Source organism: Nocardiopsis eucommiae (assembly GCF_965344335.1).
Classification (GTDB): Bacteria; Actinomycetota; Actinomycetes; order Streptosporangiales; family Streptosporangiaceae; genus Nocardiopsis; species Nocardiopsis eucommiae.
This window is the reverse complement of the sequence record NZ_CBDRIY010000044.1, coordinates 1-45,653: the sequence shown is the minus strand read 5'-3', so window position 1 is coordinate 45,653 and position 45,653 is coordinate 1. Positions and strand designations below refer to the sequence as shown.

31 protein-coding genes are annotated in these 45,653 nt (G+C 71.7%); 15 read left to right on the top strand and 16 right to left on the bottom strand.

Annotation, left to right across the window (positions count from 1 at the left end; genetic code table 11):
- Positions 1-123 precede the first annotated feature (123 nt).
- Positions 124-1,092, bottom strand: a complete 969-nt coding sequence (gene hemE, locus ACRWK8_RS22950) for a uroporphyrinogen decarboxylase (protein WP_431872822.1) — start codon at positions 1,090-1,092, stop codon at positions 124-126.
- Between the two features lie 352 nt (positions 1,093-1,444).
- Between hemE and ACRWK8_RS22945 the strand changes: the two genes are divergently transcribed.
- The 4 genes from ACRWK8_RS22945 to ACRWK8_RS22930 all read left to right on the top strand — a co-directional run bounded on the left by ACRWK8_RS22945 (position 1,445) and on the right by ACRWK8_RS22930 (position 5,288).
- On the top strand, positions 1,445-2,020 hold the full coding sequence (locus ACRWK8_RS22945) for a DUF3000 domain-containing protein (RefSeq protein ID WP_378739564.1): 576 nt from the start codon (positions 1,445-1,447) through the stop codon (positions 2,018-2,020).
- Between the two features lie 127 nt (positions 2,021-2,147).
- Complete coding sequence (locus ACRWK8_RS22940) at positions 2,148-3,395, top strand: HRDC domain-containing protein (RefSeq protein WP_431872820.1); 1,248 nt, start codon at positions 2,148-2,150, stop codon at positions 3,393-3,395.
- Positions 3,396-3,603: 208 nt separating this feature from the next.
- Positions 3,604-4,596 (top strand): tetratricopeptide repeat protein, encoded by a 993-nt coding sequence (locus ACRWK8_RS22935; RefSeq protein WP_378739561.1) that lies wholly within the window; start codon positions 3,604-3,606, stop codon positions 4,594-4,596.
- A gap of 185 nt (positions 4,597-4,781) precedes the next feature.
- Entirely contained in the window at positions 4,782-5,288 is a 507-nt protein-coding gene (locus ACRWK8_RS22930; protein ID WP_378739559.1) for an FBP domain-containing protein, read from the top strand.
- Here the strand turns inward: ACRWK8_RS22930 and ACRWK8_RS22925 are convergent.
- Complete coding sequence (locus ACRWK8_RS22925; protein WP_431872814.1) at positions 5,272-7,095, bottom strand: ABC transporter ATP-binding protein; 1,824 nt, start codon at positions 7,093-7,095, stop codon at positions 5,272-5,274. The two genes, ACRWK8_RS22930 and ACRWK8_RS22925, sit on opposite strands and share 17 nt — an antisense overlap.
- A 216-nt stretch (positions 7,096-7,311) precedes the next feature.
- Here ACRWK8_RS22925 and ACRWK8_RS22920 point away from each other — a divergent pair, with 216 nt between their 5' ends.
- Positions 7,312-8,487, top strand: a complete 1,176-nt coding sequence (locus tag ACRWK8_RS22920) for a thiolase family protein (protein ID WP_378739777.1) — start codon at positions 7,312-7,314, stop codon at positions 8,485-8,487.
- Positions 8,484-10,577, top strand: coding sequence for a 3-hydroxyacyl-CoA dehydrogenase NAD-binding domain-containing protein (locus ACRWK8_RS22915; RefSeq protein ID WP_431872812.1), 2,094 nt, complete (start codon positions 8,484-8,486; stop codon positions 10,575-10,577). The genes ACRWK8_RS22920 and ACRWK8_RS22915 overlap by 4 nt, the downstream gene beginning before the upstream one ends.
- A gap of 197 nt (positions 10,578-10,774) precedes the next feature.
- Here ACRWK8_RS22915 and ACRWK8_RS22910 read toward each other — a convergent pair whose 3' ends face one another.
- On the bottom strand, positions 10,775-12,988 hold the full coding sequence (locus ACRWK8_RS22910) for an MMPL family transporter (protein ID WP_431872810.1): 2,214 nt from the start codon (positions 12,986-12,988) through the stop codon (positions 10,775-10,777).
- Between the two features lie 150 nt (positions 12,989-13,138).
- On the opposite strand from ACRWK8_RS22910, the gene ACRWK8_RS22905 reads away from it, so the two are divergent.
- Entirely contained in the window at positions 13,139-13,912 is a 774-nt protein-coding gene (locus tag ACRWK8_RS22905; protein ID WP_378739551.1) for a TetR/AcrR family transcriptional regulator, read from the top strand.
- Between the two features lie 1,014 nt (positions 13,913-14,926).
- On the top strand, positions 14,927-15,772 hold the full coding sequence (locus ACRWK8_RS22900; protein WP_431872818.1) for a neutral zinc metallopeptidase: 846 nt from the start codon (positions 14,927-14,929) through the stop codon (positions 15,770-15,772).
- Positions 15,773-15,774: 2 nt separating this feature from the next.
- On the opposite strand, the gene ACRWK8_RS22895 is transcribed toward ACRWK8_RS22900, so the two are convergent.
- The 7 genes from ACRWK8_RS22895 to ACRWK8_RS22865 form a co-directional block, all read right to left on the bottom strand.
- Positions 15,775-17,166: an FAD-dependent oxidoreductase gene (locus ACRWK8_RS22895; RefSeq protein WP_431872808.1), complete on the bottom strand. Its 1,392-nt coding sequence runs from the start codon at positions 17,164-17,166 to the stop codon at positions 15,775-15,777.
- A gap of 54 nt (positions 17,167-17,220) precedes the next feature.
- The gene (gene dxs / locus ACRWK8_RS22890) at positions 17,221-19,149 is read right to left on the bottom strand and encodes a 1-deoxy-D-xylulose-5-phosphate synthase (protein ID WP_378739547.1); all 1,929 of its coding nucleotides are present in this window, start codon (positions 19,147-19,149) and stop codon (positions 17,221-17,223) included.
- 287 nt (positions 19,150-19,436) lie between these two features.
- Complete coding sequence (locus ACRWK8_RS22885) at positions 19,437-20,207, bottom strand: sulfite exporter TauE/SafE family protein (protein ID WP_378739545.1); 771 nt, start codon at positions 20,205-20,207, stop codon at positions 19,437-19,439.
- A gap of 187 nt (positions 20,208-20,394) precedes the next feature.
- Positions 20,395-21,672, bottom strand: coding sequence for a sugar ABC transporter permease (locus ACRWK8_RS22880; RefSeq protein WP_378739543.1), 1,278 nt, complete (start codon positions 21,670-21,672; stop codon positions 20,395-20,397).
- Positions 21,669-22,469, bottom strand: a complete 801-nt coding sequence (locus ACRWK8_RS22875; protein WP_378739541.1) for an ATP-binding cassette domain-containing protein — start codon at positions 22,467-22,469, stop codon at positions 21,669-21,671. The genes ACRWK8_RS22880 and ACRWK8_RS22875 overlap by 4 nt, the downstream gene beginning before the upstream one ends.
- 121 nt (positions 22,470-22,590) lie before the next feature.
- Complete coding sequence (locus ACRWK8_RS22870) at positions 22,591-23,739, bottom strand: ABC transporter substrate-binding protein (protein ID WP_378739539.1); 1,149 nt, start codon at positions 23,737-23,739, stop codon at positions 22,591-22,593.
- 245 nt (positions 23,740-23,984) lie between these two features.
- Complete coding sequence (locus ACRWK8_RS22865) at positions 23,985-25,160, bottom strand: ROK family transcriptional regulator (protein ID WP_378739773.1); 1,176 nt, start codon at positions 25,158-25,160, stop codon at positions 23,985-23,987.
- A gap of 128 nt (positions 25,161-25,288) precedes the next feature.
- On the opposite strand from ACRWK8_RS22865, the gene ACRWK8_RS22860 reads away from it, so the two are divergent.
- Positions 25,289-25,894, top strand: a complete 606-nt coding sequence (locus tag ACRWK8_RS22860) for a uridine kinase family protein (RefSeq protein ID WP_378739537.1) — start codon at positions 25,289-25,291, stop codon at positions 25,892-25,894.
- On the opposite strand, the gene ACRWK8_RS22855 is transcribed toward ACRWK8_RS22860, so the two are convergent.
- The 6 genes from ACRWK8_RS22855 to ACRWK8_RS22830 all read right to left on the bottom strand — a co-directional run bounded on the left by ACRWK8_RS22855 (position 25,888) and on the right by ACRWK8_RS22830 (position 38,027).
- Positions 25,888-28,014 (bottom strand): serine/threonine protein kinase, encoded by a 2,127-nt coding sequence (locus ACRWK8_RS22855; RefSeq protein WP_431872804.1) that lies wholly within the window; start codon positions 28,012-28,014, stop codon positions 25,888-25,890. The genes ACRWK8_RS22860 and ACRWK8_RS22855 overlap by 7 nt on opposite strands.
- Positions 28,015-28,081: 67 nt before the next feature.
- On the bottom strand, positions 28,082-30,391 hold the full coding sequence (locus ACRWK8_RS22850; protein ID WP_431872802.1) for a serine/threonine protein kinase: 2,310 nt from the start codon (positions 30,389-30,391) through the stop codon (positions 28,082-28,084).
- A gap of 125 nt (positions 30,392-30,516) precedes the next feature.
- Positions 30,517-31,812 carry a hypothetical protein gene (locus ACRWK8_RS22845; protein ID WP_431872800.1) on the bottom strand — a complete coding sequence of 432 codons (1,296 nt, stop codon included), beginning with the start codon at positions 31,810-31,812 and terminating at the stop codon, positions 30,517-30,519.
- Positions 31,805-33,820 (bottom strand): hypothetical protein, encoded by a 2,016-nt coding sequence (locus ACRWK8_RS22840; protein WP_378739529.1) that lies wholly within the window; start codon positions 33,818-33,820, stop codon positions 31,805-31,807. Before ACRWK8_RS22840 ends, ACRWK8_RS22845 begins: the two co-directional genes overlap by 8 nt.
- Positions 33,821-33,988: 168 nt before the next feature.
- Positions 33,989-36,751 (bottom strand): aconitate hydratase AcnA, encoded by a 2,763-nt coding sequence (gene acnA, locus ACRWK8_RS22835; RefSeq protein ID WP_378739527.1) that lies wholly within the window; start codon positions 36,749-36,751, stop codon positions 33,989-33,991.
- Positions 36,752-37,091: 340 nt separating this feature from the next.
- Positions 37,092-38,027 (bottom strand): LLM class F420-dependent oxidoreductase, encoded by a 936-nt coding sequence (locus ACRWK8_RS22830; RefSeq protein WP_378739525.1) that lies wholly within the window; start codon positions 38,025-38,027, stop codon positions 37,092-37,094.
- A 137-nt stretch (positions 38,028-38,164) separates the two neighbouring features.
- Between ACRWK8_RS22830 and ACRWK8_RS22825 the strand changes: the two genes are divergently transcribed.
- From ACRWK8_RS22825 to ACRWK8_RS22800, 6 genes are all read left to right on the top strand, one after another.
- Positions 38,165-38,755, top strand: coding sequence for an RNA polymerase sigma factor (locus ACRWK8_RS22825; RefSeq protein ID WP_378739523.1), 591 nt, complete (start codon positions 38,165-38,167; stop codon positions 38,753-38,755).
- Complete coding sequence (locus ACRWK8_RS22820; protein WP_431872797.1) at positions 38,752-39,552, top strand: zf-HC2 domain-containing protein; 801 nt, start codon at positions 38,752-38,754, stop codon at positions 39,550-39,552. Before ACRWK8_RS22825 ends, ACRWK8_RS22820 begins: the two co-directional genes overlap by 4 nt.
- On the top strand, positions 39,549-40,439 hold the full coding sequence (locus tag ACRWK8_RS22815; protein ID WP_378739519.1) for an ATP-binding cassette domain-containing protein: 891 nt from the start codon (positions 39,549-39,551) through the stop codon (positions 40,437-40,439). The genes ACRWK8_RS22820 and ACRWK8_RS22815 overlap by 4 nt, the downstream gene beginning before the upstream one ends.
- On the top strand, positions 40,436-41,983 hold the full coding sequence (locus ACRWK8_RS22810) for a hypothetical protein (protein WP_431872794.1): 1,548 nt from the start codon (positions 40,436-40,438) through the stop codon (positions 41,981-41,983). The genes ACRWK8_RS22815 and ACRWK8_RS22810 overlap by 4 nt, the downstream gene beginning before the upstream one ends.
- A gap of 188 nt (positions 41,984-42,171) precedes the next feature.
- A complete protein-coding gene (locus ACRWK8_RS22805) occupies positions 42,172-43,104 on the top strand; it encodes a DMT family transporter (protein WP_431872792.1) in 933 nt (310 codons plus the stop codon).
- A gap of 154 nt (positions 43,105-43,258) precedes the next feature.
- The gene (locus ACRWK8_RS22800; protein ID WP_431872790.1) at positions 43,259-45,619 is read left to right on the top strand and encodes a M64 family metallopeptidase; all 2,361 of its coding nucleotides are present in this window, start codon (positions 43,259-43,261) and stop codon (positions 45,617-45,619) included.
- Positions 45,620-45,653: the final 34 nt, after the last annotated feature.

Genomic DNA, 45,653 nt, shown 5'->3' with positions numbered 1-45,653 from the left:
GTGCGGGACCTGGTCTGGGTTTCTGGATGCTCGCGCCGGTGGCGGCTCCGCCGCCACCGATGCGAGCGGCCGTCTCCCCCACGCTGCTACGCGGCCTCGCGCAGCGGGACCCGGCGACGGCGCCTAGGAGGCGGTCTCCTCGTGTACGAAGGCGGTGAGCCGTTCGAGCATGGTCGGGTCGGTGCTGGGCAGCACGCCGTGGCCGAGGTTGAAGATGTGGCCGTCGGCGGCGCGGCCCCGCGCGAGGATGTCGCGCGTCCGGTCGGCGACGACCTCCCAGGGAGCGAACAGGGTGGCGGGGTCCAGGTTGCCCTGGAGCGCCGTGCCCGGCTGGACCCGCTGGACGGCCTTGTCCAGGGGCACCCGCCAGTCCACGCCCACCACGTCGGCCCCGGCCTCGCTGAGCAGGCTCAGCAGCTCGCCGGTGCCCACACCGAAGTGGATGCGCGGGACCTCGTACTCGCTGAGCTGACCGAAGATCCACGACGTGTAGGGCAGCACCGAGGCGCGGTAGTCCTCGGCGCTGAGCGCCCCGACCCAGGAGTCGAAGAGCTGGACCGCGCTGGCCCCCGCCTCGATCTGGGTGCGCAGGAAGCCCAGGGAGATGGTGGCCAGGCGCCGCATGAGCTCGTCCCAAAGCTCGGGCTCGCCGTACATCAGCGACTTGGTGTGCTCGTGGTTCTTCGACGGCCCGCCCTCGATGAGGTAGGAGGCCAGCGTGAACGGGGCACCCGCGAAACCGATCAGCGGCTTGTCGCCGAGCTCACCCACGAGCTGGCCGACCGCCTCGGTGACGTACGGGACGTCGCCGGGTTCGATCTCGCGCAGGCGCTTGATACCGCTGGCGTCGCGGATCGGCTCGTCGACCACGGGGCCGACACCGGGCTTGATGTCCAGTTCGATCCCGATGGCCTTGAGCGGCACCACGATGTCGCTGAAGAAGATCGCGGCGTCCACGTCGTAGCGGCGCACCGGCTGCATCGTGATCTCGGTGATCAGGTCGGGCCGCGCGCACGCCTCAAGCATCGGCACGTCGGCGCGGGCCCGTCGGTACTCGGGCAGGGAGCGCCCGGCCTGGCGCATGAACCACACCGGAGTGTGGGACACCGGGAGGCGCCGGCAGGCGCGTAGGAAGGGAGATTCTTGAAGCGTCACCCTTGAATCGTGCCATGCCCGCCCCGGTGGTCTCACTCGGATCGCCGGAGTCGGTGCTCACCCTGGGAGGATCGATCCCGTCCGCGCGGGGTCGAACCGGGGCGGACGGGTGCCCGGGCGGTCCCAAGATCATCACAAAACACCGACACGCCGGGGGAACTGCGGCCCGGCGCGGGTCGGTCGTGCCACGGTCGAGTCCGTGCCCACCATCACACCGTCGGCGGGGCACGTCCCGACTACCCCCGCCAGGACGCGTGATCACCACCTAATGAAGGCTGACGTTTCCACCATGCCCGATGTCGGTAGCGCCGAGAACGCTCAAGAGACGTTCCGGCGAGCGGTCGAGGCCCTGCGCTCTCCCCTCATCCGCCCCGAGATCACCGTTCGGGAGATCCCCTCACCCCAGCGGCTGGCGCCCCACTCCGCCGCCGTGTCCGCCGAGGTCTCGGTCCAGGGCGAGGAGATCGCCTGGGGGCGGCTCATCGTCCTGTACGACCCCGAGGGCACCCGCGACTGGCCCGGGCCCTTCCGTGTGGTCTGCCAGGCCAACTCCGAACTGGAGTCGGAGATCGCGACCGACCCCCTGCTGGGCCCGGTCGCCTGGAGCTGGCTCACCGACGCGCTGGAGGCCCAGGGCGCCGCGCACCACACGCTGAGTGGCACGGTCACCCGGGCCACCACCGAGGGGTTCGGCACCAAGGCCCACGAGGGCGCCACCACCGAGGTCGAGATGCGCGCCTCGTGGACCCCCGAGTCCGACGACCTGTCCGGTCACGTGAACGCCTGGCTGGCGTTGCTGGCGTCCGCGTCGGGGCTTCCCCCGCTCGACGTCACCGACATCACGCGCCAGCGGCCCCGCCCCTGAACCGCGACCGGACGCGCCCCCGGCCCCGGCGCGGGACGCGGTCGGCCGGTATCGCCCGACGATCCCGAAACGGCCCGTATCTGCGTTCGGTGGCGACAGCGCATACCGTAGTGGTGTGGCGAACGCGTTGAACTCCAAGACCGACCCCCGCGAACCCGACGACGACGCGGAGAGGGCGCCCCTCCTGCGGGAGCCGCGCGAGGGCATGCCCGAGGTGACCTCCGACACCGACTCCCTCGCCGGAGTCATAGCCGCCCTGAACGCGGGTTCGGGGCCCGTGGCGGTGGACGCCGAACGCGCGTCGGGGTACCGGTACGGGCAGCGCGCGTACCTGGTGCAGCTCCGCCGTGAGGGCTCCGGGTCGGCGCTCATCGATCCGATCGCGTGCCCCGACCTGGGCGAGCTGAACTCCGCGATGGGCGGCGCCGAGGTGGTGCTGCACGCGGCGCACCAGGACCTGCCGTGCCTGACGGAGGTCAACCTGCGTCCGGAGCGGCTGTTCGACACCGAGCTGGCCGGACGGTTGCTGGGCTACCAGCGCGTCGGGCTCGGGTTCATGGTGGAGCGCCTCCTGAACGTGCGCCTGGCCAAGGAGCACTCGGCGGTGGACTGGTCACAGCGCCCCCTGCCCGAGGACTGGCTGCGGTACGCGGCTCTGGACGTGGAGATCCTCATCGAGCTGCGGAACGCCCTGGAGACCGAGCTGGAGGAGACCGGCAAGCTGGGGTGGGCGCGCGAGGAGTTCGACTCCGTGCTGGCCGCCCCGCCCAAGGAGCCGCGGGCCGACCCCTGGCGGCGCACCTCCGGCATCCACAAGGTGCGCAACCAGCGTTCCCTGGCCGCCGTGCGCGAGATCTGGTACGAGCGCGACCGCATCGCCCAGGAGCGCGACATCTCCCCCGGTCGGGTGCTGCCGGACGCGGCGATCGTGGAGGCCGCGACGGCGATGCCGCGCGGCACGACGGACCTGACCAAGATCCGCCAGTTCGGGATCAAGCTGGCCCGCCGTTACCTCACCACGTGGATCAAGGCGGTGAACCGGGCCCGCGAGATGCCGCAGGCGGAGCTCCCGCGCCCCAACGCCCCCGGTGACGGTCCTCCGCCGGTGAACCGCTGGGCCGACCGCGCGCCCGAGGCCGCGCGCCGTCTGGAGGCCGCGCGGGCGACCGTGACGGGGATCGCGGAGGACGTCGTGATGCCGACCGAGAACCTTCTGCTGCCCGACACCGTCAGAAGGTTGGCCTGGGCGCCGCCGAAGGCCGTGGATCCGGACTCCGTGGGTGAGTTCCTGAGCACACGAGGCGCCAGGAACTGGCAGATCGGGCTCACCGCGGAACCGCTGGCCACAGCGTTGCTCGGTGCCGAAAAAGGTTGATCACTACCCTCTTCAACCACTTTGAACCCAGACGTGACTGAACTCACCCCCCTACAAGGGTGGTTCACGCCTGTTCCATAGCCCGCTGTCCGATTAAGTTATAGAAACGTGCTCTGAAAACTCAGGGCGGTTCCTCAACGGGTGTGTACCGAACCGTGGGCCCACAAGGCTCCCGGCTCGTGTGATCAGGGAAATGTGGTGAGTCTGCTTGTCGTTCTGGCGTGCGCTGCTACGCGAGGCGGGGTTGACGCGTTCTGCCGAGGTCGAGTCGACCGAGGCCGCCATGCCCGCTTCTGATGATCAGTTCGAGCCCGCCGCCGTGCCTGAGCAGGTACCGGCCCCGGCGGGCAGGGTGGCCAGCGATGCCGGGGACCGGCCGCTGCCCCGGCGGACGGGTTCGTCCGCCCCGGTGGCCAAGGGGCCCACGGCCGGGATGCGCGCGGCCTCGCTCGAGCGCACCCTCCAGTCCCTGGTGGAGCGCCTCGGCACCGAGCACCCGGACACCATCACCGCCCGGAACAACCTGGCCACCAAGTACGCCCAGATGGGTCGGCGGCAGGCCGCCGTGCAGCAGTTCGAGCTGGCCCTGGGCGAGGCCGTCGCGGTCTACGGCGAGGACCACCCCCGGACCGAGATCATCCGGGAGAACCTCGCCTGGGCGCTGGAGGACGTGGGCTGCCCCGCCGACGCCGCCGCCCAGTGGGAGATCCTGCTCGGTCAGCGGGAGAGCCAGTTCGGTCCGGCCGACGAGGACACGGTGGAGGCGCGCATGCGCCTGGCCGTGTGCTACCGGCGCAGCGGACGGGTGGACGCCGCCGTGGCCCACTACGCGCGGGCCATCGAGGACGTCGCCTCCACCGAGCGCCGCGAGGAGCTGCGGCTCGGCCTGAGCGCGGCGCAGAGCATGGCCGGCCGGTACGAGGAGGCCGTCTCCCAGCTGCGCATGGTGCTGGCCGGGCGCCGTCGCCGCCTGGGCAAGGGCCACCTGGACACGCTCACGGTGCACCACCGGCTGGGCCGCGCCTACACGCAGGCGGGCCGGACGGACGACGCGGTCGAGGTGCTCCGCGAGGCCTACAGGGTGGCGCTCAACTCCTCGGGCGACCCGGAGGTCAGACGGCTCATCATGCGGCTGCGCCGCGACCTGGCGGGCGCCTACAACTCCGCCGGTCGCCACCGTGAGGCCAACGCGCTCCTCTGACACGAGCGACACACCCGAGCTCACCGGGGCCGGGAACTCCCTGGGGGGGTTCCCGGCCCCTCCCTGTGGAGCGGGTGTGCGCACGGGGTTCGGGGGAAGGAGCCCCACGTGCGAAAAGGACTCGCACTCACCCGTCCCTCCTGGCATGATCCGTCAGTCGTCACCGCCGTCCACCAGAGAGAGCCATGCGCGAACTGAGCCACGAGGAGATCCGCTCCTCGTTCGTCAACTGCCCCAAGGGCGAGACCAAGCGGTTGTCGTTCCCCGCGACCCTGCCGGTCCTGGACTGGGAGGACACGGACTTCCTCGGGTGGACCGACCCCAAGGCGCCGGGCCGCGCCTACCTGGTGATCGAGTCCGGGGAGGAACCGCTCGGGATCGCCCTGCGGCTCCCGACGGGAAACCGCAAGGCGAACTTCTTCAAGTCGATGACCTGCTCGTTCTGCCTGACCGTGCACCCCGCGGGCGGCGTCCGGCTGTTCAGCGCCCCCAAGCCCGGCAAGGCCGGACGCCAGGGCGACACGGTCGGCCTGTACGTGTGCGCGGACCTGGCCTGCCCGTCGTACGTGCGGGGCAGGCGGGAGTCCGCGCTGATCCAGCCGGCGGAGACCATCACCCGGGAGGAGCGCGTCCAGCGCCTGCGCCTCAACGTCGACCGTTTCGCCTCCTCCTTCCTCACTCTCGGAGACTGACCACGGCGGGCTCCTCCCGGGAGTCGTCGGTGCCCGCGGGCTCCGGCGCGAGGAGCTGACCGGCGGCGAGGTCCCGGTAGAGGGAGTCGTGTTCGACCAGTTCGGCGTGGGTTCCCACCGCGCGTACCCGCCCGGTCTCCAGGACCACGATCCGCTCGGCGCTGGTGACCGTGGAGAGCCGGTGCGCGACGACGATCACGGTGGTGTCGTGTGCCGCCGCCAGCATGACCTCCCTGAGCGCCCCCTCGTTGGCGGCGTCCAGCTGGGAGGTGGCCTCGTCCATCAGGAGGAGGCGCGGACGGCGGAGCAGGGCGCGGGCGATGGCCACCCGCTGGCGTTCGCCCCCGGAGATGGTCACGCCCCGGTGGCCGATCGGGTTCTCCAGTCCGCCGGGCAGACGCCGGACCAGGTCGGTGAGGCGGGCGGTGCGGATCACCTCCTGGATCTGCTCCTCGGTGGCGTTCGGGGCGGCCATGGTGAGGTTGGTGCGCAGGGTGCCGTCGAGGACCGGGGCGTCCTGTTCCACGTAGCCGATCTGGGAGCGCAGCTCCTCCAGGGGCCAGTCACGGACGTCGGTGCCGTCCAGGCGCACGGTGCCGGTGGTGGCGTCGTAGAAGCGTTCGATCAGGGAGAAGACGGTGGTCTTTCCCGACCCCGAGGGACCGACCAGGGCGGTCAGTCCGGGCCCCGACGCCGCGAAGCTCACCCCGTGGTGTACCAGGGGCAGGTCGGGGTGGTAGCGGAAGGTGACGTCGGTGAGGGAGACGTCGGCCGGTCGGGGTGAGGCGGGTTCGGTACGGGCCCGTCCGGGGTCCTCCTGGTCGAGGTCGGTGACCTCGTCGATCCTGCGGATGGCGGCCAGCCCGGTCTGGAGCTCGGTGGCCGACTGCACGAGGGTGCTGATGGGTTCCATGAGGTAGAAGAGCAGCAGCAGGAAGGCGATGAGCGTGGACACGCTCATGGTCCCCGCCGCCACCATGCCGCCGCCGACGCCCAGCACCACGAGGAAGCTCGTGTTGACGGTGAGCATGGACAGCGTGCCCGACAGGGCGGTCCACCCGGCCACGGACACGCCCCGGCGCCAGGACTCCACGGCGGACTCGTCGAGTCGGGCGATCTCGGCCCGTTCGGCGGAGGAGGCCTTGACCGTGCGGAAGGCGCCGAAGATCCGCTCCAGGAGGGAGCCCATCTCACCGAGCGAGGCCTGCGCCGCCTGGGTGGCGCGCCCGATCCTGGGCAGGACGATCCCCATGAGGAGGCCGACCAGCACGATCATGCCCAGCGTGATCAGGAGCAGGAGCGGGCTGAGCACCCCCATGACGACGATGCCGCCCACCAGCAGGACCGCGCTGGTGAAGAGGTTGGTGATACCGCTGGTGGCGACGGATCTGAGCAGCGTGGTGTCGGCGGTGAGCCGGGAGACGAGGTCGCCCGGCCTGAGCCGGTCGAGTTCGCCCACGCGCAGTCGGACGAGTCGGCCCACCAGGGTGCGGCGCACGCCGAGCACGACGCTCTGGCCGGTGCGTTCGAGGACGAAGGCGCCGAGGGCCCCGATCACGGCTCCCGCGAGCACCACGCCCAGCAGGACGAGGATCGGCCCGGAGACGGACGCGCCGCTACCCAGAGCGTCGATCACGTACTTGGCCATGAGCGGCTGGACCAGGCCGGTGATCCCGCCGAGGAAGGTGAGGACGCCTCCGGCGACCAACGCCCGCCAGTGCGGGCGGGCGTACTCCCACAGTCGCCGCAGCGGTGCCCTGGGCGCTTTTCTGAGCAGTTCCTGGTGTTCCGTGTCCGGTCGTGGCATCGTCGTCCCCGTGTCCCCCTCGTTCGGAATCCACCCTCAGCGAACCGCGTCGGCCGGGGCGTCCACAAGCGCCGAAAGTAGGGGCCTCCCCCGACTTCGGAAGTGAGGGGCCCCGCCGCTCGCACTATTTGTTACTGGCGAGTAGCATGGACTCATACAGTCCACCCAACGCTTGGAGAAGGAGGGGCCATCGTGTCGCGAACTGCCCGCGATGTCGTGTTTGTCGATGGGGTCCGCACCCCGTTCGGCAAGTCAGGCAAGGGCCTCTACGCCGAGACGCGCGCCGACGACCTGATCGTCCGCGTCATCCGCGAACTGATGCGCCGCAACCCGGGCCTGCCCCCGGAGCGCGTCGACGAGGTCGCCATCGCCGCCACCACCCAGATCGGCGACCAGGGCCTGACGCTCGGGCGCACCGCCGCGATCCTCGCCGGGCTGCCGCGCAGCGTCCCCGGTTACTCCATCGACCGCATGTGCGCCGGCGCGCTCACCGCCGCGACCACCGCGGGCGCGGGCATCGCCTTCGGTGCCTACGACGTCGTGATCGCCGGTGGCGTCGAGCACATGGGCCGCCACCCCATGGGCGAGGGCGTCGACCCCAACCCCCGCATCATCTCCGAGAAGCTGGTCGACCCGTCCGCGCTGGTCATGGGCAACACCGCCGAGAACCTGCACGACCGGTACCCGACCATCACCAAGGAGCGCGCCGACGCCTACGCGGTGCGCAGCCAGGAGAAGGTCGCCAAGGCCTACGCCGACGGGAAGATCCAGCCCGACCTGGTCGAGACCCTGGTCCGTTCGGCGGAGAAGGGCTTCGGCCTGGCCACGCAGGACGAGCCGCCGCGCCCCGGCACCACCATGGAGTCGCTCGCCGGTCTCAAGACGCCGTTCCGCGCGCACGGCAACGTGACGCCCGGCAACGCCGCCGGCCTCAACGACGGCGCCACCGGCACGCTGCTCATGGCCGAGGAGGTCGCCGAGGAGCTGGGCCTGGACGCCAGGATGCGCCTGGTCGACTTCTCGTTCACCGGCGTCGAGCCCGAGGTCATGGGTGTGGGCCCGGTCCCCGCCACGGAGAAGCTGTTCGCCCGCCAGGGCATCTCGATCGACGACGTCGGTCTGATCGAGATCAACGAGGCCTTCGCCGTCCAGGTGCTCGCCTTCCTGGAGCACTTCGGCATCGCCGACGACGACGCCCGCGTCAACCCGTGGGGTGGCGCCATCGCGGTCGGCCACCCGCTGGCCTCCTCCGGCGGCCGCCTGATGATGCAGCTGGCGCGCCAGTTCGCCGAGCGCCCCGACGTCCGCTACGGCATCACCACCATGTGCGTGGGCCTGGGCATGGGCGGGACCATCCTGTGGGAGAACACCAACTACGAGGGGGGCAAGTGAGCACCGCCATCGAAGAGGCCCGCGAGCTTTTCAAGGACGAGGTCGTCACCAACGCGATCTCCCGCGATGTCGAGCTCCCCTACGGTGCTGGCACCGCCGTCCTGATCACCCTGGACAACGGGCACGACCACACCAAGCCGAACACCTTCGGCCCCGGCGGCCTGCTCAGCCTGGACGCCGCGATCGAGGCCGCCAAGGCGCGCACCGACATCGTGGCCGTGGCCGTCACCGGCAAGCCGTTCATCTTCGCGGTCGGCGCGGACCTCACGGGCGTCCCCGCGATCCAGACCCGCGAGCAGGCCGAGGCCATCGGCAAGCTGGGCCACGACACGTTCCGCAAGCTCGGTGAACTGGACGTGCCGACCTTCGCGCTGGTCAACGGCGCGGCCATGGGCGGCGGCGTCGAGGTGGCGCTGCACTGCTCGTACCGCACCGTCTCCTCGGGCGTCCCGGCCTTCGCGCTCCCCGAGGCCTTCCTCGGCCTGGTTCCCGGCTGGGGCGGCACGTACCTGCTGCCCCACCTGATCGGCGCCGAGAAGGCCCTCAAGCTGATCGTCGACAACCCGCTCGCCCAGAACAAGATGATCAAGGGCAAGCAGGTCTTCGAGATGGGGATCGCGGACGCGATCTTCGAGCCCGCCGACTTCGTCGAGGAGTCCCTGCGCTGGGCCGCGAAGGTCGTCAAGGGCGACGTCACCGTGGAGCGCCCCGAGGTCGACAAGGGCGAGGCCTGGGACAACGCGGTCAACATGGCCCGCTTCGTGGTCGAGGGCAAGCTGCACGGCGCCGCCCCGGCCCCGGCCCGCGCCGTCGAGCTGGTCGCCGCCGCCAAGACCGCCACCCGTGACGAGGGCTTCGACGCCGAGGACCAGGCGCTCGCGGACCTCATCATGAGCGACGAGCTCAAGGCCGGCCTGTACGCCTTCGACCTCGTGCAGAAGCGCGCCAAGCGCCCGGCGGGCGCGCCGGACAAGTCGCTGGCCCGCAAGGTCACCAAGGTCGGCGTCGTCGGCGCCGGTCTGATGGCCGGGCAGCTGGCCCTGCTGTTCGCGCGCCGCCTGGACGTGCCGGTCGTCATGACCGACCTGGACCAGGACCGCCTGAACAAGGGTGTGGACTACGTCCACGGTGAGGTCGACAAGCTCCTCAAGAAGGGGCGCGTCAACCAGGACAAGGCCAACCACCTCAAGGCCCTGGTCACCGGTTCGCTCACCAAGGACGCCTTCTCGGACGCCGACTTCGTCATCGAGGCCGTCTTCGAGAAGATGGAGGTCAAGCAGCAGGTGTTCGCCGAGGTGGAGGCCGTGGTCTCCCCCGAGGCGATCCTCGCCACCAACACCTCCTCGCTGTCCATCACCGAGATGGCGTCGAAGCTCCAGCACCCCGAGCGGGTCGTGGGCTTCCACTTCTTCAACCCCGTCGCCGTCCTGCCGCTGCTGGAGATCGTCCGCGGCGACCGGACCGACGACGCCTCGCTGGCCACGGCGTTCGCCACGGCGAAGAAGCTGAAGAAGACCTCGGTCCTGTGCAAGGACGCCCCGGCGTTCGTCGTCAACCGTCTGCTCACCCTGTTCATGGGTGAGGTGCTGGGCGCCGTGGGCGAGGGCACGGAGCCCGAGGTCGCTGACCGCGCGGTCGCGCCGCTGGGCCTGCCGATGTCGCCGCTGATGCTGCTCCAGTTGGTGGGCCCGGCAGTCGGTCTGCACGTCGCGGAGACCCTGCACGAGGCGTTCCCGGAGCGCTTCGCGGTGTCCCCGCAGCTGGAGGCCGTGGTCAAGGCGGGCAAGACGGCGATCTTCGCCCCGGACCTGACCATCGACCCCGAGGTGAAGGAGCTCCTCAAGGGCGGGGACTCCCCGTCCGAGGAGAAGGAGATCCTGGACCGGGCCCTGCGCGCCCTGGCCAGGGAGATCCGGATCATGCTGGACGAGGGCGTGGTGGCCGAGGCCGCCGACATCGACCTCTGCCTGATCACAGGCGCCGGCTGGCCCTTCCACACCGGCGGTATCACCCCGTACCTGGACAAGGTCGGCGTGTCCACCGAGGTGAACGGCAAGCCGTTCCACGAGGGCGCCCCGAAGGCCTTCTAGGCCCCCGGTCGCCAAGGGCCCGGCTCCCCGAGGGGAGCCGGGCCCTTACGCCTCTCAGCCTGAGTGTCGGCCGGGTCGAGGAGCTCTTCGAGGACTGAGGGCTGGTGGGCCCCGCACCGGGCGCTCCTCACGCAAGCCTCCACCACGCGCGGAACCCCGCCCGGCACGCGGCCGGGCGGGGTTCCGGGGTTCGGGGGTCAGACCCCCGCAGGGACCCGCTCCCGCCGTTCGCTGACCTCGGGGGACTCCTCCTCGTCGCCGCCCTCCGAGATACCGATCCGGTCGTGCAACCACCGCAGCGGGCGCGGCAGCCACCAGTTCCAGTCACCGAGCAGACGCATGGTGGCGGGCACCATGACCGCGCGCACCAGGGTGGCGTCGACCAGCACCGCGAGCGCGAGTCCGATTCCGATGATCTTCAGGAAGAGCAGCCCCGAGGTGCCCATCGCCACGAGCACCACGCCCAGCAACAGGGCGGCGCTGGTGATGATCCGGCCGGTGCGCTGAAGCCCCAGGGCCACTGATCGGGTGTTGTCGCCACTGCGCAGGTACTCCTCACGCACCCGGCTGAGCAGGAAGAGCTCGTAGTCCATCGCCAGCCCGAAGGAGACGATCATGATGAGCACCAGGTACGTGGGATCGATGGTGCCGACCGGGTCGAACCCGAGCAGCCCGGCGAAGAACCCCTCCTGGAAGCCCCAGATCACCACGCCGAGCGAGGCGCCCAGGGACAGCGCGCCCATGAGGACCGCCTTGACGGGCAGCACCACGGAGCCGAAGGCCAGGAAGAGCAGCACCAGCGTGGAACCGATGATGAACGCGACCGTCTTCGGGGCCTCCTGGACGATCGCGTCCAGGTTGTCCAGCTGCATGGCGGCCACACCGCCCACGAGGGTCTCCTCGGCGCCCTCGGGACCGGGTTCGGCGCGCACGTCACGCACCAGCCGCTGCACCTCGGGGTCGTCCGTGGCGCCCTGGTAGGCGACCTCCACGTGCGCGACGCCCTCCTCCGCCCGGGCGACACTCGTGCGGACCGCGCCGGGCAGGGCGTCGAGGCGCTCCACGTACTCGTCGACCGCGGCCTCGCCACTGTCACCGAGCACCGCCACGTGCAGCCTGCCGACCTGCCCGGCGGGGAAGTCCTCCGCCATGGCCTCGGTACCGACCCTGCTGGAGGCGTCGGCGGGCAGGTAGCGCTGGTCGGTGGCGCCGAACTGGGTTGAGGCGAGCCCGGAGCTGAAGGCCACCAGCACGCAGCCGACGGCGACCAGGGACACGGCGGGGCCCCGCATCACGGTGCGGGCGAACCTCGCCCAGGCCCCCGTGTTCTCGTCGATCACACCCGTCACGGTCCGGCGCGGCAGCGGGAGTGCGAGACGGTCGATCCGGCGTCCCACCACGGCCATCAGGGCGGGCAGGAAGACCAGGGCGGCGATCAGGTCGAAGGCCACCACGGCGATGCCGCCGAAGCCGATGGACTTGAGGATGGGCTGCGGGAAGAACAGCAGGCCCGCGAAGGCGATGCCCACGGTCACCCCGGAGAACGCGACGGTACGACCGGCGGTGTCCACCGTGCGGCGGACCGCGTCGGGGACGGTGCGCCCGCGTCCCAGCTCCTCACGGAAGCGGCTGACCATGAACAGGCCGTAGTCGATGGCCAGCCCCAGGCCGAGGAGGGTGGCGACGTTGATGGCGAAGACCGACACCTCGGTCACGGAGGTGAGCGCGCGCAGGACGGTGAGGGACCCGAGGATCGCCAGGCCGCCGACGGCGAGCGGCACCAGACCGGCGACCAGCCCGCCGAAGATCAGGACCAGCAGCAGGAGCAGGACCGGGAGCGTGATGAGCTCCGCGCGGATGATGTCGCTCTCCGCCGTCTCGGAGAGTTCGTGCTCGACCGCGATGGGGCCGCCCAGGTGGGTCTCCAGCGGGCCGGACTCCAGGGCTCGCGCCGTGGCCTCGTACTGGTGCAGGCGCTCCTCGTGCGTCTCGCCCGTCAGGGTGACCGGCACGTAGGTAGCGTGCATGTCCTCGGACACGAGCATGCCGCGCTCGACCTCCGAGAGGTCCTCGTCCAGGTACAGCTCGTATCCGGCGACCTCCTCGGGCAGGCCGTCGGTGATCCGCTGCACGGCCTGGGCGAAGGTCGGGTTGTCCACCCGCATCTCGTCGCTGCGGTAGACCGCGATGATGTCGATGTCGTCGTGTCCGAGCTCCTCCTGGAGCACGTCCATGGCCCGCGAGGACTCCGAGCCCGGGTCCTCGAACCCGCTCTGGCTGACGTCCGAGAAGACGCCGAGGCCCCACACCGCGGAGAAGGCCGCGAAGAGTCCCGTGAGGGCCAGGATCCACCATCGGCCCCGGTGGGCGCCGAGCCCCAGTCGGCCGAAGAACCCCGTGTGTGTCGGCATGGGCCGCCCTTTCAAGCGAACGCTCGTCATGTTCGTGAACACTGTTTGCTAACGGTGTTCACTTAAGCGTGCAGGCATTACGATGTCAACATCACCGAGACAACCGAAGCGCCTCGACCCTGGCGCGTGAGACGGGGTGTACCGCAGCACATGACGAAACCGCCGGTCACAAGCGACCATCGGACCGGGGGCACCCTGAGCCGCCGCGAGCGTGTGCGCGAGGCCACACTCTCCGAGATCAAGGAGATCGCCCGCAGACACCTCGTGGAGTTCGGGGTCGTCGGGGTCTCCCTGCGCGCGATCGCCCGTGAGATGGGCATGACCGCCCCCGGCCTGTACCGCTACGTGCCCGGGATCGACGCCCTGCTCGTGATGATCACCGCGGAGATGTACGAGGAACTGGCCGACGTGGTGGCCGCCGCCGACGCCAGCATGCCCGTGGAGGACACTGACGGCCGCATCCTCGTCTCCCTGCGCGCCTTCCGGAACTGGGCCATCACCCACCAGGCCGAGTTCTCGGTGATGTTCGGGCCGAGGACCCGACTGGACCCTGAAGCCGACATCACCCGTGCCCTGGAGGCGGGCCGCCGTTTCGGTTCCACCTTCTTCACCCTCTTCGACCGCCTGGTCTCGGAGGAGCGCTTCCCGTTGCCGACGGACGAGGAGATCCCGGACGCGCTCCGCCCGGAGCTGCGTTCCTTCGCCGACTCCGTCGGATTCACCTCGCCCGACATCTCCGAGGGCGCCGTCATGGTCCTCACCGCGTGCTGGGTGCGCCTGTATGGCGTGGTCTGTATGGAGGTGTTCCAACATCTGAGTTTCGTGGTCGGGGACATGGAACCGTTCTTCGAGTCCGAGCTGCAGAACATGGCGAAGGACCTCGGGGTTCGCTATTCCGCACCCAGTGAGGCGGGGGGAGCCTGACCGGGACCCGTTCGTTCAAGCCCCATACTGGAGGTCTGCGGCAATTGCCGGATTCGTGGGTACGAATCCGGCATGCCGTTCCCGTGTAGGCGCGACGACGAGGACGATCCCGTGGAGAACCGAACCGGAGCTGACCAGCCCGGGGAGAATCCTCCCCACCCGGACCGGACCGGTGCCCAACAGCGTCCGCCCGAAGACCCGGGCACGTCCCGCCACGACGCCCCGAGCCCCTGGGCACCCGAGGCCCAGTTCCCGCAGGACCCGGAGTCGGACCCGTCCGCACCCCAGGCAGCTCGGACGCCGCACACAGGGCCCGTGTCCCCGCAGGACCATCCGCCCAACCCGCACCAAGGGCCTCAGCCGCCGCACGTCCCGCAAGGCCCTCCGGGCCCCCAGAGACCCCAGGGGCTTCCCCAGGGCCCACCGCCCGCCACTCCCCCGCACCCACACGTCCCCGGTACTCAGGCCCCACAAGCAGCAGATCCGGCTCAGGAATCTCAGGCTCCACCTGCCCCGCAGGCGCCACACGGACAACAGGCCGCACACGGGCCTCAGGCACCGCAAAGCCCACAGGGGTCACAGGGGCCGCACGCTCCACTGGAGCCGCAGCCGGGACAGCCCCAGGCGGGTCCCACACACACCTCACAAGCGAACCCGCCGCAGGGACCGCCACACCCACAGGCCCCTGGTCCTCACGCGTCCCCTGCTGCGCAGGGGCCACACGGGCAGCAGGCGGCACACGGGTCACAGGGGCACCAGTTCGGCGCTCAGGCGCCGCACACGGCGCGAGGGCGGCAGTGGGGTCTCCCCCAGCCCACCCCCGGAGCGAACCCGCCCCAGGCCCCCCGGACGAACGTGGCGTGGGGACCTCCTCGGCCGCCGCACGCCCCGCAGGGGTACCAGGCGCCCGCACCCCCGTGGGCCCAGGGGCAGCCCCCGGCACACGTGCCGACGTACCACCCGCAGCCGCAGTGGGGGACGTACCCGCCGCCGCGCCGGGACCGGGGCAGAGCCGTGCTGGTGGCGGCGTTCTCGGCGGCCTCGGTCGCCCTGGTCGCGCTCGTCGCCAGCGTCGTCATCGTGGTGAACACCCCGCAGGAGGACGTCTCCACGGGCGGGACCGACCTGTCCGCGTTCTACGACACCTCCCTGTACGCCCAGCCGCACCCGGCGGAGGTCGACATCGTCGACCACCCGCTCTACGGCGTCGCCATGCCCGAGTCGGTCGACTGCGGCCTGCCGGAGCTGCGCACCGACTCGGACGACTCCTGGGAGGCGTTCGCCAACGAGGCCGGGACCTGCCTGAACGAACTGTGGGCGCCGGTCATGGACGAACTCCGCCTGGACCCCGAACTACCCGAGATCACCGTCACCGACGAGGCCCTGGAGACGGACAGCGAGGACTCCTTCACCCTGGCCTACTACGAGAGCGACCGGGGCCTCATCACCGTGGTCCTGCCCAACGTGCGCCAGGTCGGCGAGCAGATCCCCGACACCCACCAGGCGGACGTGTGGCTCGCGCTGATGGGCCACGAGTACGCCCACCACGTGCAGTACGCCACCGGCATCCTGACCATCTCCCACGACCTCCGCCGCAGCGCGGGCAGCGAGGCCGACGAGCTGGACACCCTGCGCCGCACCGAACTCCAGGCCGAGTGCATGGCCGGGATCGGGCTGCGCGGCCTCACGGACCCCGGGGGCGACTCCCTGGACGTGGTCAACCTCCACTTCAACGGCGGCGGTGACCTCGACACCCACGGCAGTGCGGCCAACCGGGCGTACTGGCTGGAGTCCGGGTACACCAGCCCGACCGTGGGCGGGTGCAACACCTACGACGCGGCCGCCGGGGACGTGACCTGACCTCAGCCCTGTCCGAGGATCCGCCGGTAGGCCTCCCAGTCCCGGAACTTCACGCGTTCCCCCCGCTCCAGGTCCGCGGCCTGGTCGGCCTCGGCGGTGTCGATGCGCAGCCAGCCCTCGTAGTCGCTGTGCCGCAGCCCCCGGTCGTCCAGCACCCGTTCCAGGGCCACGGGTTCGGGGGCCGCGTCACGCAGGCCGGGGGCGTCCTCCAGCAGCGCGCGGACGGTCCCGGCGGCGTCGGACTTGTTCGTGCCGATCACCCCGCTGGCGCCCCGCTTGATCCACCCCGCGACGTAGTCACCCGGCACCGGTGCTCCCCCGGCGTCCAGCACCCGGCCCTCCTCGTGCGGCACGGTCCTCGCGCCGGAGTCGAAGGGCACACCTTCGAGGGGCACTCCGGCGTACCCGACCGAGCGCAGCACCATACCGACGTCCATCACCTCGTGCTCACCGGTCCCCTCCAGGTGTCCCTCCGGGGTGAGCCGGGTGCGCTCGACCCGTAGGCCCCGCACGCGGTCCTCACCCAGGATCTCCACGGGTCGGGACCAGAAGTGCAGTTCCACGCGGCGCGGGCGCCCCTCTGGGGCGCGCTCGGCCTGTTCGCGCAGCAGCCTGAGGTTGGTGCGCGCCGCCCGGGACACGTCGCGCAGCCCGGGGCGGTCGGCCCCGATCTCGGTCAGGTCGATGTCCACCTGTTCGGGGCGCACCACGATGTCCGCGCCGGGGAGGTCCAGCAGGTCACGGAGTTCGGGCGCGGTGAACTTGGCCTGGAGCGGGCCCCGGCGGGCCAGGAGGTGGATCCTGCGCACGCGGCTGGCGGCGAACACCTCCAGCACGGCCTCGGGAACGTCCGTGTGCCGGAGCTCGTCGGCGGTCTTGGCCAGGACACGGACCACGTCGAGGGCCACGTTGCCCGCCCCGACGACCGCGACCTCCTCGGCGTCGAGGGAGAAGTCGTCCCACGTGTTGTCGGGGTGGCCGCAGTACCAGTTGACGAAGTCGGTCGCGGCGACGCTGCCGGGCAGATCCTCACCGGCCACGCCCATGCGCCGGTCCACGCTGGCCCCGGTCGCGTAGACGACGGCGTGGTGGGACCGGGCCAGGTCGGCGCGGGTGAGGTCGGTGCCGAACTCGACGCCGCCGACGAACCGCACGTGCGGGTGCTCCAGAACCCTGCGCAGCGTCCGCGCCACGCCCTTGATCTTGGTGTGGTCGGGCGCCACCCCGTAGCGGACCAGGCCGTAGGGGGTGGGCAGCCGGTCCACGATGTCCACCCGGACCGGCACGCGGCGCTGGCGGGTGAGGGCGTCGGCGGCGTAGACCCCGGCCGGGCCGGAGCCGATCACGGCCACCCTGAGCGGAGTCTCGTCCTGCGGGCTGGGCTGGTCGGTCATGCACCCATTCTGGCAGCACCGGAGGCGGTTCCGGTGCTGCCAGAAAGGTGTGGATCAGGCCTTCTCGTCGGCCAGTTCGGGGTGTCGGCCGCCGCGCTCGCCGTACCGGGACACGGTCTCGGTGAGCTTGCGGGACAGTTCCTGCGGGGTCAGGCCCTGCTGCTGGAGGATGCGGTCGCGCTTGGCGTGGTCGAGGAACTCCTGCTCGATGCCGAAGGTCCGCACGGGCACGTCCACCTCGTGGTCGCGCAGCAGGCGGGCCACGGCGTCCCCGACGGCGCCGGTACGGCCGTTGTCCTCCACGACCGCGACCACGGAGTGCTCGGCGGCCTCGGCCACCAGGGCCTCGTCCAGCGGCTTGACCCAGCGCGGGTCGATCACCGTGACGCCGATGCCCTGGTCGGCCATGCGGTCGGCCACCTCACAGGCGACCTGGGCCATGGTGCCCACCCCGACGATGAGCAGGTCCTTGCCGTGACCGCCGTCGGTGGCGCGGCGCAGCAGGTCCATGCGGCCGACCTTGCCGATCTCGGGCAGTTCCTCGGCGACGGCGCCCTTGGGGTAGCGCACGACGGTGGGGGCGTCCTCCACGGCCACGGCCTCGCGCAGCAGGGCGCGCATGCGGACGGCGTCACGCGGGGCGGCCAGGCGGAGTCCGGGGACGACCTGGAGGATGGACATGTCCCACATGCCGTTGTGGCTGGCGCCGTCGTTGCCGGTGACGCCCGCGCGGTCCAGGCAGAAGGTGACGCCCTGGCGGTGCAGGGCGGCGTCCATGAGCACCTGGTCGAAACAGCGGTTGAGGAAGGTCGCGTAGACGGCGACCACCGGGTGCAGGCCGTTCATCGCCATGCCGGTGGCGGCGGTGGCGGCGTGCTGCTCCGCGATCCCGACGTCGAAGACGCGGTCGGGGTAGGCGTCCGCGAACTTGTTCAGACCGGTCGGGTGGAGCATCGCGGCGGTGATGCCGACGATGTCCTCGCGCTCGCGGCCCAGCTCCACCATGGTGTCGGCGAAGACCGACGTCCACTTCTCGACCTTGGGGCCGGGCTTGGCCTCACCGGTGTCGATGTCGAAGGGGCCGGGGGCGTGGAACTGGTCCTCGTCGTGGTTCTCGGCCGGGGCGTACCCCTTGCCCTTCTGGGTGATGACGTGGACGATCACCGGTCCGCCGAAGTCGCGGGCCCGGCGCAGGGCCTTCTCCACGGCGGGCTCGTCGTGGCCGTCGATGGGGCCCAGGTACTTCAGCCCCAGGTCCTCGAACATCATCTGCGGCTGGATGGTGTCCTTGAGGCCCTTCTTGAGGCCGTGCAGGGCCTCGTAGAGGGGCTGGCCGACCACCGGGGTGCGGTTGAGGGTGTTCTTGGCCAGGTCCAGCGCCTGCTCGTAGCCGGGGGTCATGCGCAGCGAGGAGAGGTGGTCCGCCAGGCCGCCCATCGTGGGCGAGTAGGAGCGGCCGTTGTCGTTGACGACGATGACCAGGCGCCGGTTCCGCTTCTCCGCGATGTTGTTCAGGGCCTCCCAGGCCATGCCGCCGGTGAGGGCGCCGTCCCCGATGACGGCGACCACGGTCCGGTCGGTACGGCCCTGGACCTCGTTGGCCTTGGCCATGCCGTCGGCGTACGACAGCGAGGTGGAGGCGTGGGAGTTCTCGATGAAGTCGTGCTCGGACTCGGCGCGGGAGGGGTAGCCGGACAGGCCGCCCTCGGACTTCAGGTCGCTGAAGTCGTGGCGGCCGGTGAGGACCTTGTGCGCGTAGGCCTGGTGGCCGGTGTCGAAGAGAATGGGGTCCTTCGGTGAGTCGAAGACCCGGTGCAGCGCGATGCTCAGCTCGACGACGCCGAGACTGGGACCGAGGTGCCCCCCTGTCTGGGAGCAGGAGTCGACCAGGAAGTCCCTGATCTCCCGGGCCAGCACAGGGAGCTGGTCGGCCGGGAGCTTCTTGAGCGCTTCCGGATTGTGTATCGACTCGAACAGTGTCACTGTCTCGTCAGTCCCCTCGTCCAGCGTGTCCACGTTACGTTTGCCGCTCCGGCCCCTGACGTGGGCCGGACATGGCTACCGACAGGTATACGTACCCGAGTTTATGGGCCTTCGCCCGCGGGTCACACCCGGCGTCCCCCCGAGGCTACGGATCTGACGGTACCCCCGGCACAAGGGTGTGGCCCTTACGGAGGACACCGCCGGGGCCCGCACCCGCCTCGGAGGTTTCGGCGTAGATTACTCCCTCTTGGGAGCGGGTTTACCTGATACGGCCCGAGTGGCCGAGGTTAGCCGAGCGCGGCCTGTGCGAGGAGGCCGATCGCGGAGACGGTCACCACACACAGCAGGGCCCTGCGCATCAGCCCCGGGTCGACCCACCGGCGGATCCGGTTTCCGACGAGGAACCCCAGGCCCACGCAGGGGATGGCGGCGACCCCGGCCGCGGCGGTACGGGCGTCCAACTGCCCGCCGATTCCGAGGGACACCAGGGAGAGGGCACCGCCGAGCAGGAAGAACGCGGCCAGGGTGGCGCGCACGCGCTCCGGCGGTTCGTGCTGGTAGAGCAGCGCCATGGGCGGTCCGCCCACCGAGGTGGCGGTGCCCGCGAACCCCGAGAGGGTGCCCGCCGTGACCAGGGAGACCGGGGTGATGCGCACCCGGAAGGACCGCACGGTCAGGGCGACGGCCACGAGCACCATGACGCCGACCACCGCCGCGAGGGCGCGGGGTTCGAGGACCGCCACGACCCACACCGCCAGCACGGTTCCCGGAACGCGGGCGGGCAGCCCCCAGGCGAGGCCGCGCCAGTCCACGTGGCGCCACTCCTGGACGAGGGTGAGCATCGGCAGGACGATCACGGCGATCAGGAGGGAGCCGGGCATGAGTGTGGGGTCGAGGAAGGAGATCACCGGGGCGGCGACCAGACCGAGGCCGAGCCCGACCATGCTCTGGACGGCCGCCCCGGCGAGGACGGCGGTGGCCGCGGTCAGGAGGAAGACCCAGGCGTCGATCTGCCCGAACAGGGTGTGGGGCGTGGGTGTGAGGAGATCAGCGAACATGAGGGGACGACGGTATATCCCCCTCTGGCCGATCGGGATTAGGAGATAGGGAGATGGGACGACGTCGCCTCCATAGCGACGCACCTCGCACACTTCGCGCACGTGGGAGGGCCCGGACCGGTGGGAGTGGGAACCGGCCCGGGCCCCGCGAACGGCCGGGGAGGACGGCCGCCGCGATGGGGGAAGGCTAGGCGCCGCCCCTGGCGTGGGTCCTGCGTCCGCGACGGGAGACGGCGTCGAGCACGACCGCGATCAGCAGGACCGCCGCCGTGATCATGAAACGCACCGAGGTGTCCATCTGGAGCAGCAGCAGACCCGAGGTGATGGCACCCAGCACCAGGCCGCCGAGCAGGGCCGAGTAGGCGTTCCCCCGCCCGCCGAACAGGCTCGTGCCGCCGATCACGGCCGCCGCGATGGCCATCATCAGTTCGGCGCCGCCGCCCGTGGAGACGCTGGCCGCGAAGTTGCGGGAGACCAGCATGACGCCGCCGAGCGCGGCCAGGGTGGAGGCGATCCCGAAGACGGAGATCCGGATCAGGTCCACGTTGATCCCGGCCCGGCGCGCCGCCTCGGAGCTGCCGCCCACGGCGTAGACCATGCGGCCGTAGCGGGTCTTGCGCAGCACCAGGTCCAGCACCACCACGAAACCCACGAAGATGAGGAAGGCGAGCGGTACGCCCTTGTACTGGTTGAGGACCCACACGCCGCCCGCCAGCGGCAGGGAGAGCAGGAGGGTGCGGAACAGCACCTCGGCCAGGGGCTTGTACGGCAGGCCGGCCGAGCGGCGTCTGCCCTCGACCACCAGGACCGAGAGCAGGTAGAGGCCCACGGCGAGCAGGACCAGGAACCAGCCCACCACCGGGACGAAGTAGGTCTGGGTGAGCATCGCGATGGCGCCGCTGGAGCTGGTGTTGATGCTCCCGTCGCCGCCCATGAGGTAGAGGTGCACACCCTGCCAGCCGAGCAGCCCGGCGAGGGTGACCACGAAGGCCGGTACGCCCATCTTCGCGAAGACGAACCCGTGGAGCAGACCCACGAGGAGGCCGACGGCCACGGCCGCTCCGACCGCCGCCCACTCGGACCAGCCGTGCCGGACCGCGAGGACCGCCAGGACCCCGGCGGACAGTCCCGCCACCGATCCGATGGACAGGTCGATCTCACCGAGCAGCAGGACCATGATGACGCCTGTGGTCATGAGGCCGATCGCGGCGATCTGCACGGTCAGGTTCGACAGGTTCTGCGGGGACAGGAACCGGTCGTTCATCGACTGGAAGACGACGGCGATCAGCAGGAGGCCGACGATGACCGGCGCCGCGCCGAGCTCCCCTCCCCTGAGATTGCGTCGCAGGGCCCTGAGCCATCCGCCGGGCGAGGCGACGGTGGCCAGCAGGCGGGGGTCGCGCCGGGGTTCGCTCGCCGTCACGGACGTGTCGCCGTCCTGGGAGGTGTGTGTCTGCTGGCTCATTCCTTGTCCTTCGTGGCCGTGGCCGATGAGCCGGTACGGGTGGATCGACGGGTCACCGGGTTGTCGGAGGCACCGGTGATGGCGGCCACGATCTCCTCGTAGCTGGTCGAGGCGATGGGGAAGTCGCCCGCGTTGCGGCCGAGGCGGAGCACGACGGCACGGTCCGCGACGGCACGGACGTCGGCCATGTTGTGGCTGATCAGGACGACCCCCAGCCCCTGGTCGCGCAGGCGCTCGATGAGGTCGAGGACCTGGGCGGTCTGGGCGACGCCCAGCGCGGCGGTGGGTTCGTCGAGCATGACGACGCGGGGCTGGCCCAGCAGGGACCGGGCGATGGCGATGATCTGCCGCTGCCCGCCGGAGAGGGCGGCGACGGGGATCCGCAGGTCGGGGATGCTCACCGACAGGGAGTCGAGGAGCTCCACGGCCCGCCGTTCCATCTCGACCTCGTCGAGGGTGCCGGGGAAGTGGAGGCGCTCGTTGCCCAGGAAGAGGTTGCCGACGATGTCCAGGTTGTCGCAGAGGGCGAGGTCCTGGTAGATGGTGGCGATCCCGAGGCGTTGGGCGTCGGCGGGCGCCCCGATGGTGACCGGCGTGCCGTCCCAGAGGACGGTGCCGCCGCTGTCGGCCGGGTGCGCTCCGGCGATGACCTTGACGAGGGTCGACTTGCCCGCGCCGTTGTCCCCGAGCAGGGCGACCACCTCCCCCGGGTCGACCTGGAAGTCGACCTCGGAGAGGGCCTTGACGGCCCCGAAGGTCTTGGAGATCCCGGACAGTTCCAGGACGGGTGTGCTCATGTGCCTGTTTCTCTCTCTCGCCCCGGCGGGACGGGGCCGGTCGCTCCACGCGGCCCGGCCCTCGCGGGGCGTCGCGTCCGGGCCGCCTCCGGCAGCGGGGCGGCCCGGACGTCGGATCTGGCTAGAGGGCTTCCTTGCAGAAGTCGAAGTCGGCGTAGTCGTCGGTGCAGATCTGCTCGATGGTGTAGAAGCCGTCGGAGACGACCGTGTCCGCGATGTCGTCGACGGTGACCGCGACGGGGTCGAGCAGGACGGAGTCGACCTTCTCGCCGTCCGCGTCCTCGACCTCGGTGACGCTGTGCTCACCCGCTTCGAGGTCGTCGCCGGTGGCCAGGGAGACGGCCATGGCGGCGGCGATCTCGGCCTCGGGGCGGATGGCCTTGTAGACGGTCATGTACTGCTCGCCGGAGACGATCCGCTGGATGCCGTGCAGCTCGGCGTCCTGTCCGGTGACGGGTGGGAGGTCGTCGACGGAGACCCCGGCGCTGCGCAGGGCGGAGATGATGCCCGCCGCCATGCCGTCGTTGGCCGAGTAGACGCCGACGATCTCGTCCAGGCCGAGGGAGGTGATGGCGCCCTCCATCTGGCTGTTGGCCTCGTCCGGTGACCAGTCGGGGGTGTCGAACTCCTGGCCGATCTCGACCTGGCCCTCGAAGATCTCGTGGGCGCCCGCCTTGAAGTCGCCCGCGTTGGGGTCGGTCGGTGAGCCGTTGATCATGACGATCTGGCCGTCACCGGCGGTCCCCTCCTGTTCGAGGGCGCCCAGCAGGGCCTCGGCCTGGACCTGACCGACCCGGAAGTTGTCGAAGGAGACGTACATGTCGACACCGCCCTGGGCGAGGCGGTCGTAGGCCACCACGGGCACCCCCTGGCCGCGTGCCTCGTTCACGGTTCCGGCGGCGGCCTCGGAGTCGACGGCCCCGAGCACGAGCACGTCGACCCCGGCGGTCAGCATCGCCTGGGCCTGGGTCTGCTGTTCGTCGACGTCCTGGTCGGCGTTGGCGTACGAGAGCTCGCAGTTGGGACAGAGGTCCGTCAGCGCCTCCTCGAAGTACGGCTTGTCGAAGGCCTCGTAGCGGGCGGTCTGGAGCTCGGGGAGCAGCAGGCCGACGTGGAATCCCTCCTCGATGCTGTGGGTCTGGGTCTCACCGGCGGAGTCGTCCGTGGTGAGCGAACCGCAGGCGGTGGCGAACAGGGCCAGGGCCGCACCGGCGGCGGCGACGCCCAGGGGTGCGGTGGGGCGACGGTGTGGGGAGCGTCTCGTGGTCAACGCGGGGGGCCTCTCTTGCGGAACCAGCGCGGATGAGAATGCGCGATCGATGGTGTGAAGTAGAACCCCGCGTCCACCTTGTCGTCAACTGTTGAACACATAACCGAAACATCACGAGTCTTGAGTTCACAAGGTTAAATCAGCATCGACGCAGGCCAGGACGCTTGCCGCCAAGGTGAACACCGTACGGGAGGGTCGGGAACCTCGGGACGGGCGCCCTCGGGGCGCGGCCGGGAGGTCCGGGTTCAGCTCAGGCTGTGCGCGGCCGTGAGCAGCGCGCCACGGATGGACGCGTCCTCGCCCAGGGCACTGGTCCCCAGTTCGAGCTGGGCCAGGGCGCCGCCCAGGGTTCCCAGCTCCATCGACCTGCGCATGGGCACCAGCAGCAGGTCCCCCGCCTCGGCCAGGTCGCCGCCGACCACCACGCGGTCCGGGTTGAACAGGTTGGCCATGATCGCCACTCCCTGGCCCAGGGCGCTCCCCGCCTCCGCGACGATGCGGCGGCTGCCGGGGTCGCCCTCCCGCGCGGAGGCGACCATCTCCCGCAGCAGGGCCCGGTCCGTGCTGGCGGCGAGGTCGTGGGTCCGGGGCAGCATGTTCAGCAGGTACCCGGTACCCACGAAGGTCTCCAGGCAGCCCCGGTTGCCGCAGCGGCAGACCTGGCCGCGCGGGTCCAGGCCGATGTGCCCGATCTCGCCCGCCGTACCGCCCGCGCCCCGGAAGAGTCGACCGGACATGACGATGCCCGCGCCCACGCCCTCCCCGAGGATCAGGTGGATGACGTGGTCGGCCCCACGGGCGGCGCCCAGCTCCCGTTCGGCCACCACCGCGAGGTTGGCGTCGTTCTCGGCCAGCACCGGCACGCCGAGCCGCTCCCCCAGCGCCTCCGCAGGGCGGAACCCCGCCCACCGGGGCAGGCAGGAGATGGCGCCGACCTCGCCGGTCCCGGGCGCGATCGGCCCCGGGACGGAGGCCACCACGGAGGTGACCGTGCCCAGGTCGATCCGGGCGCCCAGCAGGGCGGTCTCGGTCAGCCAGGCGGCCCGGCGCACGGCCCTCCCGGCGTCGACGGCCACCTCGTAGGCGATCGCCTCGCGGGCCAGCACGTTGCCTTCGCTGTCACCGACCGCCACACGGATCCGGTCGTCGCCGAAGTCCACGGCCACGACGGTGCCCGGCGGCCTGAGGAGGGTGACGGCCCGGGCCCGGCGGCCGTTGGAGGAGGTGTCGCGCACGGACACGGTCCCGGCGGCGCGCAGGCCCCGCACGATGTTGGAGACGCTGGCCGCCGACAGCCCCGTGGCACGGGCCAGTTCGGCCTGGGTGCGGGTTCCGTCGCGGCGCAGCACGTCCACGACGCGCCGTTGGTTGGCCTCCCGCAGCGCGGACTGGGATCCGGGGGTCGTGCCGGCCTCGGTCACCACGTGCCCCGTCTCCGTCCGCTCGCTCCGGCGTTGTTCCGTCGAATGTTACAAGCATTGAACGGGGAACCGGACCTTCGAGCCCCGGCCCGGTCCGGCGACCACGGCCATGCCCTAGGTTCGTTGGCATGGAGAGGGTGAGCACCGACCGGCCCGGGTGGGCGGAGGACGTGGCCGGGGCGGTTCTGGGCGCCGACCGGCGGGGACCGCTCGTCCGGGTCGTGGCGGTGGAGGGGCGTTCCGGGTCGGGCAAGAGCATGGTGGCCGCTCGGGTGTGCCGCGCGCTGGCCGACCGGGACGAGCCGGTGGCCCTGGTGACGATGGAGGACCTCTACCCGGGCTGGGAGGGGCTGGCCGAGGCGCCCGCCCTGCTCAGGTCGTGGGTACTGCTGCCCCTGGCCGAGGGGCGCCCGCCCGCCTGGCACCGGTACGACTGGAAGCACGGGGCGTTCGGTGCGGAGCGGGTCACCCTCCCCGCCGCCCTCGTCGCACGCGGGGGCACCCTGGTCGTGGAGGGGTGTGGTTCGGGGGCGGCCCCCGTGCGCGACCTCCCGGACCTGCTGGTGTGGGTGGAGGCCGACGCGCGGACGCGGGCCCGCAGGCTCGACGCCCGGGAGGACGCGGACACCTACGCCCCGCACCGTGCGTCGTGGGCCCGCCAGGAGAACGCCCTGTACGCCTGCGACCCGCCTCGGGACCGCGCCGACCTGCTGGTCGAGAACGGTCCTCAGTAGTCCTTGACGGGCGGGCGCGAGCAGAGTTCGCGGGCGCGCCGGATGTCGGCGTCCATCGTGCGCAGGCCCGCCGCCAGCGCCTGCCCCTGGAGGGGGATGTTGCGCAGACGCAGGTCGCGCGCCTCACGCGCGGAGGACCCCCCGAAGCTCCCGTTCTCCCTGAACCTCATGATCAGCGCGACGCTCCCCGCGGCGAGGGACGACAGGAAGAACAGCATGCCCAGTCCCGAACCGTTGAGCGCCACTCCGAGGACCAGGGACAGGAACAGGAAGACGATGGCCGCCGCCAGGAACATCGTCCTGATCCTGGAGATCTGCCCCGACTCCGAGGCCGCGGCGGCCAGCGAACTGTGTTCACGCCGCAGGGACTCCCGCTGTTCCGCCCACACCCTGCGCTGTCGGATCAGGGTCACCACGGCCGACAGGGAACCGTAGACCGCCGCCGCGTACCCCGCCCGTCGGGCCCCCGAGGAGAGCTCGACGCGTGACCAGAGCGCGCTCGTCCAGTCCAGGGCGCCGGGCATGTCCCCCGGGTCCGGGGGCACCATGAGATCGGGGTTGAGCAGGAAGGTGAGCGCCAGCGCCGGGTCCATCCGACCCTCGAACCCGCGCCAGCCGTTGAGGTTCTGGGCCAGTTCCCGGTGGAAGGCCATCCCGGTCCGCTCGGCCTCCTCGACGTCCCGGGCCAGTCTGCGCAGCTCCGGGCCGTCCTCGTGCCGGTGCTCCGCCATCTGCCGCAGCAGCTGCGGCCGGGCCAGCAGCATGAGTTCGTTGGCCTCGTGCCCGCCGGTGATCAGCGGACGCGGGTCGTGGAAGAGCTCCCGCAGCCCGGCGAGGGTGAGTTCGTGCCCCCGGAAGAGGGGTGGCAGGTCCGGACAGGCCTGGGCGACGAAGGACGCCACGGCCATGTTCGCGTCCCGGACCTCCCTGCGGAACAGGGAGCGGTCCACCTTGGTGTCGTTGATGTCGTTCATGACCCAGGAGCCGAGCATGGCCCGCTCGGCCGGGTCTCCGAGGATCATCACCGCCTCGGTCCAGTGCTCCTGCATGGCGGCGGCCAGCGGCTCGATCCTGGTGAAGCGCACCCCCGCGAAGCGGTAGGGCGGGACGCCCTCATCGGGGTCCGTGTCGGGCGCCGACGGACCGTAGGAGCTCTGGAGCCGTACCAGTGACGGCGGCGGGGTGAGGTACGCGGGCCTGCCCGAGGGCGGTGCGGCCGCGTGGTGCGGCGGCGCCTCGGGTGACGGGGGCCGGGGCGCGTCCCCTTCCGGACCGGGGGACGGCGGCTCCGACGACTGACCGGCGGAACCGGGAGCGGTCCCCGCGACCAGGTGGTGGAGGAGGGCGGGCGCGTCCGGGCGCCGCCTCGGGTTCTTGTCCAGGCAGGCCAGGACGGTGTCCAACAGTGGCCCGGACAGGTCCCCGGTGTCGGGTTCCCCCGAGAGCACCCTGGCAATGCGCGCGGCCTGGGTGGGGCCGTGGAAGGCGTCCCGACCCGTGGCGGCGAACACCATCACCGACGCCCAGGAGAAGACGTCCACGGCCGCGGTGAGACGCATCCCCTCCAGCTGTTCCGGTGCCATGTACCCGACCGTGCCGACGATGCCGCTGGCGGTCACGGAGGTGGACTCCACCGCGCGGGCGATCCCGAAGTCGATCACCCGGGGCCCGTCCGAGGCGAGCATGATGTTGTCCGGCTTCAGGTCCCGGTGCACCACACCCGCCGCGTGGATGGCCGCGAGCGCGGTGGCCGTGGCGACGGCGAGGCGCTGGAGCTCGGCACCGGTGCGGGGTCCCTCGACGGTCACGGCCCGGTGGAGGGTGGGCCCGTCGATGAACTCCGTGGCGATCCAGGGCTGCGCGGCGTCGGGGTCGGCGTCCAGGATCGTCGCGATACAGAACCCGCTCACCCGGCGGGCCTGATCCACCTCGGCGGCGAAGCGGCGCCGCATGTCGGTGTCACTGGACCAGTTGGCGTGCAGGAGCTTGACGGCGGCGCGGGTACCGTCCTCGGCCTCACCGAGGAACACCTCCCCGAAACCGCCCCTGCCCAGCGATCGCGTCAGGGTGTACGGACCGACCGCGCGGGGGGCGGGCGTCAAGTCCGTGGTCTCGTCCACGAGCGCGTCCTTCCTTGTCTCTCTTGTCCTGCCGTCCGGACGGTGGGGCCCGAGCCCGCCGACCGGATCAGCTGGAGGTGATTCTGCGTGCCTGGGCCAGGTCCGTGCGGATGCGCTCCACTCCGCTGGTCAGCTGGGGCAGCTGGTGGTTGGAGTTGTGCAGGTCCAGGAGCCGCTGCCGCCGACGGTCGGCGGGTCCGCACAGCACCAGGCGTGTCATGAAGGCGCCGACCAGACCGACCAGACCGAGCAGCGCGACCCACATCATGAGGTCGGGGATCACCTCCCACACGGGCATCACGGTGAGGAAGAGGCCGAGGGGGAGGCCGATGAGGGAGATCCGGCACCAGTGGATGATCCGCCCGGTCCGGTTCTGGAGCTCCACCTTGCCCACGAGCCCCTCGTGGGCGGTGGACACCTCGGCGTAGCGGCCCTCCCAGTAGCGGCGCTGCCTGGCCAGAGCCTGGAGGGTGCCCAGGGAACCGTAGACCGCCGCCGCGTATCCGGCGCTCTCGGGGGTGCTGGCGTTCGACACCCGCTGCCACAGGATGTCCACCCACTCGGCGACCCCGGAGTCACCGTTGTCGTCGGGCGGGACCATCAGGTGCGGGTTCAGGAGCAGGGCCAGGACCAGCGCCGGGTTGACGTTGGGCTGGCTCGACCGCCACCCCACGAGCTGCTGGGAGAGCTGTCCGTGCAGGAGGGTCCCGGCGTTCTCACCCCGGTCCAGGTCCTCCGCGAGCCGCTGGTACTCGACGCTCTCGGGGCTCTGGTGGGCGCTCAGGATCCGCAGGAGTTCGGGCCGGGCCAGCAGGACCATCTCGTTGCTGAGCGGGGCACCGGTCAGGAGCGGCCCGGGGTCGGAGAACAACGCCCGGAGTTCGGCCAGGGACACACCCCGGCCCCGGAAGACGGGCGGCAGGTCGGGGCGGACCTGGGCGACGAACGAGGCGACCGCGAGGTTGGCGTCCCGGACCTCGCGACGGAACAGGGAGCGGTCGACACTGGTGTCGCCCAGGTCGTCCATCAGCCAGGCACCCAGGGCCGCGCGCTCGCCCGGTTCGCTGAAGACCTTGACGGCGGCGCCCCAGTTCTGCTGCATCGCCTCGGCCAGGTGGGCGGGGTCGTGGAACCGGAGACTGACGAAGTGGTAGGGCGGTGCCGCTCCGAAGTGGCCGCTGTTCGGGCCGCGGAACCCGCTGGGAGGCGGGTACGCGCCGGAGGCCGCCGACGGGTACGCGCCGCTCGGCGGCGGGGTGTGCGCGCCGCCGGGGGCCGACGGATACGGGCCTGACGACCGGGCGTGGGCGGACGCCTCGGGCGCGTCGGAGGGAGCCGTGCGCGTGTAGTTGCGGGTGGGGGCCGCCTGGGCGGTTCCGGCCACCCTGGTGGGGTCCACGGGGGGAACGCCGGTGGGCTGTTGTCCGGCGACCCTGGTGTGGTCGACACCGACGCGGGTACGGGCGTCGGACGAGGGCGCGACCGCGGTGTGCGTGTGGTCGGAGTCCGGGCCGGGGGCGACCGTGGTGGGCGTGTGGTTCCCACCGGTGGCCCGGGCCGGAGTGGCACCGGACGGAGCGGAGATGACCCATCGCATGAGGGTCTCGGCGTCGGGCCGGGCCGAGGGGTCCTTGTCCAGGCAGGCCCGGAGGGTGGCGCCGAACGCGCCGTCCAGGCCGGCGAGGTCGGGTTCCCCGCCCAGGATGCGGGCGATGCGCGCGGCCTGGGTCGGGCCGGGGAAGGCCTCGCGGCCGGTGGCGGCGAACACCATCACCGAGGCCCAGGCGAACACGTCCACCGCGGCGGTCAGCCGGGCCCCCTCCAGCTGCTCGGGGGCCATGTACCCGATGGTGCCGACCACCCCGCTCGCCGTCACCGAGGTCGACTCGACCGCACGGGCGATCCCGAAGTCGATCACCCGGGGCCCGTCCGGAGCCAGCATGATGTTGTCCGGCTTCAGGTCCCGGTGCACCACACCCGCCGCGTGGATGGCGGCCAGGGCCGTCGCGGTGCCCACCGACAGGCGTTGGAGCTCCACTCCCGTGCGCGGGCCGTCGGCTTCGACGGAGGCCTGGAGGGTGGGGCCGTCGATGAACTCCGTGGCGATCCACGGCTGGGCCGCGTCGGGGTCGGCGTCCAGGATCGTGGCCACGCAGAACCCGCTCACCCGGCGGGCCTGATCCACCTCGGCGGCGAAGCGGCGCCGCATGTCGGCGTCGCCGGACCAGCTGGCGTGCAGGAGCTTCACCGCGGCCAGAGTGCCGTCCGCGGCCTCACCGAGGAACACCTCCCCGAAACCGCCACGCCCCAGGGAGCGCAGAAGTCGGAAGCCTCCGACCTCCTCCACTCGCATGGCCTGGTCCTGAGGGTCGTCCACAGCCCGCCCCGTCTCTCGTACGTCGTTCTGGCGCCCCGGGCGGGGCGCCATGTCAGGGTGCCACAGAGAACTGACCGCCCGTACACGGTCCCGGTTCCGGTCTCCCCGTATCCGATGCCCGGCCGTTACCTCCGGGTATCGGCGTGGTCGCCCCGCAGGATCCGATCGACCAGGTCGTCGCGCAGGGCCCCGTATCCGGTGGCCGACCACACGCTCTCCTCGGCCGGGACGTCGTAGTAGGGCACCTCACTCCCCCTGTGGTGGTCGGGGAGGACCCGGGGGCGGCGCCGCTCCCGAACCGCCTTGGCGCACTCCGCGCACAGCGGGACGCGGACGGTGCGGGTGCCGCCGAACTCGCGCCAGTCCGTCCGTGTGGTGGTGTTGCCGTGCAGCGGGTTGGCGTAGCAGTGCACCCTGGGCTCGCGGGACCGGGACCGGCTGCGCAGGATGGCGTCCTCCGCCATGTCGAGCAGGACGAGGACCCCGGCCGCGTCGGGCAGCGTGGGTTCGGTGGCGATCATGCGGTCGTGGACCTTGGCGGCGGCGGAGCGGGCGTCCAGTGCGTGTTGGAGGAGCCGGGTGGCCTCCTCGCTCCGGGAGCGCGAGCGCAGCTGGCCCAGCCGCTCCCCGAGCTCGACGAGGTCCGTGGCGCCCCGCTCGACCAGCCGGTCCAGGGCGGCGCGGTCGGCGTTGTCGAATCCGGCGTGCTGGGTGACGGCCAGAGCGGGCATCGAGGGCACCCGGGCGCGGCGGGAGCGCCAGACCGCCCCGACGGCCAGGAGGAGCGCCAGGACCGCGACGGACGGCCACAGCCAACCGGGCGCTCCCGTCCCGTCACCCCGCCAGAAGCCGGACACCGGTCCGGCGGCGTCCTCCCGCTGCTCCTCGTAGGCCTCACTGGCGGCGGTGTAGGCGGCCTCGGGGTCCTCGGACAGGGCCGTCTCCACCGAGACCTCGACCAGCTGGCCGAGGTTGCCGCTGAACCCCGTGGCGTAGGAGGAGGTGAGGGCCCCGTAGTGGGCGGGAAGGTCCGATCCGCTCCCGAAGTCCCGCCCGTGCATGCGGTCGTTGGCGAACACCAGGATGTGGGCCCGACCCCCGCCCATGCGGTCGTGGACCAGGACGGCCAGGTTCTCGGGGTCGCCGTCCCAGGTGTCGCCCTCGACCATCGGCACCGCGACCACGTACAGGGGCAGGTCGGAGCCCTCGATGAGGTCGACCGCCTCCTGTCGGACCTCCTCGGTCAGGGCGCTGGAGTAGGCGGGGTCGACGTGGACCGGCGACTCGGCCAGCGAGGAGGTGATCGCCTCGGAGGCGTTCTCCGGCACGGTGTCGGCCGGGGAGGCGGCGGCGGGGACCGCCCCCACCAGGGTGAGGGCCAGGACCACCCCCAGGACGGAGGGGACCTCGAACCTACGCATCGCTCTCCTCCAGAATCCCGTCGACGAGGCCGCGCCGCGTCGATCCGTAGTTGGTGTGCACCCAGACGCGGTCCAGCGTCAGGTGCGGGACCCAGGCCCCGCCGATCCGCAGCTCCAGCACGCGCGCGGTCCGGGCGTCGTTCTGGAGGTCCAGGCAGGCGTCGCACAGCGGGCGGCGCCCCCGGACGACCGCGACCCTGCCGTCACGGTCCGCCCGGCCGTGCAGGGGGTTGGCCGAGCAGACCGGTCGCCGTCCGGCCCCGGGGTCGCCGTCGATGGCCGCGCGGGCGCGCCGGGCCAGGACCGTGACCCCGAGGAGGTCGAGCGCGTCCGTGGGGCGCCGGAGCACGACCAGGGCGGCGTCGGCGTCGCGCATGGCCGACGCGGGAACCTCGCCGTCCCCGGCCGCCTCCAGTTCCCGGACCATGGCCCGGGTCTCCGCCAGCGCCAGCCGCCGCAGTGCTCGTGCCGTCATCCGCGTCCGACCACCGACCGTGCCCCCGCGCGCGGCGCGTACGGCGACCACGAGGAGGAGCAGCGCGCCGAAGGCGATCCCGGAGAGCAGCGGCCCGACCACCAGGAGGCAGGGCAGGAAGCCGTCACCGAGGAACCGCTCCGACCTCGGCCCGGGATCCTCGTCGTAGGTGTACGCGAAGAAGGGTTCGGCGTCGGGCCGGTCGGGGTCGGTGGGCAGTGCGGTGAGGGCGGGCAGCGCGGCCTCGACGGCCTCGGCCGGGGTGTCGGCGACCACGTCCCGGACGGCCGAGCTCAGGTCGTAGGCGTCGATGCCCAGGCCCGAGGACCCGGCGGCGATCTCGACCCGGCCCTCGAAGTCGGTGGTGGCGACCAGGTACACCGACGGTCCCTCCGTGAGCGCGGCCAGGGAGTACGCCAGCACCTCGGGGTCGCCCTCGGACTCGTCGGACGGGCTCATGGACATCACCAGGGCGCGGACCGGGATCTCGGCGTCCTCCAGCCGATCGGCGGTGGCGGCCAGGCCGGTGCGGTCCATCGTGACCAGGGGTGCGACGTACAGCGGCGTGGACGCGGTCTCGGAGACCAGGCGTTCGACCCGCTCGGTGTTGGCGACGTAGGGCGGGACGGAACGCACGTCCGGGGTCTTCCAGGCGGTCTCCACTCCGCCCTCGGGCACGCTCATCATGTGGGCGTAGGGGCCCGCGACCGCGGCCCCGGCCAGGGTCAGGGTGAGCACGGCCACCACGGGTACCTCGTGGCGCCGCCGACGGCCGCGCGCGGTACGCCACCACACCCAGATCACGCCCGTTCCGAGCACGAACCCGGACAGGGTCCCGGAGAGGGTGCCGAGGTTCTCGGCGCCGACCGAACGGGTGGGGTCGACGTCGCGGCGGAACTCCTCCCAGAAGACCGCCAGCGCGCCCGGTTCGGCCTGCTCGTGGCCGTGCGCGGGGGCGGGGGCCGCACCGCTGAGGCGTTCCACGAGGACGGCGGCGATCTCGTCCGGTCCGGAGTCGTACTCCAGCCTGGGGTCGGCGCTCAACGAGCGCACGCTCTCCTCGCCCGGGAGGTCGTGGCCGCGTACCAGCACCTCCTGGGTGTAGGTCCCGGGCCGCAGGTGCACGTACACGCCGTCGCGGTCGACACGGTCCACGACCGCGGGCAGGACCGGACCGGTGCCCCAGTCCGTCCCCTGTCCGGGGAAGGGGCTGGCGATCACGTGGTACGGGACGTCGAGGGTGGAGAAGAGGGTGTGCAGCTCCCGCTCCAGCTCGGCCACGTCGCCGAGGCCCGCGAGGGAGTCGTCCACGATGACGGCCGCGCCCTCGGGACGCTCCGCGAGCTCGTCCGCGTAGTACTCGGCGGGGGTCCGGGTGTCCTCCAGGGCCTCGACCGTCTCGGGCGCGGGTTCGGCCCGAGCGGCGGGCGCGGCGGCGAGCACCGCGAGGAGCGACGCGGCGCAGAGCGCCAGGGAGCGTCGGAGCAGGTCCGCGTACCGAGGGAGGGGACCTGGTCTCGGGGGCGAGGGCATGCACCGAGCATATCGGGAGCTTTCGGCCAGGCCGGAACGCGGAAGGGCCCGTGCACACGAGGACCCCGCACACGAGAAGGGCCGCCACCGTCGGTCGGACGGTGGCGGCCCCCGAAGCACCGCGTTCGCGCCTGTTGGGCGCGGGCGGCGGTCTCGGTACGCCTCTCGCTACTTGGCGATCAGCTGACGGAGCACGAACTGGAGGATGCCGCCGTTGCGGTAGTAGTCGGCCTCGCCCGGGGTGTCGATCCGCACCACGGCGTCGAACTCGACGCCGGTGTCGGTGGTGACCTTCACCGTGCTGGGGATACGGCCCTCGTTGAGCTCGGTCACGCCGGTGACGGAGAAGGTCTCCTCGCCGGTCAGACCGAGGGAGTCCGCGGAGTGGCCCTCCGGGAACTGGAGCGGCAGGACGCCCATACCGATGAGGTTGGAGCGGTGGATGCGCTCGTAGGACTCGGTGATGACCGCGCGCACGCCCAGCAGGCTGGTGCCCTTGGCCGCCCAGTCACGCGAGGAACCGGAGCCGTACTCCTTGCCGCCCAGGACCACCAGCGGGGTGCCCTGCGCGGCGTAGTTCTGCGCGGCGTCGTAGATGAACGACACCGGCGCGTCGGCCTGGGTGAAGTCGCGGGTGTAGCCGCCCTCGGTGCCCGGCGCGATCTGGTTGCGCAGGCGGATGTTGGCGAAGGTGCCGCGGATCATCACCTCGTGGTTGCCGCGACGGGAACCGTAGGAGTTGAAGTCGCGACGCTCCACACCGTGGGCCTTGAGGTACTCGGCCGCCGGGGTGCCCGGCTTGATGGCACCGGCCGGGGAGATGTGGTCGGTGGTGACCGAGTCGCCCAGCTTGGCCAGGACGCGGGCACCGGAGATGTCAGTGACCGGAGCCGGGGTCTGGCCCATGCCCTCGAAGTACGGGGGCTTGCGGACGTAGGTCGACTCGCCCTCCCACTCGAAGGTGTTGCCGGTGGGCGTGGGCAGCTCGCGCCAGCGGTCGTCACCGGCGAACACGTCCGAGTACGCGCTGGCGTACATGTCCGACGCGATCGCGGAGTCCATGACCTCCTGGATCTCCTCGGCGGTGGGCCACACGTCGGCCAGGTAGACCGGCTGGCCGTCCTCGCCGATGCCCAGGGGCTCGGTGGTGATGTCGACGTCCATCGACCCGACCAGCGCGTAGGCGACCACCAGCGGCGGCGAGGCCAGGTAGTTCATCTTCACGTCCGGGTTGATCCGGCCCTCGAAGTTGCGGTTGCCGGACAGGACCGCCGAGACGGCGAGGTCGTTGTCCTGGACCGCCTGCGAGATCTCCTCGGGCAGCGGGCCCGAGTTGCCGATGCAGGTGGTGCAGCCGTAACCGACCAGGTTGAAGCCCAGCTTGTCCAGGTACGGGGTCAGGCCGGAGCGCTCGTAGTAGTCGGTGACGACCTTGGAGCCCGGGGCCATGGAGGTCTTGACCCACGGCTTGCGGGACAGGCCCTTCTCGACCGCCTTCTTGGCCAGCAGGGCGGCGCCCAGCATGACCGAGGGGTTCGAGGTGTTGGTGCACGAGGTGATCGCGGCGATCACGACGGCGCCGTGGTCGACCTCGGTCTCCGTGCCGTCCGCCATGGTGACCTTGACGGCCTTGTGCGGACGGGCGCCGTTGGGGGCCTGGGCCGGGGCGTCGGAGGCCGGGAAGGACTCCTCGCCCGCCTCGTCGGCGTCGTCGGAGACGTAGTTGCGGACGTCGCGGCGCCAGGTCGGCTTGGCCTCGGACAGCGCGATGCGGTCCTGGGGACGCTTGGGACCGGCGATGGAGGGGACGACCTCGGCGAGGTCGAGCTCCAGGTACTCGGAGAACTCGGGCTCGTTGGCCGGGTCGTGCCAGAAGCCGTTGGCCTTGGCGTAGGCCTCGGTCAGGGCGACCTGCTGCTCGGAGCGGCCGGTCAGGCGCATGTACCGGATGGTCTCGTCGTCGACCGGGAAGATCGCGGCGGTGGAACCGAACTCCGGGCTCATGTTGCCGATGGTGGCGCGGTTGGCCAGCGGCACCGCGCCGACGCCCTCGCCGTAGAACTCGACGAACTTGCCGACGACACCGTGGTCGCGCAGCTTCTCGGTGATGGTGAGCACGAGGTCGGTGGCGGTGGTGCCGGGCTTGAGCTCACCGGTGAGCTTGAAGCCGACCACGCGCGGGATGAGCATGGAGATCGGCTGGCCGAGCATGGCGGCCTCGGCCTCGATGCCACCGACGCCCCAGCCCAGGATGCCCAGGCCGTTCTGCATGGTGGTGTGCGAGTCGGTGCCGACGCAGGTGTCGGGGTAGGCCTGGCCCTTGCGGTCCATCGTGACGCGCGCGAGGTGCTCGATGTTGGCCTGGTGCACGATGCCGGTGCCGGGCGGGACGACCTTGAACTCGTCGAAGGCGGTCTGGCCCCAGCGGAGGAACTTGTAGCGCTCGTAGTTGCGCTCGTACTCGATCTCGACGTTGCGCTCGAACGCGTCGGGGCGACCGAAGAGGTCGACGACGACGGAGTGGTCGATCACGAGCTCGGCGGGGGCGAGCGGGTTGATCTTGTCCGGGTCACCGCCCATGTCGCGGACGGCCTCGCGCATGGTGGCGAGGTCGACGACGCACGGAACGCCGGTGAAGTCCTGCATGATCACCCGGGCCGGGGTGAACTGGATCTCCTGGCTGGGCTGGGCCTTGGCGTCCCAGTTGCCGAGAGCCGTGATGTGCTCGGCGGTGACGTTCGCGCCGTCCTCGGTGCGGAGGAGGTTCTCCAGCAGCACCTTCAGGCTGTAGGGAAGTCGGTTGTAGCCCTTGACGGCGTCCAACCGGAAGATCTCATACGACTCGTCGCCAACGCGCAACGTGTCACGGGCGCCGAAGCTGTTCGCGGACACGGTGTCTGCCTCCTGATCTCGCCACTTTGTCCCCAGCATCCTGCCCCATGGGGCGAATGCGGGACCTACTGAGGCCGCCCTAACCGGATCACCGGGGCACGGGGGTCGCGGATGAGCACCCCCACCGCCTCCGTGATCCATCAGGGCCGCTTTGACCTGCAACGACGCCACATCGTCACCGGTCGCGGCCGGCTGGCCGCACCACTTCACGGGCCCGGGACGCGCTGCCGAAAAGCGGTCGACCTCACAGGCCCGAGCCGGGAGCGGGTGGGGGGAGCCCCGCTGTTATCTTGATGTCAAGGTATCCAACTTGTATCTCGATATCAAGTTATCGGGTGGGGCGCCATCCCCCTCGGGCACCCTCGCGCACACGCCCCCCTCAGTCCAGCTGCGGCGCCACCGCGGAGGCGACCAGCTCCAGGTGGTCCAGGTCGGACAGGTCCAGGACCTGCAGGTACATTCTCTCCGCACCGGCGGCCGCGAACCGGCTGATCCGCTCCACGATCTCGTCGGGGGTTCCGGCCAGGCCGTTCTGGCGCAGTTCCGACACGTCGCGACCGATCCGGGCGGCCCGCTTGGACACCTCGGCCTCGTCGCGCCCGGCGCACAGCACCTGGGCCGCCGAGTACACCATCGGCGTGGAGCGCCCCGAGGCCCGCACGGCGTCGGCGGTGCGCCCGAAGGCCGCCTCGGTGTCCTCCAGCGAACTGAACGGGACGTTGTACTCGTCGGCGAACTTGGCCGCCAGCCTCGGTGTGCGCTTGGGACCGGTCCCGCCGATCAGCACCGGCGGGTGCGGGCCCTGCTGCGGTTTGGGCAGCGCGGGGCCCTCCGCGAGCCGGAAGTGCCGACCCTCGTACCGGAAGGTGTCCCCCACCGGGGTGGACCACAACCCCGTGATGATGTCGAGCTGCTCCTCGTAGCGGTCGAACCGCTCCCGCGCGGAGTCGGGGAAGGGGATCCCGTAGACCGCGTGCTCCTCCTCGAACCAGCCCGCGCCGAAGCCGAACTCGACCCGGCCGCCGCTCATCCGGTCGACCTGCGCGACCGAGATGGCCAGCGGCCCGGGGTGGCGGAAGGTGGCCGCCGTCATGAGGGTGCCGAGGCGGATCCGGGAGGTCTCCCTGGCCAGACCGGCCAGGGTGATCCACGCGTCGGTCGGACCGGGGAGCCCGCTGACGTGGTCGCCCATGGAGAGATAGTGATCGGACCGGAACAGGGCGTCGAAACCGAGATCCTCGACGGCTCGGGCGACGGCGAGTTGGTCCTCGTACGTGGCCCCCTGCTGGGGTTCAAGGAAGATCCTCAGGCGCATACGCCCCATTTTCTCCCACCGTACCGACCGTTCGGAAACCGCCGCGCGGGTACTGTGGAAAAGCCGAGGTCAGGGCCGACCGAACCCGGCCGCCCCCGTCAGAACCGTTCCGTCCCCGACCCGCGATAGCCCTCCACGTGAAGCTTCTCCGCCGCGCACGACGACGCGCACCCGACTACGGACCCGACAGCGCCGACCCGGTGCTGCTGTCCGCCGTCGCAGCCGGGGAGACCGACGCCCTGGAGATCCTGCACCGGAGGCACGCCCCCTGGCTGCGGGCCCGGCTGCGCTACCGCTGCTCCGACAACGACCAACTCGACGCCGCCCTCCAGGAGACCTTCCTGGCGGTGTGGCGCAACGCCGGTTCCTTCACCCCCCGCCCGGGTGACACCGACGCCGGAGCCTGGCTGTGGACCATCGCGATCCGTCAGCTCATCTCCCAACTGCGCAAACGCGCCAACCGGTGGATCGCGGAGAGCGATCCCGAACCGTACGAGACGATCGGGGACGCGTCCGCCGAGGACACCGTGCTGCTCAACATCGAGCACGGGCCCCTGGGCGCCGCCCTGCACGAGCTCTCCCCCGAACTGCGCTCGGCGATCAAGGCCACCGTGCTCGACGGCCTGACCGTGCGGGAGGCGGCGGAGATCCTCCAGATACCCGAGGGAACCGTGAAGACACGGGTCATGCGCGCGAAGGCGCGGCTACGGGAGGCACTGACCACATGAGCTGGCACCTGACCCACGACCAACTCCACCAGTACGCGGCCCACACGGCCGACGACGTCACCGCCATGTCCGCCGAGGCCCACCTGACCCACTGCTCCCACTGCCGTGCCCTGCTGCCCGCCGACCAGGGCTGGCTGGACCGCAGCTGGGCCGACCTCCGCGACGTGGTGGACCAGCCCCGGCGCGGCCCGATCGAACGCCTGCTGGCCGTGATCGGCCTGCGCGAGGACACCGCCAAGCTCCTGGCCGCCACACCGCAGCTCTACCGCGCCTGGCTGGGCGCGACCGTGCTCGTCCTGGGCATGGCCCTGGTCGTCGCGCACGAGGTGCCGCGCGGCTCCCTGCTGTTCTCCTTCACCGCTCCGATCGTGCCCCTGATCGGTGTGGCCCTCGCCTACGGTCGGGGGGTGGACCCGGCGCACAGCCTCACGTCCGTCACCCCCCTGGCCGGGTACCGGCTCCTGTTCCTGCGCACGACGGCGGTCCTGGTGCCCGCCCTGGTGCTGTGCACCGCCGCGGCGTTCCTGATGCCCTCGGTCTCCACCCTGGCGGAGGCGGTCTTCTGGCTGCTGCCCGCGCTGGCCATGGTGGCGGGGTGCCTGGCGCTGAGCCGCTGGATGGCGCTGAGCCTGGCCGGAGGTGTCGTAGGCATCGCGTGGCTGCTGGCCCTGGTCCTGCTCGGAGCGGCGGAGGGCATGGACCCGCTGCTGCTGTTCACTCCCGCCGCGCAGGCCAGCTGGGCGACGGCGCTCGCGCTGCTCGCGGGTGTCGTGCTGTGGAGGGTCAGGACCGCGTGACCACGAGCACCGAGTCCGCGAGCCGGGTCAGCGTGAGCGGCCTGGTCCGCAGCTACGGCACCCGCCGGGCCCTGGACGGGATCGACCTCGAACTGGGCCCGGGAGTGACCGGGCTGCTGGGGCGCAACGGCGCGGGAAAGACCACGCTGCTGCGCTGCCTGGCCACCGACCTGGAGGCCACCGGCGGCCACGTGCGGGTGCTGGGCCGCGACCCCGACGGCGCCGCCGACCGCACCGAGATCCGGCGCCGGATGGGCTACCTGCCGCAGTTCCCCTCGTTCTACCCGCACTTCACCGTCTTCGGTCTGCTGGACTACGTGGCGGTGCTGAAGGAGCTGGGCGGGCGTCGCGCGCGGCACGACGAGGTCCGCCGCGCCCTGCGCCGGGTGGACCTGTACGAGCGCAGGCACAGCAGGGTGCGCCGCCTGTCCGGTGGGATGCGCCAGCGCCTGGGGCTGGCGGCGGCGCTGCTCGGTGACCCCGAGCTCCTGCTGCTCGACGAACCCACCATCGGGCTCGACCCCGAGCAGCGCATCCGCTTCCGTGACCTCGTCTCCGAACTGGCGGTGCGCAGCACGGTGGTGCTGTCCACACACCAGATCGAGGACGTCTCCGCCCTGTGCCGCCGTGTGCTGTGCCTGGACGAGGGCCGCGTGATCTTCGACGGCACCCCGGGCGAGCTGGTGGCCCGGGCGCGCGGGCGGGTGTGGGAGCAGGGTTCGCGCCCCGAGACGGGGGTGACCTCGTGGCGGCTGGCGGACGGCCGGTACCGGGTGCTCGTCCCCGAGGGCGTCGACGACCCGGACTCCGCGGCGGGCGTGCCGGTGGAGCCCTCGCTGGAGGACGCCTACCTCCTGCTCACCGGAGCACGGGGCAGTATCCGGTGAGCGGCGTCCCGACCTTCTGGGCCCTGACCCGGTTCAACCTGCGCCACCTGCTGGTGAGCCCGGTGTTCCTGGCCCTGGTGCCCGCGACCCTGGTCGGGCTGGCGTACTCGGCGTACCAACCCGCGTTACCGACCTGGTCGGACCTAATGGACCAGGTGCGGCTCCAGACCCTCGGGGTGGCCGCCGTGATGTTCGCGGTGACGACCTTCCCCGCCCTGCGCGAGGCGCGCCACACAGAGGGGTTCGCGCTGCCGCTGTCGGCCCGGACCCGTCTGTTGTCCCTGGCCCTGGCGTCCGTGCTGGTCACGTCGGTGTGCGTGGGTGTCCTGATCGTCCTCTACCTGCTGTCCGGCTCCCAGCCGACCGCGGGGACGGCCGCTCCGCCCGCGGTGCTGGCCCTGTTCCTGCTCGGCTGGTGTGGGCCGCTCGGAGCCCTGGCCTGCGCCGTGTGGACCCGTTCGTACACCCCGCTCGTGGTGCTGCTGCTGCTCGTACCGGCGTACCTGCTGTACACGGTCACCTCCATGGGGACCCGGGCGGAGGAGATCCTGCAACGGCTGAACGGAGTGGCGCGCTGGGTACTGGACCCCCTGCCCGTCAACGAGCCCTCGGTGACCCAGCTCGGCGTGGTGTCCCTGGTGCACGTCTCGTTCCTGGTGGTCCTGCTCCTGGTGGTCGCGCTCGCGCGTCAGCGGGATCGGTGGCTGCTGCGCCCGGTCTCGCTGGGGGCGGTGGCGCTCCTGTTGGCGGGGGTGGCGTTCGTCAACGTGTACGCGCAGAGCACGTACTCGTACTACACGCCCTTCACCGACCGGGACGTGTACGGCGCCGAGGCCGACCCCTGCCGGGTCCGGGAGGGGGTGACCTACTGTCCCCTCCCCGGCTACGAGTCGTGGGTGGACTACTGGCACGCCGCGCTCTCCCCCACGGTGGAGCGGATCCCGGAACGCGCGCGGGACCGCCTGCCGATGGTGTGGCAGGGCACCGGGCTCCTGCGCCGGGACGTCCGCGAGTTCCAGACCGGGGGGCTAATCCTCCCGAACTCCCCCCAACCGTTCCCGCCGCCGGGCACGGTCATGGTGTACGACGCCTGGGACCCCGACATCGGCTACTACCGCAACGAGCTGACCGTCGAGGTCACCATGAACGTGCTCGGCCTCCCCCGGTACCAGGACTACTCCTGTTCGGGCGCGGGGCAGGCCAGGATCGTGCTGGGCGCCTGGCTGGTGTCGGCGAACGAGGGGTTCCCCGAGCCGGAGGGCACGGAGGCGGCGGAGGAGTTCCTCTCCTACTACGACCCCTCCGCGCTCGACCTGAGCCTGACGCACGCGATGCTCGACCTGCCGCCGCGGACCGTCGCGCGGGTGGTCGAGGAGCACTGGGAGGCCCTGCTGTCCGCCGACACCACCACCGAGGAGCTGGCGGACCTGCTGGAGCTCCCGCTGACCGGCGAGGACGCCCTCCCGGACCCGACATGGGCGAGCGGATGGGACACCCGTCCCGTCCCGACCGACCCCGACGGACGGGACCCCGTCTGCCCCTGACATCCGGGCGCACGCTACCGTGGGGGCGTGAACTACTACTGGCACAAGGTCCTTCCGCCGCTGTGCGCCTGACCGGGCGCACCCGCTGACCTTCCCGGACCCCGAGGCCCCACCGACACGGTGAGCGGCCCCGTCCGTCGTGCGCCCGTCAAGCACCCTTCCCAGGCGTCCAGACGGAAAGTACGCACATGCCAGACCACACCTCCTCCCTCGCCACGCGATCGAACCACCGGATCACCGGTGGCGCGCTACCCATCCTCGGCGCGGCCGTCCTGTGGGGCACCACCGGCACCGCCAGCTCGTTCGCGCCCGACGGCGCTCACCCGGCCGCGATCGGCTCCGCCGGGCTGGTCCTCGGCGGGCTCCTGCTCTTCCTCGTCGGCCGGGGCTCCACGTCGCTGGTCACCGGCTCCGACGCCCGGACCCGGTGGACCCTGCTGCTGGGGGCGGTCGCCGTCGCCGGGTACCCGCTGTCCTTCTACCCCGCCGTCGCCAACGCCGGGGTCGCGGTCGGCACCGTGATCACCCTGGGCAGCGCACCGGTCTTCTCCGGTCTGCTGGCCTGGTGCGTGGACCGGTCCAGGCCGACCGCGCGCTGGGTGGCGGCCACCGTGGCCGCCGTGATCGGCTGCGCGGTGCTGGTCCTGGGTCCCGAACTCACCGGCGCCACCGGCTCGACCAGCGCCCTGGGCGTGTTCCTCGCCCTGGTCGCGGGGTTCTCGTACGCGCTGTACGCGATCATCGCCGAGAAGCTGATCCGTCGGGGGCACACCTCGGGCGCGGTCATGGGGACGATGTTCGCCGGGGGCGGCGTCCTCGTGCTGCCCGTGGTGCTGGCCACCGGCACCGCGTGGCTGGCCACGGTGAACGGCGCGCTGGTCGCCCTGCACCTGGCCCTGTTCACGGTGTTCCTCGCCTACTGGCTGTTCGGCCACGGACTGCGGCACACCTCGGCCTCCACCGCGACCACGCTGAGCCTGGCCGAACCCGCCGTGGCCGCGATGCTGGGCGTGGCCCTGGTGGGTGAGCGCCTTCCCCTGGTCTCGTGGGCCGGGCTGGTCGTCCTCGCCCTGGGCCTGGCCGTCCTGAAGGCGCCCGCGCGCCGCCGCCGACACGTCTGAGTCCCCGGGTGGCGTCCCCGAAACGGGGCGCCACCCGCCGTCCGCGTGTCCTGGGGTTATCGAAGTGCTTATGGTCCTTGCCCTGGTAGGCGGCGTGCGAACGTCAGTACGCTTCCCGGCAACATCCCCCTCATCCCCTGACTAAGGAAACCCCTTGCGCAGATCCGCGGCGGCCCTGGCCGCCCTGTCCCTGCTGGCCACGGCCGCCGTGCTCGACGGCACCGCCGCCCCCGCCGAGGCCGCTCCCCTGGACGGAGCCTCCGTGGTGCCCCTCCAGGTCACCGGCGACCCCTCCGAACGCTTCAACCTGGTCCTGCTGGGCGACGGCTACACGGAGGAGGAGATGCCCCTCTTCCGTGAGCAGGTGGACCAGCACCTCAACGTGCAGTGGAGCATCGAACCGTTCCGCTCCTACCGCAACTACTTCAACGTCTACCTCGTGGAGACCCCCTCGGCGGAGTCCGGGGTGGACTGCGACCCCGCCCACGGGTGGGAACGGCGCGACACCGCGCTGGGCATGGGCTTCTTCAACGGCTGCGACGAGTCGGCCCTGGAGCGCCTGCTCACCGTCGACTCGTCGGCCGCCAACGCCGCCGCCGACATGGTGCCCGGTGTGCCCGCGAACAACCGCCAGATCCTGGCCCTGGCCAACAGCGGGACCTACGGGGGCGCGGGCGGGCGCCTGGCCACCGCCTCGTCCGGCAACGCCCTCTCCGCGCTGATCAGCCCGCACGAGCTGGCGCACTCGCTGGGGGCGCTCCAGGACGAGTACCCCTACTACTTCCGGGACACCAGCCTGGGCCGCTACACGGGTGCCGAACCCACCTCCGCGCACCACTCCCTGATGACCTCCGAGCAGATGCTCGAAGAGGAGGCCAAGTGGTGGCGCTGGCTCGGTGAGGAGAGCGAGTCCGGCGGCACCATCAGCGCGGCCGACCCCGACGGGCACGAGGGCGGTCTCTACCACTCCGAGGGCGTCTGGCGCCCCAGCAACCACTCCATGCTCAAGACCCTCGGCTACTACTTCGACCAGGTCGGACGCGAGGTGATGACCCAGCGGATCTCGGGGCTGCGGGACCGGGCCACCCTGCCGGTCTCGTCCACCCCCGAGGGCGAGGTGGGCGCCGAGGACGCGGTGTGGGTCGAGGGCCCGCACCCCGTCCACCACGAGCTGGACTACACCTGGACGGTGGACGGCGAGGAGTTGGCCGACGCCTCAGGCGCACGGGGCCTGGAGCTGGCCGGGCTCGACCTGGCCCCCGGGACCGAGGTGAGCGTCCGGGTGCAGGACCCCACGGAGTTCGTCCGTGACCCCGCCATCCGCGACTCCGCCGCCCTCACCCAGACGCGCACCTGGACCGTGGGCGAGCCCCAGGAGGACGTGTCCGTCGAGGCCGGTTTCACCCGGTACCGCGACACCGAGCGCGCCGTGGGCGCCACCGAGGTCGTCTACGCGGAGACCACCCGGCCCACCGACCGGATCATGGAGGTCGCCTGGGAGCTGGACGGGTCCGCCGTGTCCACCTCGACCGACGGCCGCACCCTCGACCTGGGCGAGCTCGGCCTCGGCACCGGAGACCACGTACTGACGGCGACGGTGACCGACCCCGAGAGGCCGGGTTCCCAGACCCTCACGTGGGCCGTCGACGCCACCGACCCGAGCGCGCCCCGCGAGCTCTCCGAGGCCGCCGCCACGGTCGCGGACGGCGGGCACCACCTGTACCTCAACGAGTTCTCGATGCGCCTGTCCCCCGAGGACGACGGTGACGGCCACGTGGTCGGTGAGTTCCGGGTGGACGGCGACGGCTGGCACCACTACTACGGCTGGCCGGAGGACTCCGAGGCGCCGTTCCGGTTCACCCCGGACGGGACCAACGTCGATGACCTGGTCTACGGGAGCCTCGGCAGCGGCGGCCTCTCCATGGCCGTGTTCGAGGTCGACTCCCACGAGCCCGGTTGGGGCACCCACACCGTGGAGCACCGGGCGATCGACTCGGCGGGCAACATCGGTTCCCCCGAGTCCTTCACGGCGACGGTCGTCCCGGGCACGGAGCTGGAGTGCACCGAGACCGTGAGCGGCGCGGTCAACGGCGGCCTGCGGGTCGACGCGGGCGTGGTCTGCCTCGACGGCGCCGACGTTCGCGGCGGGGTCACAGTGGCCGACGGCGCCTCACTGGTGGTCGAGGGCGGTTCCCTGAGGGGCGGCCTGTCCGCCTCGGGCGCCGACACCGTCCGGCTCTCCGGCACCCAGGTGAGCGGCGCGGTGTCGATCACCGGGACCACCTCCGAGGTGACGCTCCTGGGTTCGTCCCTGACGGGCTCGCTGGCGCTGAACGAAAACACCCAGGTGCCCGCCGCCACCTGGTCCGGTGACGCGCGGGGCTACGGCCCGGTCCTGGCAGGGAACACCGTACGCGGCTCCGTCGCCTGCTCCGGCAACAACCTGGCCGCCACCGACTTCGGCGCGGCCAACGACGTCACGGGATCCGTCGCGGGGCAGTGCTCCGACCTGTGACACCAACCGCCCGCGCGTCCCGTCCGGCGCGCGG

Excerpts from the sequence above, each read along its gene's own strand:
- ACRWK8_RS22945 (WP_378739564.1), top strand. The coding sequence starts at position 1,445 with ATGCCCGATGTCGGTAGCGCCGAGAACGCTCAAGAGACGTTCCGGCGA.
- ACRWK8_RS22930 (WP_378739559.1), top strand. The coding sequence starts at position 4,782 with ATGCGCGAACTGAGCCACGAGGAGATCCGCTCCTCGTTCGTCAACTGC.
- ACRWK8_RS22925 (WP_431872814.1), bottom strand. The coding sequence starts at position 7,095 with ATGCCACGACCGGACACGGAACACCAGGAACTGCTCAGAAAAGCGCCC.
- ACRWK8_RS22910 (WP_431872810.1), bottom strand. The coding sequence starts at position 12,988 with ATGCCGACACACACGGGGTTCTTCGGCCGACTGGGGCTCGGCGCCCAC.
- ACRWK8_RS22905 (WP_378739551.1), top strand. The coding sequence starts at position 13,139 with ATGACGAAACCGCCGGTCACAAGCGACCATCGGACCGGGGGCACCCTG.
- ACRWK8_RS22895 (WP_431872808.1), bottom strand. The coding sequence starts at position 17,166 with ATGACCGACCAGCCCAGCCCGCAGGACGAGACTCCGCTCAGGGTGGCC.
- ACRWK8_RS22885 (WP_378739545.1), bottom strand. The coding sequence starts at position 20,207 with ATGTTCGCTGATCTCCTCACACCCACGCCCCACACCCTGTTCGGGCAG.
- ACRWK8_RS22880 (WP_378739543.1), bottom strand. The coding sequence starts at position 21,672 with ATGAGCCAGCAGACACACACCTCCCAGGACGGCGACACGTCCGTGACG.
- ACRWK8_RS22875 (WP_378739541.1), bottom strand. The coding sequence starts at position 22,469 with ATGAGCACACCCGTCCTGGAACTGTCCGGGATCTCCAAGACCTTCGGG.
- ACRWK8_RS22860 (WP_378739537.1), top strand. The coding sequence starts at position 25,289 with ATGGAGAGGGTGAGCACCGACCGGCCCGGGTGGGCGGAGGACGTGGCC.
- ACRWK8_RS22845 (WP_431872800.1), bottom strand. The coding sequence starts at position 31,812 with ATGCGTAGGTTCGAGGTCCCCTCCGTCCTGGGGGTGGTCCTGGCCCTC.
- ACRWK8_RS22840 (WP_378739529.1), bottom strand. The coding sequence starts at position 33,820 with ATGCCCTCGCCCCCGAGACCAGGTCCCCTCCCTCGGTACGCGGACCTG.
- acnA (WP_378739527.1), bottom strand. The coding sequence starts at position 36,751 with ATGCTGGGGACAAAGTGGCGAGATCAGGAGGCAGACACCGTGTCCGCG.
- ACRWK8_RS22830 (WP_378739525.1), bottom strand. The coding sequence starts at position 38,027 with ATGCGCCTGAGGATCTTCCTTGAACCCCAGCAGGGGGCCACGTACGAG.
- ACRWK8_RS22820 (WP_431872797.1), top strand. The coding sequence starts at position 38,752 with ATGAGCTGGCACCTGACCCACGACCAACTCCACCAGTACGCGGCCCAC.
- ACRWK8_RS22805 (WP_431872792.1), top strand. The coding sequence starts at position 42,172 with ATGCCAGACCACACCTCCTCCCTCGCCACGCGATCGAACCACCGGATC.